The organism is Tenacibaculum sp. FZY0031 (genome assembly GCF_036350695.1).
In the GTDB taxonomy this organism is placed as follows: domain Bacteria; phylum Bacteroidota; class Bacteroidia; order Flavobacteriales; family Flavobacteriaceae; genus Polaribacter.
Window position 1 is genome coordinate 1 of the sequence record NZ_JAZDVY010000011.1, and the last position, 57,671, is coordinate 57,671.

The window sequence follows — 57,671 nt, forward strand, 5'->3', positions numbered from 1 at the left end:
AATATCCTTCTATAAAAGCTTCTGAGTTTTCTAACTTTCCCTTTTCATTAAAATACCTAAACGAACCTGAAAAAGCTTCTAAATTAATAAAGTCTTCGGGAAGCTTTGTTAAACTATAATCGTATGCTCTTACCTCTATATACTTTATTACAACTGTATTGTTTTCTTTATAGGCTACTACATAAAAAATTGGGCTACTAAAATTTTCAGAAGTGTTATTTAAAGGAGCGATTAGTGCTGTTTTAAATTCATAAAACTCTACATCGTTACTTTTAATAATGTTGTGGTTATTCCAATCTACTGTTAAGTTATCTTTCGTATGAGGTAAGTCTATTAAATCAGTATTTACCTTGCTTTTGACTTTACTTATAAAGCTGTTTTCTGTTTCTAACAAAGGCTCCTTTTCACAATTCCATAACACTAAAAGAAAGCTTACTAAAAAGATTCCTATTCTTAGGTGTTTAGAGATATCACTACTTCTTTTTTTCATGATATATAAGTTTAAAGCTAGTTACAATTGCATTTAAAGGTACCTCTTTATTGTTTTTTCCACAATAAGGGGTTCCCCTAATTGTAATGAATTCTTCTCAGGGATACCCCTGAGTTTTCTTTAACATTTTAACCTAAAAACCTAGTGTACTACTTCGTGAAAATTTAAAAATCTGCTCAGTTAATAAACTTTAACAATTGTTAACTTTTTTAAAAACTTTTATACTCTTAAATTGCTAATGCTATGAAAGTTACCAAGTCACTTTCTATAAATATTTAGTATTAATTAAAAAATTAGCCTATGAACAATCCGTATTTAAATCAGTATCGTAACGGTGAATATCTACAATACATGAAAGATATTTTACAACTTGTAAACTTACAAGACATTGATGCGTTAGCATTAACAAACCCCACTAACGAATTAACAACTCTTGTTAATCGTATTGATTCTTTGTTCCAACAAGTACAAGGTAACAGCTTAACACAAGAAATTATAGCCCTTGACACTAGAAGAGATAAAGCTATTACAGGAATCAAAACACTTGTAAGTGCTTATGTTAACCACTTTAATGAAGCCACAGTTAATGCCGCCAACGCACTACTTACTACTATAAATACCTATGGCACTGATATCGCTCGTAAAAGCTATCAAGAACAAACCGCTATATTAGACAGTATTCGTAAAGATTTTGAAACGGAGTCTGAGCTTATTCAAGCCATTTCTTTGCTTAAAATCACTCCTTGGCTTACTGAACTAAAAGATGCCAATACTGAGTTTTCTACTAAGTATATTGAGCATATAGGAGAACCAGCAACTACTCCTGAAAATAATATTGAAGAATTACGTATTGAAACTACTCTTGCTTACAGAAAACTTGTATTACACATTGAAGCACATGCTACACTCTCAGGCAACAAACGATACCCTGCTTTAATTAATGAAATCAATCTATTGACAAAACAATATAATTTAGCCGTAAATACTAGGTCTAAATCTAGTATTTCTACGACTGAAAAGATACAACATTAGTCCCTTTTGTATTTTTCTTTTACAGCATATAAAAAAGGCTCCTGAATAACTCAGAAGCCTTTTAATGTATCGGTAATTCTGTGTAAACGTTGTGTGAAATTTGTCAATTCGAGTGAATTTTGCGGGTAAAAACCCATAAAATTAGTATCGAGAATAAAATTTTACAATTTAAATTGTTGTTCTCGATACGATTTTCTATCGAAAATAACTCGAACAGACATTCTTTTGGCAAAACTTCAAAATACACAACAAGTTATGCAATTATAAGGTTACAGTTTTTCCTATACTATTTGAGTAGGTTTTGTTGGTAACGGTATCTACAAAGTTCCAGTCAGTTTGTATACCTGCTGCTGTTACTCTAAGTTTCATATATCCTCTTTGAGAAAAATTACTGTATTGTAAATCGTCTATTAACAAGCCTAATGCTGCTTCCAATTCTGTTGCAGATGCTCCTAAATAGGTTTCTAACCCTGGTGATGATACCGAACTTGTAGCTAGCTCTACGGCTACTTTTTCTCCTGAATTATCTTTTAAATCGCTATACCACGCATTGTGAGTATCTCCTGCCAGCACTACTACATTTTTACTTTTAAAGCTTGCTAAAATACGTTCTCTTTCCATAAAATAACCATCCCAAGCATCTAAGTTATATGGTAGTACCGTTTCTATTCTTGCTTTCTCTTCTGCTGTTAACGTAGGGTCGTTTTGTAAAGCTCTTGTTTTAATCGTTACCAGCTCTGTTATAGAGGTTTTAAATAGATTAAACGTTGCTTCACTTGCTGATCCTGTAGCAGATACTTCTGCCAATAGTTTTGCTAAAAGTGTTAGTAGTTCAGCAGGAATTAACATTTTTCCCATTAAAACTTGCTGCCCTATTAGTTGCCATGTACTATTGCTAGCTGCAAGTTCACTTTCTAACCATCCTAATTGGGTAGTTCCTAAAAGTGTGCGTTGCGGATCTAACCATGCTTGCTGAAAAGCTACTGCATCAAATACTCCTTTTTCATTATAAAATGCTGAATATTCTAACTGCTTATCTCTTCCAATAATACGGGTATCTAGCATAATTAAATCTACCAAATTTCCCATTTTCAAGTTTCTGTAAATAATTGAGTTATCTACAAGATTCGTCATATTAGGTAAATATTCACTGTATGCTTTTAATGCACGTTGTTTTCTTGAAACAAAGCTTCCTTCATCTTCTTGATGGTTTTCAGCTCCGTCTTTATACGTATCGTTTGCCACCTCATGATCGTCCCAAACACAGATAAAAGGTTTTCTTCTGTGCAATTCTTTTAATTGCTCGTCTGAACGGTATTGACGGTAACGAGTACGATAATCTTCTAACGAAATAATTTCTCCTTTAGGCTCAGGTGTTCTAAACGAACCATAAGTTTTTTCGCCATATTCATAGATATAATCTCCTAGATGGATGACAACATCTGCATCCGATTTTTTTATCTCTTCATATACGTTAAAATAACCGTAGGCAAAGTTTGCACAAGATGCTACTGCTAACGTTACTTCGCTTATTGATTCGCTGAACGTTAGGGTTTCTCCTACTGGTGATGTTGCTCTTTCGTCAACACACACAAAACGATAGTATAGTTTTTGTCCCGCATCTAAGTCTTTAATTTCAACAGCTACAGTAAAATCTCTTGAAGCATCGGTAGTTACTTCTGCTTGACGAACAACTTCTTTAAAGTTTTTGTCTTTTGCGAGTTGCCAAATTAAGGTAGCTGAAGTATTTTTGGTACTATAACGAGTCCAGATGATAACTTGTGAGTTTGTGGGGTCAAAACTAGCAACGCCTTGCTCAAAGTTTTTCTCTGCTAAGTTATCTGGAATTGGTAATTCATCAATATCATCATCTTTACAACTGATAAAATTAGGGACTAAAAGTAGTCCTCCAGTTGCTAATAATGAGTTTCTTAAAAAGCTTCTTCTTTTAATGTTAGTCTTCATACGTAAGGGTCATTTAATTTTCCTGCATAAGTACTATTTCAACGTTGCTTTAACGTTAACTAACCTTTACCAAATAAATGAAGTTATTACCAACTACCTCCTGCACCGCCACCACTAAAGCCTCCGCCTCCGAAACCTCCGCCGAAGCCGCCTCCGCCACCAAAACCTCCTGATGATCCTCCACCGAAGCTTCCACCGCCAAAACCGCCTCTACCTGCGTTGCTTAAGATAATGGTTTCTAAAATACCTCTTGCAGCATCTGATTTTCTGTAACCTCTTCCACCGCCGCGGTTTCCTCTACTTCCGCTTGAAATAACTATAAAAAAGACTATTAAAATGATAATAAAAATAATAAAGCTAAAATCCTTTTTCTCTTTTCTAGGTTTAGCCTTATATTCTCCTTTTAAGATTTGAAAAATAGTATCAACTCCCTTATCTAGGCCTGAATAATAATCTCCTCTTCTAAACTCTGGGATTATGACATTTCTGGTTAACTCTCCTACAATACCAGCCGTCAACTTATGTTCTACCCCATACCCTGGTGATATCCATACTTTCCTGTCATCTTTTGCAAGCAATATAAAAACACCATTATCTTCTTTTTCCTGTCCAACACCCCATTTATGAGCCCAACGAGGTGTCAATACACCTATACTTTCACCTTCTGTTGAACTAATTATGGATACGACAACTTGTGTTGAAGTAGTATCAGCATACTTAATTAGCTTGTTTTCTAAACTTTTCTTTTGATTGGGTGATAAAAGATTAATATAATCGTAAATACCTGTTTGCTCTTTAGGTCTTTCAGGAATTTGAAACCCTTGTGAGAAAAGAGTGTGCCCACATAAAAATGCAATAAAAAAAAGAACAACTTTTACCTTCTGTAACTTGTTTGTTCTTTTATATAATGACGTTTTATTTTTTATCATATTTCTTCCTTCTGTGAAAGTTTTAGCCTTTTGATATTTCGTTGCTTAGCTCATCTTCATCATCTGTAGTCCATGGAAAGTGAGTTTGTAATTCTTTTCCTGCTTTTAGCACACCATCTATAATTCCTTGTTTAAAGTTTCCTTGTTTAAACTGATTTTGGATGGCTTCTTTGGTTGTTTCCCAAAAGTTTTGTGGAACTACGTTGTTTATACCTTCATCTCCATAAATTACAAATTTATAATCGTCAACGGCAATGTACAATAACACACCGTTTCGTTGCTGAGTATTAAACATTGTAAGCATTTGAAATACTTCTAGCGCTCGGTCATAATGAGAACCCTTAGTAGTTTTCTCTATATGTACACGAATTTCACCAGAAGTATTTCGTTCTGCTTCTCTAATAGCCTGAACGATTTCCTCTTCTTCTTTGGCAGTAAGAAAATCTTCTACGTTAGACATCTATTAATTTTTAAAATCAAAATTTACATCAGGTTTTTTATCTGCTCCTTCTTCAGCTTGGAAATATGGCTTCCCTTCAAAACCAAACCATCCTGCAAGAATAGAGTTTGGAAAGACTTTTACATGTTTATTATATGGTTTTGTAGCTTCATTAAAACGAGTTCTTGCTGTTAAAATTTGATTTTCAGTGCTTGCTAACTCATCTTGTAACTTTAAAAAGTTTTGATTTGCCTTTAAATCAGGATAACGTTCTACAGTAACTAACAAACTTTTTAATGCTCCACTTAAACCTCCTTGAACCTTATTAAATTGAGCTAATTGCTCTGGTGTAACTTTACTTGGGTCAATATTAATAGATGTTGCTTTTGCTCTTGCATTGATTACCTCTGTTAACGTACTTTTTTCAAAATCAGCTGCTCCTTGTACAGTTTTTACTAAATTACCTATTAAGTCACTTCTTCTTTGATATGCTGTTTCAACATTACCCCACGATTCAGAAATATTCTCATTTAATTCAACAGCTGTATTATTAAACCCTACAGCCCATGAATAAATTCCAAATACTAGAACTCCTATAATAATTAAAGGCACTAACCATTTTTTCATAATTTTTGATTTTTTGTAATTATAATTGATTTTTGATTTTTATTAACTCTGCTTTTACAGTTTCTAATCTACTAATTATTTCCTGATTATTTACGACTCCCTCTGGGTTTTTCTTTAGTTTTTGTTTGGCTCCGTCTAAAGTAAAACCTCTTTCTTTTACAAGATTGTAAATAATTTTAAAGTTTTTTACGTCTTCTTGTGTAAACAACCGATCGCCTTTGGCATTTTTTTTAGGATTGATGATTTCAAACTCTTTATCCCAAAATCGTATAAGTGAACTATTCACCCCAAAAGCTTTAGCCACTTCTCCTATTTTATAATATCGTTTATCGGGTAAGTCTACATACATTTTTCACAACTTGTTATGTATTTAGTCATACGACTGACCTTTTTGTTGTGAAGCTTTCTGCATCGCTACAAACTCTTCTGGAGTTAAATCTCCGTAGTAATAATAAATAGGATTTACAGGCCTACCATTTTTATGCACTTCATAATGCAAATGTGGTGCTGCAGAACGCCCTGTATTTCCAACATAACCTATTAAATCGCCACGTTTTACTTTTTGTCCTCTCTTAGCTTCAATCTTACTCATATGAGCGTAAATAGTTTCATAACCATACCCATGATCAATATAAACTACTTTTCCAAAAGTAGAACTTCTATGTGCTTTTTTAACAACACCGTTTCCAGAGGCAAAAATTGGAGTCCCCGTAGGTGCAGTAAAATCCATTCCATTATGCATACGCCACGACTTTAAAATAGGATGTAAACGCATACCATAACCAGAGGCCATTCTTTTTAAGTCTTGGTTTTTTACAGGTTGAATCGCCGGTATTGAAGCTAGCATTTTTTCTTTTTCTTTAGCTAGCTCAACAATCTCATCTAACGATTTTGATTGCACTACCATTTGTTTTGATAAAATATCTAACTCTTTGGTTACTTTTTTTACCATTGAACTATTGTCAAAACCATCTAAGTGTTTGTACCTATTAACACCACCAAAACCTGCTTTTCGTTGCTCTTCAGGAATTGGACTTGCTTCAAAATATGTTCGGTAAATATTGTTATCTCTTTCTTGTAAATCGGTTAAGATTTGAGCACTTTCTTCCATTTTTTTTGAAAGTAACTCGTAATGTAATTTTAAGTTTTCTAATTCTCTTTTTTGAGCTCGCTCTTTTGGAGACATTAAAAACTGGCTAAAGCCTATAAAACCAAAAAAAGCAATTAATAAAAAACTAAGTAGCCCCAAAAAAGTTTTCTTATACTTTTCACTTCTTCTAACCTCTATCTTTCTATAGGATAAAGTATCTGGGTCATAATAATATTTTACTTTTGCCATAATGCTAAATGTACTATTTTTGTGCTTTTTAAATTAAGCATCCTGAGGGGATGTACAATTTGAAAACTCACAAATTTACAAAATCTTTTAAAACTTCTTTTTACAAGCAGTTTTTTAAACATATTTTAACAAAATTCAGATACCCAGAGTTGTATGAAATCTCAAGATATTAGAGCTAAATTTTTAGATTTTTTTAAATCAAAACAGCACGAAATAGTTCCTTCAGCACCCATGGTGTTAAAGAACGATCCTACTTTAATGTTCACCAACGCTGGTATGGTGCCTTTTAAAGAGTTTTTCTTAGGAAACTCAACTCCTAAAAATAGTAGAGTTTCTGATACTCAAAAGTGTTTACGTGTTTCTGGTAAACACAACGATTTGGAAGAGGTTGGTTACGATACTTACCACCATACCATGTTTGAAATGTTAGGTAACTGGAGTTTTGGTGATTATTTTAAGGAAGAAGCTATTGCTTGGGCTTGGGAGTTATTAACTGAAGTTTACAAAGTAGATAAAGACATTTTGTACGTAACTGTTTTTGAAGGTGATGAAAAGGATGGTACAAAAATGGATCAAGAGGCATACGATATTTGGAAGCAATACATTGCTGAAGATCGTATCTTAATGGGTAATAAAAAAGATAATTTCTGGGAAATGGGTGAACAAGGTCCTTGTGGTCCGTGTTCTGAGATCCATGTCGATATTCGTTCTGCTGAAGAAAAAGCTAAGGTGGATGGAAAATCGTTAGTGAATGAAGATCACCCTCAGGTTGTTGAAATCTGGAACTTGGTATTTATGCAATACAATCGTAAAGCAGATGGTTCTTTAGTAGAGCTTCCAGCGAAACATATCGATACCGGTATGGGATTTGAGCGTTTATGTATGGTGTTACAAGGAGTTCAATCGAACTACGATACCGATGTATTTACTCCATTAATTAGAGAGATAGAAACAATTACTGGTACTACTTATGGTAAAGATGAAAAAATAGATATTGCTATTCGTGTAGTTGCTGATCACGTTCGTGCTGTTGCTTTTGCGATTGCCGATGGTCAGTTACCAAGTAATAACGGTGCGGGTTATGTAATCCGTAGAATTTTACGTCGCGCTATTCGTTATGGTTTTACTTTCTTAAACCAGAAAGAGCCTTTTATTTATAAGTTAGTAGAAACTTTAGCATACCAAATGGGAGGCGCATTCCCTGAAATTAGAAAACAAAATACTTTAGTACACAATGTAATTAAAGAAGAAGAAACTTCTTTCTTACGTACATTAGATCAAGGGTTATTATTATTAGACCAAGTTATTGCAACTACCAATGGTAAAACTGTATCTGGTAAACGTGCTTTTGAATTATACGACACTTACGGATTTCCTCTTGATTTAACACAGTTAATCGCTCGTGAAAAGGGGTATGAAATTAATGAAGAGGAATTTAATGCGGGCATGAAAGCTCAAAAAGAGCGTTCTCGTGCAGCTTCTGCAAGTGAAACAGGTGATTGGGTTGTTTTATTAGATGATGATGTTGAAGAGTTTATTGGATACGATATATTAACTACCAATGTAAGATTAACTCGCTACAGAAAAGTTAGTACCAAAAAAGATGGTGACCAATATCAACTAGTGTTTAACATGACTCCTTTTTATCCTGAAGGAGGTGGACAGGTGGGTGACAAAGGATATATTGAAGCTCCTAATGGTGATATTATTTATGTGCTTGACACCAAAAAAGAGAACAATGTTATCATTCATTTCACAAAGAATTTACCTAAAAACTTACACGAAACTTTTAAGGCTGTTGTAAATAAAGAACACAGAAGTTTAGCGGCTAGTAACCACTCGGCTACCCACTTATTACACCAAGCGTTACGTACTATTTTAGGAGACCATGTAGAGCAAAAAGGCTCGTTGGTGAGTCCTGATTATTTACGTTTTGACTTTTCTCACTTCTCTAAAGTAGACAATGATCAATTAGAGGCTGTAGAGGAATTCGTAAATGCTCGTATTCGTGAAAACCTTCCATTACAAGAGCAAAGAAACATACCAATGCAACAAGCTATTGATGAAGGTGCTGTAGCGTTATTTGGTGAAAAATATGGTGATAGTGTTCGTACCATTCGTTTTGGACAATCAATGGAATTATGTGGAGGTACGCACGTACAACAAACTGGTGATATTTGGTATTTCAAAATAAAATCGGAAGGTGCTGTCGCTGCAGGAATCAGAAGAATCGAAGCAATTACCAATGTAGCTGTGGGTGATTATTTTGAAGATGTTGAGCGCAACTACGATGCAGTAAAACAATTATTGAAAAATCCTAAAGATGTTGCTAAATCGGTAAGTAGTTTACAAGATGAAAATGCTGCTTTAAAAAAGCAAGTTGAACAACTATTAAAGGATAAAGCTAAAAATATGAAAGGCGAACTTAAAAACCAATTACAAGAGGTAAATGGAGTTCAGTTTTTAGCAACTAAAGTAGATTTAGATCCTAACAGCATTAAAAACTTATTATTTGAATTGGGTGGAGAAATCAACAATTTATTTGTGGTATTTGCTACTGCCCCTTCTGCTGAAAAGGCAATGTTAACTTGTTATATTTCTAAAGAGTTAGCTAATGAAAAAGGCTATGATGCTGGTAAAGTTGTTAGAGAATTAGGAAAACTAATCCACGGTGGTGGTGGTGGACAAAATTTCTTTGCAACTGCTGGTGGTAAAAACCCTGGTGGAATTCCAAAAGCATTAGAGAGAGCTAAAGACTATATCGCTTAATACATACTAAAAAGGTTCAGAAAATTCTGAACCTTTTTTTATTGCAGTGCTTTTTTATAGGTATTGATCGCTCGTTCTCTCGCAAACTTGTGTTCTACCATTGGTTGCGGGTAAGTTAATTCATCAAAGTCTCTTACCCATTTTCTGACATATTGTAAATCTTTATCAAACTTTTTTAACTGTGATTCTGGATTGAATACTCTAAAATATGGGGCTGCATCGCAACCCGTACCTGCTGCCCATTGCCAATTTCCGTTATTTGCTGACAGATCATAATCCAATAACTTTTCTGCAAAGTACGCTTCTCCCCAACGCCAATCAATCAATAAATGTTTGCATAAAAACCCAGCAGTAATCATACGTACTCTATTGTGCATATATCCTGTTGTATTCAGCTCTCGCATGCCTGCATCAACCATCGGATACCCTGTGCTACCTTCACACCATTTATTAAATTCTTCTTCGTTATTTCTCCAAGGAACTGCATCATACTTTTGTTTAAAGTTCTGAGTAACTACTTTTGGAAAGTGATATAAAATCTGCATAAAAAACTCACGCCAAATCAACTCACTTAAAAAAGTTTGGTTGGTTGTTAACGCAAAACGAACCATTTTTCGAGTACTTACCAATCCAAAACGTAAATAAGGTGATAAATACGAAGTTTTGTCTTGCGAAGGAAAGTCTCTTACCTCATCATATTCCTCTAAATTAGATAGGTTGTATGGTTTTACTTTAATCGTACTTTCTTCAAAACCTATGGAAGCTAATGATGGAAATTCAGATAAAAACTGATAAAAGTTAACAAAGTCAATTGTAAACTCTTGTGTATCTTTCTTTTCAGAGAAGTTTTGCAACCACTTGTTTTTATAGGGTGTGAAAACTGTATATGGAGTTCCGTCGTTTTTTAAAACTTCGTTTTCTTCAAAAATTACTTGATCTTTAAAAGCTTTAAATATTATTCCTTTTGATGCTAAAAAGTCGGCTACTTCCTTATCTCTTTTAATTGCATAAGGTTCGTAATCTTTATTTGTGTAAACTGCTTCAATTGTATATTCTCCTATAAGTTCCCTCCATACTTCTAAAGGCTTTCCTTTTTTTATTATAAGAGATGATTGATGTTTTCTTAACTCTTTATCAAGTTGTTGTAGCGTTTGGTAAATAAACGTTACACGCGCATCATGTTTAGGAAGACTTTCTAAAATATCTTCATCAAAAATAAATAATGGTACAACTTTATTTCCTGATTGAAGCGCTTCATGCAATCCTTTGTTATCTTCTAAACGTAAATCTCGACGAAACCAAAAAATCGATACTTTATTTTCCATTAAATAGTTTTTCTAACGTACGATAACGATGTTCAAAAATTCCTTTTAACTGCCTTTTTATAAAGATTGACTGGGCTATGTGTCCTAAAAAACCAAAAGGTATTTTGTAGGATATTTTATCTTTCATCAATGTTTTTCCATTTGGCAACTCTTCAAACCAATGTTCGTGATGCCACATGCTATAAGGACCAAATCGCTGTTCATCTATAAAAAACTGTTGCTCTTTTACTTGCGTAATTTCTGTTACCCAGTTTGATTTTACCCCAGGTAGGATTCCTACTTTGTACGTGATAATTTGCCCCGCATAGGCTTTTTTATCAACCTCAGAAGTAATTTGAAAGCCCATATGTGACGGTGTTATTTTTTGTAAGTTTCCTGGAGAACTAAAAAAATCCCACGCTTTTCTTAACGGAACGTTTAATATTTGCTCTGTTGATAAAGTATAAATACCTGAATGTTTTTTGAAATGAATCATTACAATAGTTTGGTAATTTTCTTGCTCATTGGCTTGGTGATTGAATAAAAAACATCAACTAACCTTCCTTCTTCATCTACCAAATATTTTTGAAAATTCCATTTTACTGAAGAGCTCATTTTTCCGTTTTTCTCTTTTTGTGTTAACCATTGGTACAACGGGTGTTGATTTTCTCCTTTAACCTCAATTTTTTCTGTCATAGGAAAATCTACTCCATAGGTTACACTACAAAACGATTGAATTTCTTTTATTGTTCCTGGTTCTTGGCCTCCAAATTGATTACATGGCAATCCTATAATTACTAATTTATCCTTATGTTTTGTGTATAACTCTTGTAAACCTTCATACTGATTTGTAAAGCCACATTTTGATGCTACATTTACAAATAGTATTTTCTTTCCTTTAAATTGATGAAGATCTAAATTTTCTCCATTGATTCCTTCAATTTTTATATCGTACAACGATTCTTTAGGAACAACTGTTTGTGCTTTTCCTGAAAAACTAAATAATGCCATGATTAAGAATATTTTTACTGTGTTCATTTTATTGAATTGCTATTTTTATGATTTCTAACGAAAAGTTTTCGTCCTTTTTGTTCCCTATTAAAACTGCTACTTCTTTTATTTGGTTAGCAGAAAAATTACCAAAGCTTAACTTTCTACCTCTAAAAGCGGAATAAAACCCTGTTAGTGGTAATATAATTTCTTGTTCTTGCTTGTTGGTTCTGAATGCTTGCACATAAGAATAACGTTGAGATTCGTCTGACTTTAATCGTAATTGATATTGCTTATCATCTCCTTTTACCCTTAATATAATTTTTGAATGTTGGTTATTTAAATTTATAGCTGTTGACATTTTGGTCATAGCAAATCCACCATTATTTTCAGTAGAAACTCTTCCTGAGAAAACAAGATTTCCTTCATCATTAATCTTAACGGATGAATTAGAAACACCGCCCATTACAGTATCGTTAGTGATATACCACTTTTGTGTGTTGTTGTCTTTGTCAAAAATTATAATCTCATCATTCAAATACATAAGAAAACTTAGAATTAAAAACCATTTCATTTTCTACATTTTTACACTTACAATTCCAGCATCCATAGGAATTATTTGTCCTGTCATTGACGCAGCTGCTTCTGAAAGTAAAAAGGTTGCCAATCCTGCTACTTCTTCTGCTTTTAAATACTTTTTTAGCGGATGCCTATTTTGTAAACTTTCTTGTTGTTTTTCATTTCGTAATAAACGAGCAGCCAATGGTGTATCGGTTACTGTAGGAGCAATGGCATTAAATCGGATTTTAGTCGCATATTCTGCCGCTAGCGATTTTGTTAGTCCTTCAATTGCTGATTTACTTGTTGCAATACTTGCATGAAAAGGCATTCCTAAAAACGAAGCTACCGTACTAAACAACACAACGCTTCCGTTATTTTTTGTCAAAGCCCCTTCATAAGCTTTCAGTGTTTTAATTGCTCCTATTACGTTTATTTCAAAATCAGTTTTAAAATCTGCTATTTTTAATCTTGAAAAGGATTTAAGATTGATGCTTCCCGGACAATAAACTAATCCGTGAACTTCTTCTAATTCTGGAAGTTCATCTTTGGTAACATCACATGTGTAATGTTTTATATTTTCATGAGTTTCTGGTTCGGTTCTACTAATATTGATAATTCTATGAGTTTCTTTTAAATCATCAATAATTGCTTTACCAATACCGCTACTCCCTCCTACTACTACAATTGTTTTCATACTTACGCTTTTATTAAATGATGAATCATTCCTTTAAATACAAATGCGTGAAAAGGTAAAACGGCATACCAGTACATTCTTCCCCAAATTCCTTTAGGTCTAAAAACGGCTCTTTGATATAATTTGTCTTTTACTATTTTAAACTCTAACCACGCTTCTCCGGGTAGTTTCATTTCAGCAAATAAAATCAACCGCTTATTCTTTTTATCTGCCAATAACACTCTCCAAAAATCGAGTGGGTCTCCTGGTTCTAATTCTGTGGGATGTCTTCTACCTCTTCGCAATCCAACACCTCCAAAAAGTTTATCTATATATCCTCTTATCTTCCAAAGAAAATTGAATTTATACCATCCTGTTTGTCCTCCTATACTCCAAATTTTATGTAGTGTCTTTGTTTCATTTTGTACTTCTCTAACTCTCACATCTTTAAAACAGCCGTATTGAGGTATTTGTATATGTTTTGCTAATTGATCATGAAAAACGCCACTACTCATGGCATCTTTCCAGCTAGAAATTACTTCGTTTTGCTCTATTTTTTGAAAAGCTAATGCTACGGCTTCTTTATAGGTTATTGGCGCTACATTAAGTAACGTATTAATGTTACTTGGTTTTGCGATTACTTCAACCTTCATACTATCTACTAAGACTTGTGCTAGGTTAAAAGAGGTTGATGTTACAAAATATAGCCAATAGGAAGATAGTTTTGGTGTTAGTACTGGAAGTGTATAAATGTATCTTTTAAACCCTCTTACCTCAGCAAACTGTAACAACATTTCCTTATAGGTTAGTACCTCAGGACCGCAGATATCAAAAGATTTATTGTAGGTTTCTTTAACTTGTAAACTATTCTCTAAAAAAGCTAATACGTCTCTAACCGCAATAGGCTGTGTTTTCGTTTTCAACCATTTAGGAGTTACCATTACTGGAAGCTTCTCTACAATGTCTCTTATAATTTCAAAAGAAGCACTTCCGCTTCCTACAATAATTCCTGCTCTAAAGGTGGTTAAGGCATAACTGTTTGATTGTAACTTTTTTTCTACTTCGTATCTTGATTTTAGGTGCTTGGACAGCGAATTGTCATTAACTATTCCACTTAAATACACCACTTGCTTACAGTTAGTAGTCTCTACTAGTTTTTTAAAATTCTGTGCACAGGTTAACTCTAAGTTTTCAAAGTTTTCTGATGTCGTAGCCATCGAATGTATTAAATAATACGCTGCATCGATATCTTTTGGAAAACGTGTATTTTCTATATTTAAAAAATCAACTTTTATAAAAGTAACATTCGGATTGTTTTCAAACTCATCTGGTATTCTATCTAAATCACGAACACAACAAACTAATTGGTGATTACTTTCTAGTAACCTAACAATTAATCGTTTTCCTATATAACCTGTTGTGCCTGTAACTAAGATTTTCATTTCTTGGGTCTTTGATACGACAATCTTGTATAGTTTTCTGCGACCATATAGGTATCTAATCCATTAATGGCAGCTACTTTTTCTTTGGATAAGTTTAAAAAACCATCTTCTGACAACATAGCGTCCTTAAAATACAAATCCGTTACTTCACCTAACACTAAAATAGTTCCGTTAGCTTTTATATGATGTTCTTCTAAAAACTTCATTCCTATTTGTAAGGGTGACTCTGCTACAAATGGAGCATAGAAGTTATTTTTAAATTCTTCCGAAAGTGTTGTTTTATCAAATTCTGAAATTTCCGAAGGATATTTAACCGATGTATGATGCGCTTCCTCAATTATTGCTTCATTAATAGCATTGATTGTATAATATCCTGTTTCTTTGATATTGTTATACGTATTCCTCACAACGGTTGTGGGGCGTAATACAAATCCTAAAATTGCTGGACTAGAACCATAATGTACCACCGAACTAAACACTGCAACATTGGTTATGTTATCAGTTGATTTTGTCGCAATAAGATTTGCTGGTTTATAACCAGAAATACTATTCATCAAATTTATTTTATACAGATGAGGAAACTCGTCTATTTGTTGACGTGTAATGTGCATTATATCGTATTAAAATTATTGATTTTTACCTTGTTTGCTTTTAAGTCGTGCATTAAGTTATACAAACCAAAAAATGTTCGGTTGATATAAATGAAGTGTTTTGACCCTCTATTTCCGTTCATCTTTTTAAGCTCGGTACTCTTGGCATATTTCTGACCCAAATCTGCTATTTTCCCGAAGAAAATGGCATCAGAAAAATCAAATTCTTCTTGCTGAAAAAGTTGTGTAAAGAGTGATAACATCTCATAAAAAAGCGACTTAAAAAAGGTTATTTCTTCAGGTGTATCGTCTTTTCTTAAGATTTCTAATTCATAGAGTTTACTTTCAAAAAAAGCTGGATTATCTATATTCTCTCGTTTTGCTAGTTCGAAATAAGGCACATAAAAACTTTCAGGAACTTCTTTCATGCATCCAAAATCGATAACGATCAATTCATTTGATTTGGACACTAAAAAATTCCCTGGATGCGGGTCTGCATGTACTTTTTTTAGCTTGTGCATTTGGTACATGTAAAAATCCCACAAAGCTTGTCCTAGTTTATTTGCAACGTTTTCAGGCTGCTCATTTTTAGTAAATTCTGATAGGTGAACTCCATCCATCCAGTCCATCGTTAAAATCCTATCTGATGACAAGTCTGGATAGTAGTTTGGGAATTTTAAATTTGGAATATGTTTACAGGCATTAGCAATTTCATTACTCTGAGCTAGCTCTAATTCATAATTAGTTTCCTCTAAAAGTTTGTCTTCAACTTCTTTGAAGTATTCGTCAGAGCCTTCTCCTTTAATATTAAACATTTTCATTGCGATGGGTTTTACCATCGCTAAATCGGTTGAAATACTATCCGCTACTCCTGGATATTGAATTTTTACAGCTAGTTCCTTTCCGTCTTTGGTGGCTTTGTGAACTTGCCCTATACTCGCTGCATTTACTGATTCTGCCGTAAACGTATCAAAAACCTCATTAGGTGTTTTACTGAAGTATTTTTTAAATGTTTTGGTTACTAAAGGTCCTGATAATGGCGGTACTGAAAACTGAGATAATGAGAATTTTTCTACATAAGCATTGGGTAAAATATTTTTTTCCATGCTTAGCATTTGCGCTACTTTTAATGCCGATCCTTTTAATTCTTTTAATCCGTCGTAAATATCGGTAGCATTATCTTCGTTGAGCTGTTTTTTTGCTTCCTCTTCTGATTTGGTGATTTTATTTCCGTAGTATTTAGCATAGTTTACACCAACTTTTACTCCTGTTGAAACCAACTTGGTCGCTCGTTCTATTTTCGACGTAGGTATTCTATTCAAGGTTTTCATGTCATTGGTGATTTTTCTTTCCACAAAAATTTCGCTAAATCAATCACACTTTTTACAGGGGCTATTTGTTGAATATCAAAACTTGCTTTGACTGATTTTTCTATAAAAAGATCTGTTTTTTCAAAGTTTGGCGACTCATCTTCTACCCAAAATCTTAGAATCAGCAATAGCTGCATCCAATACCCTTCTGCAATAGTTTTATCTTGAATTTTGTTGATTTTATCATTTTTAAAATCAATTTTTTCAAGGCTTATTTCATTTACAAAATGAATAAACTCGGTACGCAGTTCTTGCAGCACTTTTAATTTCGAAAAATCTGTTTTTATCCTTTTTAACTGAGCCAGTACATACGACCTGTTTACTGTTAACAATTCAAAAAAAGTAAAATAAAAGCTCAGTAATTTATCTTTCGGTGGATAGTCTTTATAAGCTTCTGTTTTGTGTAATAAATGAATGGTTTCTTTAGCAAAAATTCCAAAAACAGCTTTTTCTAAACTTTCAAAGCTTGAAAAGTGTTTATAAAATTCTGCTTCTTCAAAGTTATTTTCTTTCGCAAAAGAAAATATTGAATTCGGTTGACCTGATGATAGTACCGTATTCATGTACCATTCTATTATTTTTTCTTGTGTTATGTTCTTTTTTTTTGCCATAGTTTAATTGTTTAATACGATGTATGCGTTGAGACTGGTTGCAATCGTCATCCATATGAGATATGGAAGTATAAATAGGGTATACCACTTTACTTTTTTTACATACTCAAAAGTGAGATAACCAATAAGTAACCATAATAATGCGATGACAACTAAGCCTAGTTTTGTTAGGTGTTGATTGAAGAAAATATAGTTCCAGCTTACATTTAAAATCCACTGATCTATATATAAAATGAGTACTTTTTTGTTTAAAAACTCATATTGAAAACTCACTTTTGTCATGTATACAGCAAACAAAACCATAATAGTGGTCCAAGCCACTCCAAAAACCCAACCTGCTGGTGTCCATGGAGCTTTGTTTAAAGACAAGTACCAATCTGTTCTCGGTCCTTCGTTCATTAACCAAGCTCCAATAGCTAAAGCTGAAAAATTAGCTATTAGGAATATTAAAAATCGTATGTATTTATTTTCTTTCAAGTTTTTTTCTTTTTAAAGAATTGAAGATTAACTGTACTGAAAACAACATTGTAAATGCATAAAAAATATCTTCAAAGGGTATGGTGAAAATTCTAAAATCTAAGTTTTCTGAATTGTTATACCAAACAACTGGTTCTTCTATAAAGCTTCCTGTTAAAATTCCGTTGACTAGTAGAAAAGGAACTAATATTACCAAGAAACTTGGATAGTATTCTTGTAACGTGTTTAAATGATATTTTAACGCATAACCTAACAATAGTAAAAACAGTACAAAATTTACTGTGGTATACCACTTTCCGAAGTTAAAAATCAACAATAAACTCACTAAAACTATGAGGAAAAAGCTGATGATTACAGTCGTAGATTTTGACATTTTAAACTTTGGAAATAAAAACTTTAACGCTTCATGCGTAAACAAACACGCATAAGGAATACAGAAGAAAAACATCCATTCTTCTATTGGCATGTGCAGTAATTTTAGTGATAAATGATAGTCTGAATTAAATCCCCACACTCCTATTTGTGTAAACCAACTGTCCCATATTAAAAAAAAGAAGGCAACTACCAAAATACTGAGCGCTGCTTGTTTGAAATATTGTATAAAGTGTATTTTTTTTTCAAAAACACTGTACAATAGCGGAATACTTAAACTCCCTAGGTTTAATATTAGATATACATACTGACTCACTGTCTTTTATTAAAATATTTAAAGGGTACAAACAACATTCCGAAACATTCTCCGTCGTGTTTACCCAAATGTTTGTGATGAATTTTATGTGCTTTTCGCAATCCTTTTAAGTATTGGTTATTCGTTTTATCAAACCACTTAAATCTTCTATGAATTAACACATCATGTACCAAAAAGTAAGCAATACCATACAACAGAATACCTAATCCTATGAAAAACAAAAAGTTTAACTCTGGTCGAATTCCGAAGTAAAATAATAAGATACTAGGAATTGCAAAGACCACGAAAAAAGCATCGTTTTTTTCAAAAACATGTGGATATCCTGGCTGGTGGTGATCTTCATGTAAGTACCAACCAAAACCGTGCATTACATATTTGTGTGTGCACCAAGTAACCCCTTCCATAACAATAAACGTTAGCGTGGTTACTGTTATGTAAATTGCTATATTCATAATGATGTATTGTTAATTATATATGTATGTAAATAACTTACACTGTCTTTTTTTTGAAGCACCTCTTTTAAAAACTGCTTGTCTTTTTTAATAGAAGATGTATATCCTAAAATACTTGGTGTATTTTCTTGTATTACCAACCTAACATACCTTAGATGGACATTGTTAGGATTCTTTAAAATTAATTCTTCTAATTTGCTTTTGTTCGTGTTAAAAACTTTTAGTTTACTCCAAGGCATTGTTTTATATTTTGCCTGTTTCATTTGTAAAGAAACTACATAGGCTTGTATACTTACTTCTTTACTGTTTTTATATTTTTTTATGTAAGATAACTCTGCTTCTTTAGTGGCTAATTCATGGTATTCTATAACAAAATTAGGTGCATTATTGAAACCTATAATCGACATAAAAAACAGTACTCCTAAGATACCACTTTTAATCATATTAAATTCAATTTATACCTTACATAACTTCTTGCTAGAAGATTAATTTTCATCGGGTTTGAAATTCGAATTCTAGTATCCATAATTTTTGTTGAAGGCGTGTCCTGAAGCTTCTTTAACAACTTTTTATAATATCTATACGCCATATACACTCCAAACTTTGCTTCAACAGGTAACTTTAAAATTCCGTTTTTGTAAGCAACATCAAAATCGCCTTCTATTTCTTTAATAATTGCATTTTTTCCTTCTGTACTTAGGTCTCCAAAATTGATATTTGGAAAATAAGATCTATTCAATTCGTTAAAGTCTTCTTTTAAGTCTCTTAAAAAATTTACTTTTTGAAACGCTGACCCTAAACGCATTGCAGGCTCTTTTAGCTCCTCATACTTTTGCTGATTTCCATTTACAAAAACCTTTAAACACATTAAGCCTACAACGTCTGCTGACCCGTATATATATTCATTGTATTCTTCTGTAGTTGTGTAAGCTGTTTTGTACAAATCGGCTTTCATACTTTTTAAAAACGCTTGTACCAACTCGTCAGAAATTTTGTACTTGTTTACGGTGTGTATAAACGAATTTAAAATAGGGTTCAAGCTAATTCCTCTATTCTTAGATTCGTAATAATCTCTTTCAAACTTTAATAATAATTGCTCCTTATCGTACTGATGAAAAGAATCTACTATTTCATCTGCAAAGCGCACAAAACCGTAAATATTATAAATATCTGTACGTATTTTTGGTGATAACATCTTCGTAGCTAACGAAAATGAGGTACTATATTTTTGAGTTACCAACTTACTACAAGCGTAAGAAACCTCATCAAACAATTGTTTCATCTTTGTACGTTTTTAAGATTAAATCTGAAGCTATTTTTCCTGAAATTAAAGACGGGGGGACTCCAGGTCCTGGCACTGTTAATTGTCCTGTAAAGAACAAATTCTTTACCTTTTTACTTTTTATCTTGGGTCTTAAAAATGCTGTTTGTGTTAAAATATTTGCCAATCCGTATGCATTGCCTTTGTAAGAATTGTACTCCTTAACAAAGTCATTTACACAAAAACTTTCTTTAAACAATACATGTTCTTTTACTGATTGATTTGTTAATCTTTCTAACCTCTCTATTATAATGTTGAAATAGCGCTCTCTTAACGCTGGAGTATCTTCTATACCTGGCGCTAATGGTATTAAAAAAGTAGCAGCCTCTTTTCCTTTGGGCGCAAAAGAACCATCGGTGATTGAAGGAAAGCTCGCATAAAACAATGGTTCTTTGGGCCAACTAGGAACATCATATATTGTTTTTGCATGCACATCAAAATCTGTGTCAAAAAACAGAGTATGATGGCATACATTTTTTAATTTCTTATCAAAGCCTACATAAAAGAGTAATGACGATGGTGCAAATGTTTTTTTATCCCAGTAACTTTCAGAATATTGTCTTAGATATTTAGGCAGTAAAGTTTCTGTATGATGATAATCTGCTCCACTTAACACTATATCAGATTCCATTAATTTTCCATCAACCGCGACTCCAACTGTTTCGCCTCTATCGTTTACTACAATTTCTTCAACATTTGCATTGGTTTGAAATTTCACACCTAAGCTCGTAGCTAGGGTAGTCATGGCCTCAATAACTTTGTACATTCCTCCTTTTGGATGCCATGTACCTAAGCCAAAATCGGCATAATTCATAAAATTATAAAACGCTGGAGTATTGCTTGGTTTTGCTCCTAAAAACAACACTGGGAATTCTAAAATTTGAATTAGTTTTTTACTTTTAATTTTCTTTCTTACCTCATGTCTGATAGTAGAAAAAAACTGAAATATTTTTCCCATAGTAACTGGAGTTACCAACTCTAAAGGAGAAACCCCTGGTTTATAAACTAAATCATTTATAGAAACATCATAATTATATTTTGCCGACTTTAAAAAAGACTTCAGGTGTTTTGAACTTCCCTTTTCTTCTTTTTCAAAAACCTCATAAATCTCTTCTAGTGTTCCTGGAATTACAATTGAATCTTTTTCTCCAAAGTACACCTCATAAGCAGGACTCAACCTTTCTAACTCGTAGTAATCTGATGGCTTTTTACCAAAATCTCCGAAAAACTTTTCAAAAACATCTGGCATCCAATACCAAGTAGGACCTATATCAAAGGTAAATCCTTCTCTTAATAATTGCCTTGCTCTGCCTCCAATTGAAGCATTTTTTTCTAATACAATCACTTCATATCCAGCCTTAGCTAAATAACATGATGCCGACAAAGAAGAGAATCCTGAACCTATTATGTATACTTTTTTTTTCAAATTATTTCTTATAAATATAATTAAATCAATTACAAGCGGAAAATATTTCTCACTTGTAATCAACAACTTAACTTAACTAAGGTAAAAGAACACTATTAACTACATGGACTACTCCATTCGTTCCTTGTACATCAGTCAATGAAATTACAACAGACTGTCCTGAGCTTGTATTTACTTTTGCTCCACCTGTTAAATCAACTGTAACTATATTGCCATCAAACATTGTGATTTCTTGATTATCACTTAATTCATCTGACTGTACATTTCCTCCCGCTAACACATGATACTTTAATACTGCTTCTAATGTTGCAATAGGAATATCTGCTAATGAATTCCAAGAATCATTGCTATCCAACAGTGCTTGAAATGCATCATTTGTAGGTGCAAAAATTGTATATGGTCCGTTCTCTTTTAATAAAGAAACAAAATCTGTAGTATGACGATTATCTGTCAACGCTGCAACTAAAGAAGTGAAACCACTATTGTTTAACGCTAAGGTCACTACATTAGCTGGTAACATTACTTTGTCTATAGCGTGTATAACTCCGTTTGAAGCCATAATATCTGTTGCTATTGGTTTTGAATCTCCATTAAATTCCACTGCTCCATCAACTTCCACTTGCAATGACAACATCTCATCGTTTGGACCTGTAGACAACGTTTTTACATAGGTATTGGATAAATCAGCTGCTTTTACCTCTCCAGTTATCACGTGAAATAACAAAACAGACTTTAATGTTTCTACTGGAATATCATCTAAAGAACTCCATGAGTCATTACCATCTAACAATGCTTGGAATGCTGCGTTTGTAGGCGCAAAAACCGTAAAAGATCCTTCGGCTTGCAAAGCAGATACTAAATCAGCCTTTTGTAAAGCAGATACAAGAATACTTAAATTGGAATCTGCAACTGCTACATCAACTATAGTTTTGGGCTTTTCTACCACCGGATCGTCACCATCGCTACACGACGTTAACAAACCAACACTTAAAAACAGTCCCAAAAACAACACAGAGGTTAAATTCTTTACTTTCATAATTCTACACTTTAAAATAAATACTTACTCTTTTTATTGATAGTCTACTTTTCAGCTTAAGTAGACTTTGTTTATTTTAAATTAAAAAAAAGTAAACAAAATTAGTTTTGTTAAAAAAAATATGTCTTGAAAATCAAAACATTAGTCAAAATTACATTTTTTGTTTAACAAAAACAAATAAAAAATAAACAAAATAAAATCATTCAAAAAAAATTTAGAATTGATTTAGGAATGCTTTTAATGAAGAATACACTGTTATTTTCGCTTTAAAATCAACATGATCAACTGCCATCGCTTTATTTCCTATTGCTATCAATTCGTGATTTGTATTTTCAAGCACCTCTTCAATTTCTGAAAAATATTCCTCTACCTTATCATCATATGGCTGCACAGTCATAGAAGTAATGAAACAAACTTTTGTTTTACTTTTAAAAAAGCAATCTAAATTATCTAACGGCAAGCTTTGCCCTAAATAAATTGTATGGTACCCTCTTAATATAAGCTCGTAATTCAAATACATCAACCCTAGTTCATGAATTTCATTTTCAGGCAAAAACAACACATAGCTCACTTCTGAATTACTATTAGAATACTCTAATTTCTCTATATTAATTTGAATTTTCTGCACTATTAAATTAGAAATAAAGTGCTCATGGGCAGGCAATAATGTATCTGTTTGCCACAACAAGCCTATATGATTTAAAAAAGGCACAAAAACATCCTTAAAGACCTCTCTAAACGTTTTTCTTTTAAGCAATCTATTATAAGCATTGTTGAATAATGTTTTATCAAACTGAAACATTGCCAACTTAAAAGAGTTGATTGCCTCATCATTTACAGCCATTTTAAAAGCTAGCTCTCTGGCTTTTAAAACAATTGTATCATCAGACATTTCTGCTATTTTAGAAATCTTAATATTGTTTTTATTCAACAGTACAACATTCAGCAATTTTTGTAAATTCTCTGAAGAATAATAACGAATATTGGTATCCGTTCTCTCTGGCGATAACAAATTATAGCGCTTTTCCCAAATTCGTATCGTATGAGCTTTTATTCCTGAAATATTTTCAAGGTCTTTAATCGTGAATGTCGATTTAATATTGTTCAATTTATTTTAAATTCTTTTGAACAAAGATACAAATTTTAACGAATTGCAAACCTACATCACTTCTTATGAAGATTTTATACTTATTTTTGATTGTTATTTTTCTTAAAATTTATGAATCTTCAGACGCCAATACCACTTACGAAGCAAAAGCATAATCAAATTCATTATGAGTCAAAACTACTTTTACTTGGTTCTTGTTTTTCTGAGAATATTGGTAACAAGCTGAGTTATTATAAATTTCAATCAAAACAAAATCCATTGGGTATTTTATTCCACCCTAAGGCCATTGAAAATTTAATTGTAAAAGCATTAAACAAAGAAGAATATACCGACAAAGATGTTTTTTTTCACAATGAACGCTGGCACTCTTTTGAAGCACATTCAAGTTTAAGCACTATGAATAAAAATGAATTATTAAACAGCTTAAATTTATCCATACAACAAACTTTTGAGCAACTACAAAACACCACACATCTTATTATTACTTTAGGGACAGCATGGGTATACCGAGAAATTACTTCGGATGTTCTTGTTGCCAATTGTCATAAAGTTCCCCAGAAAAAATTTTTAAAAGAATTATTAAGCGTTGATGAGATTTCTGAAAGCTTACAAGCTATTAACTCTCTTGTTAAATCAGTAAATAAAAACACTTCTGTTATATATACCTTATCTCCTGTACGACATTTAAAAGATGGGTTTACAGAAAACCAACGTAGTAAAGCACACCTACTTTCAGCTATTCATGAAGTAGTAGAACCCAGAAGTGCTATATACTATTTTCCTTCTTATGAAATTATGATGGACGAGTTACGTGATTATCGTTTTTATAATGAAGATATGATTCACCCAAACAAAACTGCCGTGAATTACATATGGGAAAAATTCAAACAGGTTTGGATTACAGAAGATTCATATCAAACCATGCAGCAAATTGACACCATTCAAAGAGGATTAAACCACACACCTTTTAACCCAAACTCTGAAGCCCATCAGTTATTTTTAAAAAAGCTACAACAAAAAAAGGAAACACTTTTACAAGCATTTCCTTTTATAAATTTTTAATCTTTTTATAGTTATTTTACCAAATATTGATCAACATTTTGCCAAGGTCCTCCGTTAATTACATCAACCCCATGGCTTTGTAAAAACTGTGCTGCCTGCCCGCTTCTACCTCCACTTCTACATACTGCTATCACTGGTTTATTCCACGATTTAATTTCCTCTACATTTGTAGGAATTGTTGCTAAAACAATGTGCTTTGCACCTTCACTATGCCCTTCATTCCATTCTGCTAAAGTTCTTACATCTAAAACAACTGCTCCTTTAGCTAAATATTCCTGTATTTCGTTACTCATATTTTTCTTTCTAAATAAATTAAATAATCCCATATTATACTTCTTGGTACTTTTCCAACAAAAGTAAACCGTTTTCTACTAATGTAGTGTAACTCTTGTTACTTTTCATGCGTTCAAGGTATTCACGTAACGTTTCTTTTACTGAAAAATTGTTTAGCATTGCCAATTCCAACAATTCCAAAGGCAATAACCAATCGTTTTTATAATTTGACTTTACTTCTGTAAAAATTCCCTCAATATCTTCTTCAGAAACCGTATCACCTTCCCTTAACTCTCTTACCTTATTATATAAACTATATAACTTTTTATCTGAATCAGAATACTGAATTTTGTGTGTTTTGGTTTCCGATACTTTTCCTACATCACCAAACGAAGCTACATCAGCAGGGCCAGCAAAAGCAGACACCACTTCTACCCCTACAGCCATATCGTATACTCCCCAATCTGGGTGAAACAACAACGTATCTCCATAAGTTACTGTACAATTTTTAAAAGAAATTAATAAAATTCTACCGCGTAAATCCCTTGTTCCAGTTATTACTTCTCCAACTACTTTCACCCCCCCTTCAAACTCTAACGTAACTTGCTCTCCTTCATAAATCCCATAGGCTTTCAAATCACGCGGACTCATATTCTCTATTGGAATATTAATCCCTTTCAACTTTCCTATCGGGCTTCCAAAGCCTTCAGCATGATATGCTATTCCATGACCTATTAATTCTTTATCTCTATTTGCCAACGCAGTAGGCCCTGTTGTTTGTATATAAATGGCGTTGTTATTCTCATCAGTTATTACATTAGAGAAAACTCCAGACACTTGAATACCTGTACTTAACTCGATAGTTCCTAAACTTTTAGAATCTATTAATTTTTCTATTCCTTTTAATCCTCCAGTTCGTATAGCCATTTTATTAGCAAATTGCTCCAACACTAAACTTAAATGAGCAAAATCTGGTGTAACAAATAACTGAGGTTGAGGTTTTGTAATGTCGAAACTTACATTCGCAGCATCTAAAGTATAAGGAACTTTCTTTACCTCCTCTTTCATACACCATTTACTCTCACCTATTGAAGACAACAATCCTGCACCATAAATTTTCGGATTTTCAAGAGTCCCTATCAACCCATACTCTACTGTCCACCAGTGCAAGTTTCTAATTTGAGCCATTTCTGAAAGCTCTCCCATATTATCTTGTAACCATTCCACTTTTTCTTGCGCTTCGTCAATCTCTTTTTGAGTAGAATTAGGGTCTTCTTTTAAAATAGATAATAAACGAATTGCCTCATACATTTCGTAATCTTTTGCAGAAGAAATTGCTTTGGCTCCAATTTCACCAAAACGACGTAAATATTCAGCATACTCTGGATTTGCTATAATTGGTGCATGCCCTGCTGCTTCATGAATGATATCTGGTGCAGGAGTGTATTCAATATGATCTATCGTACGCATGTCGGAGGCTATTACTAACACATTGTACGCTTGAAATTCCATAAAAGCATTCGGTGGTATAAATCCATCGACAGATACTGCCGCCCAACCTATCTCTTTCAAAATACGGTTCATTCCTTGCATATGAGGAATTTTCTCAACAGAAATCCCTGTTTTTTTCAATCCATCTATATACGAAGCATGAGCCACTTTTCCCAAATAATCTACGTTCATACGCATTACATAACGCCACACCGCTTGGTTCTGCGCTGTATATTCATCATACGGTTGTTTTACCACAAATTTATGTAAGTGCTTGGGTAACTTCTTAGTAACTTCGTTTAACTCAAAGTGAGGCTCCATAATATTGTTTGTTTTGCTGTGTAAATTTAAGTTTTTTATAGTTTACAAAAAATTGATATCCGTTAAATTATATATTTTGTATTTTTACTTTCGGGACTATTAAAAGAATACAGTAATGAAAATTAAAGGAGGTTTTAAAACTCGTTTATTTATAGGAATAGCTATTGTTGCTTTTGCCTATTTACGTAAATGCAGTCAACAAGAGGTAAATCCTTATACAGGAAAAACGCAAGCAGTAAGTTTATCTCCCGAACAAGAAATTGCTATCGGCTTACAACAGGCTCCTATCATGACTCAACAGCATGGAGGGTTATACCCTAGCGAAAATGCTCAAGCTCTTGTAGACAAAGTAGGATCTAGACTTGTAAACAATACTGTAGCTAAAAAATCTGGTTATCAATTCGATTTTCACTTATTGAGAGATGAGAAAACAATCAATGCTTTTGCCTTACCCGGAGGTCAAGTTTTTATAACTCACGCTTTGTTTTCTCAGTTGAAAAATGAAGATCAACTAGCAGGTGTATTAGGGCATGAAATAGGGCATGTCTTAGGAAAACATTCTAACGAACGAATTACCGATGCTAATTTTTGGAAGCTTTTAACTATGGGAGCTTCTGTTGGTGCTGATTTAGGAGAGCTGGCGAATAATATCGGACAACAAACTTTATTAAAAAATGGTCGTGGTGACGAATTAGAAAGCGATGAATTGGGAGTTAAATTAATGGTTGATGCTGGTTATAATCCGGAAAACTTAATTGGCGTTATGGAAATTTTAAAGGCTGCTGCTGGCCCAAATAGGGTTCCTGAATTCCAAAGTACCCACCCTGATCCTGAAAACAGAATTGAAAAAATTAAAAAAGCTATTCGCAAGTACAAAAAATAAGTTTTCGGTAACATTTAACAACATACACATCTAATAAGTGTATCTTAAATATTCATTTGCTATGAGTTTTGGTTTTGGCCCATCATCTGAAATGAACAAAACTGTTCAACGTCTTACAAGAAGTAAACCTAACACATTAAAAAAAATAGGTCGACTTAGTACCTCAAATAATTACGCGATAACGGATAAAAAAGCCTCTCAAAAACAGCTTCAAGAAATTAGAAAAAAAGTAAGGAAAGAAAATCAAAAAGCTGTGCTAAAAAAAGTATTGTTTTTTGCCTTTTTTCTAATGTTTTTAATTTACTTCATATACTTTTAAAAATTACTATGAGTTTTAAAAGAGCTGTATTAGACATGGTTGTACGCCTACTAGGCAACTATAAATAAGGAAGCTCTTTTGAAAAGCTGCTTGAAGAAATTCGTAAGAAACGAAAAGACAAAACCATGTTGCTTGAGTAAAAAATAGTATTATTTTAATTAAGTGCCTTTTCAATATTACTGTACTTAATGAACTTCTTATAAATGAAAAGAACCTCAGCTAATTAAAGCTGGGGCTCTTTTTGTATAGAGTTTTCAAGCTAATTATTTACCTTGAACTATATTATAATTTATTCCAATTCCTATAGAGGCAGGTGCAATTCCATCAGAAGATATTCCTTGATAATATCCATAAATATTCCATTCATCATCATGATATCCTATTTCTGGCCTGTAGTAAAACCCTCCAGATTCACTTCCTTCAGTAAAAAAACCATATCCTATGTCTGAGCCTAAGAAAAAGTTTTCAGTTGGATAAAACCTAAACAAACCAGCTAGTGGAATAATTCCTGCATCTGAAAACGTTATCAACCCTTCTTCTTTACCAAAATAGTGTGTATATCCTGTAGAAACACCAATAGCAAAACTATCAGCATCTAAAAACTGATATTTAAAATCAACACCCAATGCAAAAGATGATACATCTGATGCATCTCCAACTGGCAATCCTGCATGTACCCCCATCTTTAACCAATTTGTTCCTTCACCTACCTGAGCGTTTACAACTGTAGAACTTACTATTGCAACCACTAATAAAATTATTTTTTTCATACTATTACTTTTAAGTTACGAGGCAAAATTACGCTACCCAAGCAAGGAGGATTACCTCTTTCCGTACAAATCTTAACTCAAATGATTTTTACTTTTAGCATTCATCTCTACCTCTATATGAATACAAAGAAGTAAATTTGTAACATGAACAAGAAAGTAATTTTAATGATTTTGGATGGGTGGGGAATTACCCAAGACCCAAAAGTATCGGCTATTTACAATGCAAAAACTCCTTTCATCAATTCATTATACGATAAATTTCCACATGGACAACTAAGAACTGATGGGAAGCATGTTGGCTTGCCTGAAGGGCAAATGGGAAATTCTGAAGTTGGGCATATGAATTTAGGGGCTGGTAGAATTGTATACCAAAACTTAGCTAAAATTAACAACGCAATAAAAGACGGGACTTTAGTCCAAGAAAAGGAACTTCTAAATGCTTTTGAATATGCAAAAGCAAAGAATAAAAATATCCATTTTTTAGGATTGGTTTCTAATGGAGGGATTCACTCTCATATTGACCACCTAAAAGGATTGCTATCTGCAGCTAACAATGTTGGTTTAGATAACGTATACCTACATGCTTTTACTGACGGACGTGATTGTGATCCAAAATCAGGAAAATATTTCATCAACGACATTCAAGAACACATGCAAAAAACTACGGGTGAATTGGCAACAATTACTGGTCGTTACTACGCAATGGATCGTGATAATCGCTGGGAACGTGTAAAGCTTGCTTACGATGCTTTAGTTCATGGAGAAGGAATTTTTTCTTCGGATGCTTTAGCTAGTATTCAACAAAGCTATGATTCTGATGTTACTGACGAATTCATTAAGCCTATAATTATGGTTGATGAAAACAACCAACCAAAAACTACAATTAAAGAAGACGACGTTGTTATTTTCTTCAATTTTAGAACCGATAGAGGGCGTCAGTTAACCGAAGCTTTAAGTCAAAAAGATTTTCCTGAGTTCAACATGAAGAAATTACCATTGTATTTTGTTACTATGACAAATTATGATGACACGTTTAACAATATTCATGTTATTTACGATGGAAAGAACATTGAAAACACCTTGGGTGAAGTATTAGAATCAGCAGGAAAAAGTCAAATAAGAATTGCTGAAACAGAAAAATATCCACACGTTACTTTCTTTTTTTCTGGTGGAAGAGAAGAGGAATTTACAGGAGAAAAACGGTTGTTATGTCCGTCACCAAAAGTAGCTACTTATGATTTAAAACCCGAAATGAGCGCTTATGAAATTCGTGATGCTATTATTCCTGAACTACAAAATGGAAATGTGGATTTCGTATGTTTAAACTTTGCCAATGGAGACATGGTAGGACATACAGGAGTTTTTAAAGCTGCTGTTAACGCTTGTGAAACAGTAGACAAATGTGTACAAGATGTGGTAACCACTGCTTTAAACAACGGTTACACCACTATTTTAATCGCAGATCATGGAAACTGTGAAACAATGATTAATCCAGATGGAACACCGCACACAGCTCACACTACAAATCCAGTACCTATGATTTTAATTGACAAAGAATTAAAATCAATAAAAAGTGGTATTTTAGGCGACGTTGCCCCAACCATTTTAAAATTAATGGGTATTGAACAACCAAAAGAAATGACACAACATTCGCTTATTTAAAAATAAATCTTATGAAATAAGCCATAACAAGAAGTTGACACCAACTGAAAAGATTATTGGCGAATTACATCTGATGTATTAAAAACAATAAAAATTAAACAGATGAAAAAAATTGCATCCCTTTTTGCAGCTTTACTAATAGTTTCTTGTGCGTCTACACCTAAGAACTTGGCGACAAAAAACGAAAATGGAAATTTAGTGGGTATCGCTACTAAAAAAGACTTTCAACAAGAACCATATGGGAGTGAGTGGTTCAATGATTTTTATTCATATTACGAAACAGATAAAGCTACCGTAGAAAAACTAAAACCATATTTAAAAGACATAAAAATAAAAGGTTTTATGGGAACTTGGTGTGGAGACAGTAAAAGAGAGATTCCTAATTTTTATAAAATCTTAGACGAAGCCGAATTCGATTATAAAAACCTTGAATTGGTTACTGTAAACCGTCAGAAAAAAGCCAATGGTTTAGAAGAAGGCTTCAATGTAATTCGAGTTCCAACTTTCATTTTTTATAAAGACGGAAAAGAAATTGGTCGTTTTGTAGAACACGCTCTTGAAGACAGCTCGGTTGAAGAAGATTTCTTAAAAATACTATCTGGTCAAGAATACAAACATCCATATCAAAAATAACTGTAAATTTGCGCCTCAATATTTTTACCATGATTAAACCAAAAACTAGAGAAGAAATTGAATTAATGCGCGAAAGTGCTTTAGTAGTATCTAAGACCTTAGGGATGCTTGCCAAAGAAGTAAAACCCGGTGTGACTACATTGCAACTTGATAAACTTGCTGAAGATTTTATTCGTGAGCAAGGAGCTATTCCTGGTTTTTTAGGACTATACGATTTTCCTAACACACTTTGCATGAGTCCAAACTCACAAGTGGTTCATGGAATTCCAAATAACACACCTTTACAAGAAGGTGATATCATCTCTATTGATTGTGGGGCAATAAAAAATGATTTCTACGGAGATCACGCCTATACCTTTGCCGTAGGGGAAATTGCTCCTGAAACTCAAAAACTACTTGACATTACTAAAGAGAGTTTATATGTGGGTATTCGTGAATTCAAAGTAGGAAATCGTGTTGGAGATGTAGGTTTTGCTATTCAAAACTTTACTGAAAATCATGGCTATGGTGTTGTTCGTGAACTGGTAGGACACGGATTGGGACGCAAAATGCATGAAGACCCAGAAATGCCTAACTACGGACGCAGAGGTCGTGGTAAAAAATTTATAGAAGGGATGGTAGTTGCTATTGAACCTATGACCAATATGGGAACTCATAAAATCCGTCAACACAGTGATGGATGGACCATCACTACTTTAGACAATAAACCTTCTGCACACTTTGAACACGATGTAGCCATCGTTGATGGCAAACCAGAATTACTATCTACCTTTAAGTATATTTACGATGCTTTGGGTATTGAAAGTAATGAAGAAGACGAATTTAGACAACAACCATTAGCTATATAATTTGTGTCTTTATTTAAAGCAATACTTAATACCATTCCTAGACCTATATTAATCAAAGCCAGTTATTGGGCTCGTCCTATTATTACCTGGTGGTTAAAAGGGGATAACTTTACAGATCCGATTGACGGAAAATCATTCAAGAAATTTTTACCTTACGGATATGGAATTCAACGTAAAAATGCACTTTCTCCTTCCACCCTTTCACTAGAAAGACATCGTTTACTGTGGCTTTTTTTACAACAGGAAAGCAACTTCTTTACTTCCGATAAAAAGTTAAAAGTATTACATATCGCTCCTGAACAATGTTTTTTAGCTCTTTTTAGAAAACAGCAAAATTTAGAGTATACAACATCCGATTTAGAATCACCGATTGCCGATGTAAAAGCAGATATTTGCAATCTTCCTTTTGAAGACAACGCTTTTGATGTAGTGTTTTGTAATCATGTATTAGAACATATTCCTAACGATACAAAGGCGATGCAAGAATTGTATCGAGTAATGAAAGTTGGTGGATTTGGTATTTTTCAAATTCCGCAAGACTTATCAAGAGAAGTTACTTTTGAAGACGATGCTATTACCGACCCTAAAGAACGCGCAAAAATATTTGGTCAGTACGACCATGTACGCGTATACGGTCGTGATTATTTTGATAAACTACGTTCTGTAGGATTTAAAGTTGATGAAGTAAACTATACACAAAAAATCGCCCCAGAAAAACTAGAACGATTTGCTTTAATGAAAGGCGAAATTTTGCCTGTATGTTATAAAAATTAGTTTACAAATTCTGCTAGTTCTCCAGCTTCATTATGATATAACAACACCACTTTAAGCGCTGGATGTTTTTTTAGAAACTCTTTTGTTTTTTCTAAACCCATTGCTAAAAAAGCTGTTGCATAAGCATCTACATCGGCACAGTCTCCTTTTAACCGAACCGACACACTTAACAAATTGCTCTCTTCTGCTAATCCTGTTTTCGCATTTACTGTGTGTACTATCTTTTTTCCTTCAGCATTTACCTTGTACTTTCTATAATTCCCAGAAGTAGCCATAGACTCATTATCCAACTCAATTATTTTTTGAACAGAGCGTGTTCCATCAATATTTGGCTTTTCAATAGCTACTTTCCATAAGTTACCATCTTTTGTTCCTCTAGCCCTAATCTCTCCTCCTATTTCTACTATATAATCATGAATATTTACCGACTCTAAAAACCTTCCAACAACATCTACGCCATACCCCTTAGCAAAAGCGTTTACATTAAACTCTATATTTTCACTATCTCTATAGACTTTTCTATTTTTTAACACCACTTTATCAAACCCTACATTCTCCATCAAAGCTGCAATTTCTTCAGAAGTCAAATCTTTCTTTTCTTTTCCTGAACCAAATCCATAAGCATCTATTAGCCTCCCAATTGTCGGATCAAAATAACCATCCGTTTCTTTATAAATTCTTTTAGCCTTTTCAAAAACCTCTACAAACATCGCATCAACTACTACTGTAGTATCTCCTTGATTAATTTTTGAAATATCTGAAGTAGGCTTATAGGTTGACAATGATTTATTTACCAAATTAAATAAACTATCAATGGATTTTTGATGGTTAACTTTATTCACATAAGTTATGTGATACGTAGTACCAAAAACAGCTCCTTGTAATTTAGTTATGTTCTGTTTTTTTTCTTCTTTACAAGCTGTTGCTAACAATAATAAAACTACTAAAAGCGTTATTCTTTTAATCATCATTAAAAATTTAGTCACAAAAATAATGCTTTCACACTTCATAAAAGATTGTTAATTCTCTTTTTTGTGTCTTCATTTTTATAAATTTGCTTAACTATTAATAAATACATCTAAAAAAATCAGAATAAAATGAGAAAACTATTTTTATTCCTTACTGCTTCAGTTTTACTAGCATCTTGTGCTTCAACAAAAGAATTAGAAGCCATAAAAGCTAAACACGAACAAACAAAAGAAGAATTATTGGCTGTAAAAGCTAACTTAACAAAATGTTTGGTTGAAAAAGAAAACTGTCAGGACAAAGCATTTTCTTTAGAGTCTAGAGTAACCGAATTAAAGAAAGATAAAGAAAATACTTTGCAACAAGTTGAGAACTTAACTGTGTTAACTCAGGGTGCCAATGATAACATTAAAGAAACACTCGCTCAGTTAAGCAAAAAGGATAAGTATATTAACAAAATTAGAGAAGCAGCTTCGAAAAAAGATTCTTTAAATTTAGTGGTTGCTTTTCATTTAAAAAGAGAATTGCAAGAAGGTATTGACGACGAAGACATTGAAGTAAATGTAGAAAAAACAGTGGTATTTATTTCAATTTCTGATAAGTTATTATTTAAAAGTGGAAGCTACACAATTAACGAAAACGCTTCTAAAGTGTTAGAAAAAGTTGCAACTGTAGTTAACGGACAACCTCAAATGGATGTAATGGTAGAAGGACATACCGATAACACTCCTGTTGCTGCCGGATCTGCCTTGAAAGATAACTGGGGACTGAGTGTTTTACGTTCAACTGCTATTGTTCGTGAATTACAAGGAAAATACAATGTAGCGCCTCAAAGACTAATTGCGGCTGGTAGAAGTAGTTATATTCCTTTAGTAGAAAATAACAGTCCTGCTAACAAAGCTAAAAACAGACGTACAAAAATTATTATCTTACCAAGATTAAATCAGTTCTTTGATTTATTAGACCAAAAGGTAGAATAATTTTTTACAACATACACAAAAAAAAGCGTGCTTAAAGCACGCTTTTTTTATGCTTTGAACTTGACTCAATTCATAGACAAAAAAATTAAACTAACCCCCTATTTGTCAATCAAATAATTAATCGTACATTTGCAGACCTTTTTAAAGGATAAATTAAATTATTAATAAACAAAAACTAATCGTGTAATTATGAACACATTAAGTTACAAAACAGTATCGGCTAATAAAGCTACCGTAAACAAAGAGTGGGTTTTAGTTGATGCGGACGGGCAAACATTGGGTCGTCTAGCTTCTAAGGTTGCAAAACTTATTAGAGGTAAGTACAAGCCAAATTATACTCCTCACGTAGATTGTGGAGACAACGTTGTAATTATCAACGCTGAAAAAATCAACCTAACAGGTAAAAAGTGGAGCGACAAATCTTATGTACGTCACACAGGTTACCCAGGAGGGCAAAGATCATTAACTGCAACAGAAATGTTCGAAAAAGATCCTACAAGATTAATCGAAAAAGCAGTTAAAGGTATGTTACCTAAAAACCGTTTAGGTAGCGCGTTATACAAAAATTTATATGTTTACGCAGGTACAGAGCATGGTCAAGAAGCTCAAAAACCTAAAACTATTAACCTTAACGATCTTAAATAATTATGGAAACTGTACACAAAATAGGTAGAAGAAAAACAGCTGTTGCTCGTGTTTATGTTTCTCAAGGAAGTGGAAACATCACGATCAACAAAAGAGAGTTTAAAAACTATTTCACTACACCAACTTTACAATACAAAGTTCAACAACCTTTAATGTTAACTGAAAACTTAGAGGCTTACGATGTAAAAGTAAACGTATACGGGGGTGGTGTTACTGGTCAGGCTGAAGCTATTCGTTTAGCAATTACTAGAGCATTAGTAGCTATTAACGAAGAAAACAAAGCGGTATTAAAACCAGAAGGATTATTAACTCGTGATCCAAGAATGGTTGAACGTAAGAAATTCGGTCAGAAGAAAGCACGTAAGAAATTCCAGTTCTCTAAACGTTAATATGTTACTGAACTTGTTTCAGTATTTAAATGTTTCGAGACTGTTATTTACAAATCAATTTTTAACAGTTTAGTATCTAAATATTTCAGACTTAATAACTACTGAGATATTGCGAAAACAGAACGTAAACACATTTATTAAAATGGCAAACATTCAAGAATTATTAGAAAGTGGTGTTCACTTTGGACACTTAACTAGAAAGTGGAACCCTAACATGGCTCCATACATTTATACAGAGCGTAATGGTGTTCACATCATCGATTTGTACAAAACTTCAGCTAAAATTGACGAAGCTTCTGCTGCGTTACAAAAAATAGCTAACTCAGGACGTAAAATCTTATTCGTTGCAACCAAAAAGCAAGCGAAAGATATCGTTGCTGAAAAGGCTAAAGCTGTAAACATGCCTTACATTACTGAGCGTTGGCCAGGTGGTATGTTAACAAACTTTGTTACTATCCGTAAAGCCGTTAAGAAAATGACGTCTATTGATAGAATGAAGACTGATGGTTCTTTTGATGCATTATCAAAAAGAGAAAAATTACAAATTAACCGTCAACGTGAAAAATTAGAAAAGAACTTAGGTTCAATTTCTGATATGACTCGTTTACCAGGAGCTTTATTTGTAATTGATGTAAAGAAAGAACACATTGCTGTTGCTGAAGCACAAAAATTAAACATTCCAATCTTTGCAATGGTTGATACAAACTCAGATCCAAGACCAATCGATTTTGTAATTCCTGCAAATGATGATGCTTCTAAATCTATCGATAAAGTTTTATCGTATGTAACTGATGCAATTGCTGAAGGCTTAACTGAAAGAAAAGCTGATAAGGAAAAAGCTAAAGCTGAAAAAACAGCTGATGCTCCAGCAAAAGAAGAAGCAAAATAATTTTTAATTTAAAGGTTTCATTACATTGAAACCTTTAAATTTTTACAACTTTGTACAACAATATATTTACAACTAAAAAATAACGATAGAAATGTCAGTAAAAATTAGCGCTGCAGACGTAAAAAAATTAAGAGAAACTACCGGAGCTGGTATGATGGATTGTAAAAAAGCATTAGTAGAGGCTGAAGGTGATTTTGATAAAGCTATTGAAATTTTACGTAAAAAAGGACAAAAGATTGCTGCTAAAAGAGCAGATCGTGAGTCTACTGAAGGTGTAGCAATCACTAAAATTAGCGATGACAACACATATGGTGTTGCTATCGTATTAGCATGTGAAACAGATTTTGTAGCTAAAAACGATTCATTCAAAGCTTTAGCGCAAGAATTTGTTGACATCGCTTTTAACCACAAAACAAAAGAAGAGTTCTTAGCTGCTGATTTTGGTGGTGTAACTGTTGCTGAAAAATTAATCGAGCAAACAGGAGTTATCGGTGAGAAAATCGATATCACTGCTTTCGAAAGAATTGAAGCACCATACGTAGGAGCTTATACTCACGTTGGTAAAATTGCTGCAATGGTAGGTTTAACTGCTGCTGTAGATAACGCTGCTGAGTTAACTAAAGACTTAGCGATGCAAGCTGCTTCAATGGGAGCAACTACTTTATCTTACAAAGATTTTGATCCTGCATTTGTAGCTTCTGAAACTGAAGCTAGAATCGCTGCGATTAAAAAAGACAACGAAGAGTTAGTACGTTTAGGTAAAACTTTAAAAAATGTTCCTCAATTCGTTTCTCGTTTACAGTTAACTGAGGAAGCTATAGCTAAAGCTGAAGAGGAAGCTAAAGAGCAATTAAAAGCTGAAGGTAAACCAGAACAAATCTGGGACAAAATCTTACCAGGTAAAATGGAAAGATTTATCTCTGACAATACAACTTTAGATCAAGAACAATGTTTATTAGATCAAAAGTTTATTAAAGACGAAAAGAAAACAGTTGCTGAATATGTTTCTTCTTATGGTGACGTTGAAGTTAAAAACTTCGTAAGAGTTACTTTAGGATAATTCTCAACAATTATATTATATAAAACCATCCATTTTTTGGATGGTTTTTTTTTGGAAGACCCTTTATTATTTTACTTTCCATTCACTTGCTCCTATGCTATATCAAATAAAAATTAAACAATCGCTTTTTATTCAAAAGCTATAAATAAAAGCATTTTCTTATACTCCTCATCCCCAATTAGCCAACTGTAATATCCATATTTAACAAGGCTTTTTCCTATATACCTATAAACTCATAGGTAAATCCACTCCACACTTTTCATAATAATTGAAATTTATTTCTATTATATATCAATAATTTATACATTTAAGTGGCTAAAAAAACGCCCCCTAAAACAATTGAAAATGAAATCGAAACACATTATGATACCTGCTCTCAAATCTATTCTATAGAAATTGGAACTTTCCCAAAGTTTAGTCATAAAACTTCATCAGAAAAACACCTCATAACCCTTCCAAGAACACCTATTTTACCTCCCTAATGCTCAGCTATAAAAACACCTTCATATTTTCATTAATTACACTAATTAGCACCGTTTGCCTTGGTCAAGAATTTATTTATGAAAAATTAGGGGTAGATGAAGGGTTACCAAGCTCTCAAGTATACGACGCTTATCAAAGTAAAGAAGGATATATTTGGTTTGCTACAGACAAAGGAGTATCTAAATATAATGGTTACGAATTTGAAAACTTTGACACTAATGACGGTTTAACAGGCAACGTAGTGCTTCGCTTTTATCCACAAAAAAATGGACAAATATGGTGTTATTCTTATCATAACAAATCTCTTTTTTATTTTGATGAACTATTTAAAGGGTTTACACCCTATAAGTACAACAATATACTCGCCCAAAACTTATTCTTTGACAGTGTAATAAAAAGTGTTTATATCGATGCGGCGAATAATTTACACATAGGTGGTCACTACATAAATGGCGAATTAATTATAGATCAAGAAGGCAAAATCAAAAATAATTATGCCTCCGAAGACTATTTTATTACAAAGTTCTCTTCTAAAAAAAGAATCGTACTTGATAAATCTCCGCATTTTGCAGCTACCTCTTTTTTTTTCACAACAAATGACACTAGCAACATACAAAAAAGGATATCTGCGAAGTACATCCATGCTCGTATCATGGCTGATTGGTTAACACCTCAAAAGACCGGTGTTTTTATAAATGACAGCCTAGTATCTATTGTAAATAAAAACAAGATATTCATAAAAGATAAGTACTCTCCAATAGCTCTAAAAGTTATTGACAATGAACATTTTTTTATTGGTTATGAGTTTGGAGGAGGGAAAATCATAAATAAGAAAGGTCGTATTTTAAAATCATTTTTAAAAGGAAAATCTGTAACCGACTTATTAATAGATCACGAGGGAGGTTTCTGGTTTACAACCTTAAATTCTGGGATATACTACGTTAAAAATCCATCCGTAAACATCTATAATATTGCCGACCAAACCAACATCCATGTGAATAACCTTGCAAAAACAAAAAATAAAGAGCTTTTGGTTGGATACAATAATGGTGACATTCTAAAATTATTAAAAAATAGAAACTCTATAACACTAGATGCATCGAGAGGCTTCCGGCGTGCATTAGTTGAACACGATTCTGTATCTAATGAAACTTATCTTTATAATGCGAAAGGTTTTGTAAATATCTCTAACCAAAAAACATTGCTTAAAGGACATATTTTAAAACTATCCGAACCCATTGATAGCACTATTTTTGTCTCTAGACATAAATGCTTTCATGTAATAAAAAACAATAAACTTATTGCCATAAACAACAAATTACCTTTTAGAGTGCATGATGTAACTTTGTGGAACAAAGACACTATTCTTGGTACCCCTTTAGGTATTTTTAAATTCAATAACGGTGAAATTACTCCTTTATCAAAAAAATCGGAGCTTTTTAATTTTAGAAGTGACGATGTAGATGTCAGTAAAAATAAAAAGACCTTATATATTGCTACTCAAAATGCAGGCTTGGTTATTAGTGACGGTAATCACACATACAATATCACCGAAAAAAACGGATTATATAGTAATATTATTAATGAAATATCTATTGAAAATGACTCTACCATATGGCTGTGTACAAACAAAGGTTTAAATAGAATTATTTTTAGTAAAAATCATTATCAAGTTAATGGAATTGATAAAAAAAGTGGGTTATTGAGTAATGAAATTGAAGATATTGAGATTATAAACGATACCGTTTGGGCAGGAACCAAACAGGGGTTATGTTTTTTTTCAAAAAACCAGCTCACACCCCAAAAAATTGACAACACTTATTTTAAACTAAAAAAAGCATACACAAATAACAATCCGAAAGACAGCATTAAAGACAATGCCACATTATCTTACAAGGAGAATGAAATTGATTTTATTGTGGAAGGTATCTCTTTTGCAAATAAGGGAGATTTACATTATCAATACAGGTTGAACAATCAAGAGTTTTGGACTGCTACCAAAGACAGAAAAATTCACTTTTCTTCACTCCCTCCTAACCACTATACTTTCGAAATTAAAATGTGTTTTAACAATAAAAACTGTTCAGAAAAAACAGTTACATTTTCTTTTACCATTCTTCCTCCATTATGGAAAACAGGCTGGTTTAAGATGATTTGTGCTTTGGGTATTTTTTTTCTGATTTATGTATTCTTTAGAATACGAGTGCTTACCTATAATAAAGACATTGTAAGAGAATTGTTACGAGTATTCTTAAAATATTTAAAAAGAAAAGAAGACATCTATTTTTCTTTTAAAGAAAACGGCAATGAAGTACGCATTAAATCGCAAGATATACTGTATATAAAATCTTCAGGGAACTATATTGATGTTTTTACAAAAAGTAAAACACATACGGTTCGTATGAATATTGGAAAATTCCTGAGCCATATTCCCGACAAACTTGAATATATACGCATCCACCGTTCGTATATAGTTCGAATAGATAAAATTACTTCTAAATCTAAAGACAAACTAAAAATTGATGACCTACAACTTCCTGTAAGTCAAAGCTACCTTAAAAACTTACAAAATATTCATTTTTAAGCGCGAATAGTTCGTACCTAAAATAGCTAGTATTCGTACCAACCCCGTTTTCGTTGGTAACTATTTTAATACCTATCGGTAACAAAGCCTTATAAAATCAAGGTTCATTTTTTATGATTAAAATAGATTTGGCACAATAACAATCAAAAAATTTTAATTATGAAAAATTTAGTTTATAGTAGCATATCCCTAGTCTTAATGGGAATCATGTTTATGAGTTGTAATAATGAAGAAATTATACAGCCTCCTCACTCTAATAATTATATATCAGAATCCATACAAATTAATTCCGATGGTAAAAAATTGATATTCCTAACATCAGAAGATTATGAGCGCTTTATAAGTAGTAGTACAATAACAAATAATGAAACTTTAAGCAATAAAAGCTTAGAAAAATCAAAGAGTACTAAGCTAGATATCAAGTTCGAATTGTCTTCACAAGATTATATTTCATATTCAAAATACATAGCTGAAAATAATTTAGAAAATTTGATTAAAGATGAAATCTTAAGTGAAATATTGAATCAAGACCAAATTGTTCAAATAGGTAAATTTTTATACAAATTAAATTTAATTGAAGAAAAAGTATATGTTTTGCCTGCAAAATATGACTCACAATATTCCGATCTTGTTATTGAAAATATAAATAATAAAAACATCCTAGTTTTTTCTACTTCTGATGAAGTTATAAAAATAATAGAAAATGGTGACCCGAAATCAAATAAAAAAATTGGATGTAGTTCAAGAAAGGCTAATTACAAATCCAATACCACAAACATAAAAACTATTAATTCAAATGCAAACATGAGTGCAACATCTAGATATGAAAAATATGGAATCATGTTTAAATTGGAAGCAGATGTTAATATTTTCGATTCCAACTCATGGAGTGATTTACGTGTATACATTGCTTTCGAAAATTGTAGTTATAAACAAAGATGTGGTAATAGCCTAAATAATTACAGTTATCCTTGGAAAACACCTAGTGTTATGTCTACTAGTAGTTTAACAAAATTGTACAGAGTAACACTATACAGTTCTCTTAAAAAATTAGAAAATTACACTTGGAAAATTAGAGGTAGAGTTGAAGATTGGACGCCTCCTGTTGCTCCAAACCCTTGGAACAACCCCTACACCGTTGTATTTTCTGATTGGGCGTTAATTTATGATTACTAATAATAAAATTCGACCTAAACTCACTCTTAGTCACCGTTTTGTTTGAGAAAGTAACTTGTATTCAAGTGACTTTGCATAAACTTTATACAATGTTAACTAATATAACCTCCCTGAGTTCTGATTATTAAAAACGCTGATATATGGTAATTTGATTTTATCTGATGATTAACTGATAAAATTTAAACTACTGATAATCAAAACTAACAATACTTAAAATTAATCGAACTCAGGTAGCTTAATCCTTCTTTTTGAATTTTAACCTAATGCTATAAAGAAATGAAAAATATATTAAAAATAATAAGCTTACTACTTGTTAACTTATTAACATTCAACACACACGCACAATTCACCTCTACATCTTCATTTGAAACAGTTTCCTCAGGACCAAACGAAACTGAATATAAAACTGTTGGAGCAACGTCAAGTGGTAGACACATAGCTATATCTCGACAGTACATTAAATTCTTAGGAAATAATAAAGGGCGAAGGGATTTAAGGTTTTTTGATTTTGGTGGTAATCTTCTAGCACAAAGTGAAGACTATTCACATGACAATCATTTTTTTACTAAAATTTTATTTGACCCTAGAGATGAAAATATTGTTTACGCATTATATGTTCAACGAGAAACGCACCCTTATCTTTCTGAACCAGAAGAAGATGCTAAAAGATTAACTTATTTAAGACGATTTGTTAAAAACGGTTCTTCAGTATCAATGTCTGATGAATTTGTCGTATTCTATAATGATAATCCTTCTGATTTTGTAATTGCTCCTAACGGAGACTTATTAGTAGGCAATGTTAAGGATAATGGTCAAGTTAAAATTCTTCCTGTTAAATGGATTGGTGGACTTTGGCTATCTGCAACTGAATGGGAAGTTTCATATCCAGGTACAGCCACAAGATCTCCTACAGTAGGTACAAATAGTGGCAGTCTTTGGCCTATTTTTATGGATATGAAGGACTATGTCTTTATTATAGGACATAATCGAGGGTACTATTATAATTCCAACGAATATAGTCAAATTAAAAAAGCTCTTTACCATCCAAATAATCAAACGGCAACACCTATACAAACATACTATCTTCAGGGTAAGCCTCTTTATGGATCAGGAAGTAGCAGTGGTTCTATTTCTTCAGGGATGGCTGACAGTCAGAGCATAGCTCTTCGAACGGATGGTGGAATTATGTTTATCTCAAACCCACCAGATGTTCCTGCCAATAGTTACACAGGTTATCTAAATAGTATGACAGCTTCTGGTACAATTACAGTCCTTGAATCTGTAAATGGTCCTAAACCAAGAGTAGTTGTAACAGAGCAGAACAAAACATTTTTTGCCAGTGGTAGTTCAACATTACAAGGAACACCACCACATATAAGTCTTTATAATTCTACAAACAATTTAGAACACACCTACTATCCAGCGTCAGAGATTAAAGACCATATATATAATCTTAGTGTTAAGGACTGTAAATTATTAGTAACAACAGACAAAATAAATTATGGCACATATCAACATCATCAATTCTTCTCATGTACTGATTGTAATGGAAATGTTACTGCTGCTGGAGAATTTAAAGGACAATTTATGGATCGAGAGGTTTGGACAAAATATGGACCATTACCTGTAGCTGTATTTTGCAACCCAAATGATGTAATTTTTAATGGAGTACCTAGCACCTGTGAAAACAAGGTTGAAATTGCAGTAGCTCCAATAAACATTAACACTTGGGTACCTGGACAAGATTTGTATAGTGGAGTCTTCTGCAATAATTGTACTGCCCCTAACAATATGCAAATTTTAAACTATGCAAGTTCTTTAAATTATGGTCAGTATTATTTATTTACCTTCAGAGTTATTGATTTAGCTGGAAATGTTTCAGTTATTCATCGTCTCTTTTTAATTGAATATTGTGAAAAATCAGAAGGGGTTAGCACAGAAAGTTTAATAATTAATATCTACCCTAACCCAAATCAAGGCATCTTTAACGTTTCTATGACAAATAATGAAAAAGAAGGAGTCTTAGAGGTGATAGATTTATCAGGAAATCTAATTTATAAAGGAACTATTTTTAAAGAAAACCCGACAGAAATAGATATTTCTAGAAAAAAATCAGGGACTTATATAGTAAAAGTCTCTATTGAAGGAGAAGTGTTTTCAGAAAAAATAATCAAAGAATAAAAATAAAAATTTCTAAATGTAAGAAGAGGTTGTCTAAAAGTAAAGGCAACCTCTTTTTGTTTAATTCTTTAATAATTCAGGTTTTCAAAAAAAGTTTAAATCACTTCTTAAAAATTTCATTAATTTTGCACAACTTTCAACAAAACAAATGCAATACAAAAGAATTCTTTTAAAATTAAGTGGTGAGGCACTAATGGGTGAACGTCAATATGGAATTGACCCAAACAGACTTAAAGAGTATGCCCAAGAGATAAAACAAGTTATAGATAAAGGAATAGAAGTAGCCATTGTAATTGGTGGTGGAAATATTTTTAGAGGAGTTGCAGGGGCTAGCCAAGGTATGGACCGCGTACAAGGCGACCATATGGGAATGTTAGCTACTTGTATTAATGGATTGGCTTTACAAAGTGCCTTAGAAGATCAAGGAATTCACACGCGTTTACAAACTGCAATTGAAATTAAAGAAATTGCAGAACCATATATAAAACGTCGTGCTAATCGTCACTTAGAAAAAGGACGCGTAGTAATTTTTGGTGGAGGAACAGGAAATCCGTATTTTACAACCGATACAGCAGCTGTATTAAGAGCTATTGAAATTAATGCAGATGCTATTTTAAAAGGTACCCGTGTTGATGGTATTTATACAGCTGACCCTGAAAAAGATAAAGATGCTGTTAAATATGAAAACATTACTTTTAAAGACGTTATTGAAAAAGGACTGAAAGTAATGGATATGACAGCTTTTACCTTGAGCGAAGAAAACAAATTACCAATTATTGTTTTTGATATGAACAAGCAAGGAAATCTTTTAAAGCTTGTTTCTGGAGAAAACATTGGAACAATAGTTGATAACGAATAAACCGAAAAGTTACCCTCAACTTATTTGAGGTTTTAAATACGAACAAAATGAACGAAGAGATTGATTTTATTTTAGATTCGACAAAAGAGGCTATGGATAAAGCCATTAGCCACTTAGAAAAAGAATTGGCAGGAATTAGAGCTGGTAGGGCTACTCCTGCTATGTTAAGCACAATTATGGTAGATTACTACGGTTCTCAAACGCCATTATCACAAGTTGCAAACGTAAACACTCCTGATGCTAGAACGATATCTGTTCAACCTTGGGAAAAAAATATGTTACAAGAAATTGAGAAGGCTATCATGCTTGCAAACATTGGATTCAATCCAATGAACAATGGGGAAAACATTATTATTAATGTGCCTCCGTTAACAGAAGAACGTCGTATAGGATTAGCGAAACAAGCTAAAGCCGAAGCTGAACACGCTAAAGTAGGTGTTCGTAATGCTCGAAAAGATGCAAATAACGAAATTAAAAAGGTAGAAATTTCTGACGATATGAAGAAAAATGCTGAGGCAGATGTTCAGAAATTAACTGACAATTATGTAAAAGTAATTGATGAAAAGCTCGCTGTTAAAGAAAAAGAAATTATGACAGTATAACTTCTTTTAAGAAATCGTTAAAAAAGAGCGTCATATGACGCTCTTTTTTTCGTTTAATTAATTCATTTAACATAACTTTGCTGAAATTTTTTTTGGATGACTTTTTGGACTAAAATCGCAGGGTTCTTATTGCGAAATCGTTACTTAGTTTTAATTACTATTGCTATAATTACAGGGCTTTTAGTCACTCAGATGAAATATATGCGCTTCTCCTACACAGAAGCGAATTTACTTCCTACCGACCATGAGGTTAACATTGAATACAATAAGTTCTTAGAAATTTTTGGTGAAGAGGGAAACCTCATTATCTTAGGTGTAAAAGATTCTACAATATTTACCCCTACTAAATTTAATGCATGGAACAAACTTGTTAAAGATTTAGACAGTTTACCTCAGGTAGACTTTACCGTTTCTGTTGCTGATGTTCAACAATTAAAAGCCGACAGAAAGCAACGAAAATTTGTTGTTGAACCACTTTTTGAAGAAGCACCTTCAACCGATGCAGAAATCAAAAATATTAAAAAGCAACTTTTTGAAAAACTCCCGTTTTACAACAACCTATTATACAACGATAAAGGTACTTTACAAACAGCCATTTATTTAAATAAAGACATCGTAAACACACCTATTCGTAAGGATTTTGTTTTTGATGTGTTAATTCCAACCATAAACTCTTTTGAAAAAGACCATCAAATAGACGTTCGTGTTTCTGGTATGCCATACATTAGGACCTTAAACTCTCAGAATATTACTGATGAGATGGGAATTTTTGTTATTGGAGCACTATTAATAACTGCCATCATCTTTTTCTTCTTTTTTCGTTCGTTCAGAGCAACTTTTATTACCTTACTAGTAGTAAGTATTGGAGTTACTTGGGCTTTTGGTTTTATGGGCTTATTCCGTTATGAAATTACGGTATTATCAGCTTTAATTCCACCTTTAATCATTGTAATTGGTGTACCTAATGCAGTTTTTCTAATTAATAAGTATCAACAAGAAGTAAAAAAACACGGAAACCAAGCAAAATCATTACAACGGGTAATTTCAAAAGTTGGAAATGCCACATTAATGACCAACATTACTACCGCTTCTGGTTTTGCTACTTTTATATTTGTTAAAAGTAGACTAATGCGAGAGTTTGGTGTTTTGGCCTCTGTAAACATCATTAGCATCTTTGTTCTTGCGCTATTAATTATTCCGATTATATATAGTTTTATGCCGCTTCCTGAGAAAAAACACTTAAACCATTTGGAAAAAAAATGGATGGGAAATGTTGTTTCTTGGATGGAACGCATGGTAAAAAAACAACGAATTGCTATTTACATTACCACAGTTTCCATAATCATTTTTAGTATGATTGGGTTATATATGATTCGTGTATCAGGCAGTTTGATTGAAGACATGCCAAAAGGGAAACAATTTTATAAAGACATTAAGTTTTTTGAGCATGAGTTTGGAGGAATCATGCCTCTGGAAATTTTAATAGACACCAAAAAAGAAAAAGGTGTTATGAAGCTTTCTACTTTAAAAAAGATGGAAAAACTTAACGAAACTATTGAAACTTTTCCTGAATTATCCAAGCCTATTTCTGTCACAAACCTTGTTAAATACTCTAAACAAGCCTATTATAACGGAAATCCTAAATACTATCAACTTCCAACAAGTCAGGAGAAAAGTTATATTTTCTCTTATACAAAAAATTCTGATAGCAATTCTGGAATGTTAAAGAACTTTGTTGATAGCACTGGACGTTATGCACGTATAACTACCTTTATGAAAGATATAGGAACCGATAAAATGGATGTTATCCAAGAGCGATTACAAGCCGTTATTAACAAACAGTTTCCTAGTGAAAATTTTGACGTTTCATTAACAGGTAAAGCCTTAGTCTTTTTAAAAGGTACCAACTACCTAATAAAAAACTTGGTTATTTCATTATCATTGGCCATCCTATTAATCTCAATTTTTATGGCGTGGATGTTCCGTTCACCTCAAATGATTTTAATTTCACTAATTCCTAACATGCTACCACTACTCATTACTGGTGGATTAATGGGCTTCTTTGACATCCCTATAAAACCCTCTACCATATTAGTTTTTAGTATAGCCTTTGGTATTTCAGTAGATGACACTATTCACTTTTTGGCAAAATACAGACAAGAATTATTAGCCAATAACTGGAAAATAAAACCTGCTGTTTACTCAGCTTTAAGAGAAACTGGAGTCAGCATGTTCTACACCTCAATTGTGCTTTTCTTTGGATTTTTAGTGTTTACCGTTTCAAGTTTTGGAGGCACCATCGCATTAGGAGGTTTAGTTTCAATTACATTATTATTGGCTATGGTTTCAAACTTACTATTGTTACCTTCTCTACTACTTTCTTTTGAGAAAAGAATCGCAAATAAGAACGTTTTAAAAGAAACTAAGTTTAAAATATTACCCCCAAAAGAAGACAAATAATTTGAACTTAATTACCAATGCTCTAGAGGAGCTATATGCACTTAAAAGCACTTCTTTTTTCTATCGAGCTTAACTGGTAAAAGTTAGCTCTTTATTCTTGGTTCTCTTTATTGCTTATTAACAGCAAAAAAGTATCTTTGCTTGATTTTATTGAAGATATAAAGACATGAAAAGAAGTAGCGTTAAAGATTTATTACAATCTGACAAATTTTTACAAGAAGTACACGTAAAAGGATGGGTAAGAACTTTTAGAAGCAATCGCTTTATTGCTCTAAATGACGGTTCTACTATTAATAATATTCAGTGTGTTGTAGATTTTGAAAATACCGACGAAACTTTATTAAAAAGAATAAATACTGGAGCTGCGGTAAGCATTCAAGGTACTTTAGTTGAAAGTCAAGGTAAAGGACAAACAGTAGAAGTTCAAGTAACAAGCATAGAAATCTTAGGAGATTCTAATCCTGATGAGTATCCAATTCAGCCTAAAAAACATAGTTTAGAGTTTCTACGTGAAAATGCACATTTACGCGTAAGAACGAATACTTTTAGTGCTGTAATGCGTTTGCGTTCAGCATTATCATTTGCTGTACACCAATATTTTCAGCAAAATGGGTTTTACTATGTAAATACCCCAATTATTACAGGTTCTGATGCTGAAGGTGCTGGTGAAATGTTTAAAGTAACTCAGTTTGAAGCAAACAAAGCTCCTGTAAACGAAGAAGGTGAAATTGATTATTCTAAAGATTTCTTTGGAAAAGAAACCAACTTAACCGTTTCTGGTCAGTTAGAAGGTGAAACCTATGCCATGGCCTTAGGTAAAATTTATACCTTTGGTCCTACTTTTAGAGCTGAAAATTCAAATACAACGCGTCATTTAGCCGAATTTTGGATGATTGAACCTGAGGTAGCTTTTAACGATTTAGATGCGAACATGGATCTTTCTGAAGACTTTATTAAATACGTATTACACTATGTATTAGAGAATTGTAAAGACGATTTAGCTTTCTTAAACAATCGCTTAGCACAAGAGGAAAAAACCAAACCTCAAGCACAACGTAGTGAAATGGGCCTACTAGAAAAATTACGATTTGTTGTAGACAATAACTTCAAACGAGTAAGCTACACAGAAGCTATTGACATTTTAAGAAACTCGAAGCCTAATAAGAAGAAGAAATTTCAGTTTCCTGTTAACGAATGGGGGGTTGATTTACAATCTGAACACGAACGTTATTTAGTAGAAAAGCACTTTAAATGCCCTGTAATTTTATTTGATTATCCAGCAAATATAAAAGCGTTTTACATGCGTTTGAATGAAGACGGTAAAACCGTACGTGCTATGGATGTGTTATTCCCTGGAATTGGAGAAATGGTAGGAGGCTCTGAAAGAGAAGAACGCTTAGAGGTTTTAAAGGAAAAAATGGCTGAACTAAATATCCCTGAAGAAGAGTTATGGTGGTATTTGGATACTCGTAAGTTTGGTACAGCTGTCCATTCTGGCTTTGGTTTAGGTTTTGAACGTTTAGTTTTATTCGCTACTGGAATGAGTAATATTCGCGATGTAATTCCTTTTCCAAGAACACCACAAAACGCTGAGTTTTAAAAAAAACATAAAACTTATAAATATCAATCGTCATTCCTTTACGAATGGCGATTTTTTTTGTCCTATTTCATATCTTTGTATATATGCTAAAACAAAGTTTACATCAAAAATTACTTCAAAAATTATCTCCACAACAAATACAGTTGATGAAGTTAATTCAGTTGCCTACGCAAGCTTTTGAAGAGCGTTTGAAACAAGAAATTGAAGAGAATCCCGCATTAGATACTGGTAAAGACGAGCCTGAAAATTTTGAGGATAGTTTAGCCAATGATGTTGATTATGACGATTCAGGCAATGAAAAAATAGATGCTGAAGACATAAACATTGATGAGTATTTAAGCGATGATGAATACCCTAGTTATAAAACGCAAACCAACAACTATTCATCAGATGATGAAGACAAACAGGTTCCTTATGCAGCCGGTACTAGTTTTCATCAATCTTTAAAAAATCAATTAAATACTTTTAGAATTGATGAAGAAGAACGAGCTATTGCTGAATTTCTAGTAGGTAGTATTGATGATAGCGGTTATATCCGTAGAGATATTATAGATTTGGTTGACGACTTAGCTTTTACCCAAAATGTTTTTACTGATGAGGAAAAGGTACAAGGTGTTTTGGTAAATGTTGTTCAAAAGTTAGACCCTACTGGTGTTGGTGCTTTGAATTTAAAAGAGTGTTTAATTATTCAATTAAAAGCTAAATCTGAAAGTGAAAACAGGGCACTAGCTATAAGAGTTTTGGAAGAGGCTTTTGATCATTTTGTAAAAAAACACTACAAGAAGCTTCTAGAAAAATTCGGTATTTCTGAAGAACAATTAAAAGAGGTTATTAGCGAAATAAGCAAGTTAAATCCAAAACCTGGAAGTTCTTACGCTGGAAATAATAAAATCGCAGAGCAAATAGTTCCTGATTTTTCAATAAGAATTATTGATGGCAACTTAGACTTAACGTTAAATGCTCGTAATGCTCCAGAATTGCATGTTTCGAGAGAATACAACAACATGTTAAAAGGATACCAAGATGCCAAAGAGAAAACTAAATCACAAAAAGATGCGGTACTGTTTATAAAACAAAAATTAGATGCTGCAAAATGGTTTATTGACGCTATAAAACAACGACAACAGACCCTTTTGGTAACTATGAATGCGATTATGCATCGTCAAGAAGAGTATTTTTTAACGGGGGATGAACGTAAGTTAAAACCTATGATTTTAAAAGATATTGCTGATGAAATTGGTATGGATGTATCAACAGTTTCTCGTGTTGCTAGCAGCAAATATGTCTCTACACCTTATGGTACAAAGTTGATTAAGGAATTCTTTTCTGAATCGATGAAAAACGACCAAGGAGAAGATGTATCAACTAGAGAAATTAAAAAAATCCTAGAAACAGTTATTAAAGAGGAAGACAAGCGAAAACCTCTTACCGACGAAAAGTTATCTAAAATTTTAAAAGAAAAAGGGTACCCTATCGCCAGAAGAACAGTCGCTAAATATCGTGAACAATTAGACATTCCTGTCGCAAGATTACGTAAAGAAATTTAATGCATTGGCATAAATTCATATCAACCGTGCTCCACCCTATTGTAATGCCAACTATAGGGATTATTTTGTATTTCTTGTTATCGCCAATCAATTTAAACAAACAACAGCAATACACTATATTGGCAATAGTTTTTGTAGCTACCTACTTTATACCAATGTTATTGTTAGTTTTTTTAAAATCTCTTGGTTATATAAAATCTTTTCGAGTACACAGTATCCGTGAAAGGAAGTTTCCTATTTTTTTTATGATGACTTTATTTTTAATTTTAGGAAAAATGTTTGCCAGCATGAGTATTGTAAAAGATATCTGTTACCTGTTTTACGGAACTGTATTTGGTTTAGGCTTAATATATTTACTATTTCCCTTTAATATCAAAGGAAGCCTTCATTTGCTATCTATGGGAGTCGCTGTTGGCTATTTCTTGTTATTCCAACAAATACAAACTGTTTATGTACTTCCTGTTATTATAACTTTTATTTTATTAGCTGGTCTTCTTGCTAGCTCTAGACTGTATTTAAAAGCCCACAATGTAAGAGAAGTATACTTAGGCTTTTTTATTGGCTTATGTAGCCCTTTTATAGCGTATTATATATTATAATAAATAAAAACTTAGCCCCAGTTTAACTATTTTGCTGTCTATTGATTTTCCATTTAAAGTTACATCCTTAAACATTGGTGACAATCCGTAATATACATGGAAATTAAATGTGCCGTAACCCGCAGATAAAGTTACTCCTGTTTGCCATTTATTGTACTTTTCAACAGCTGAAAAACTAACTTGCCCCGTGGGAGAATCATACCTAAAAGTATTACTCAAATTATAAGAAACTTTCAATCCTGCGTAAAAACGCCAAAAAGAATAGGTATTTGCATCTGAAGAGCGCCATCTAAACTGAATAGGCACTTCTAAATTGTGAAGTTTTATTTTATTTGATGATATAGCAGGGTCTGTTTCGTACTCTTTTACATCTCCTTCTAATACTTTTAATTCATGGCTAAAAGAGTCATAACTATAGCCTAAACCAATGGCAATAGCGGTTCTTCCTTTCCTGTTAAAGGGTATGTCTTTCATATAACCTGCTCCAAGTCCGTAAGAAAAGCTCGTTCTGCCTACTCCTTCTGGCTGGTCTTGTAATAAGTTATAGGTAATATCAATATACAATTGATCTTCCCAATACTTATCTCCTAACTGCAAAGAATCTTTCTGACAAAAAACACTAAATGACAGAAAAAACACTAAAAAACTTACGATATACTTCATAGATAATTATCTAACGATAAAGATACCTTTTTGGTATAAAAAAAGAGCAATCTATTGATTGCTCTTTTTGTTTTATTTAAAAGTAATTACTTCTTAATAACATCTCCCTTGTGAGTAGATAAACTTAATTTAAGAGCGTTAACATCTCTTAACTTCTCACGAATATCGGCTAAGGTACCTACACTCGATTCTCTATCTGCTTTTATAGAAGTTGTCATAAATGGTACTTCTAATTCAGAAACATTATCTCTTTCAAGATAAATAAACGACGGTACTTCTTCAGGAGTAGCTATTTTGTCGTTTAACTGTATTCTGTTATATCCTGTACCATACTTTGGGTCTTTAGCTTTACCAACATAAATTGTACTCACTAAACTTTTACGCTCAAGCTTTTTTACTTCACTTGCACTTGGTAAACGAGGTGAATCAATCTGTAAATCTGTTTCTCTCATGGTAGTAGTTACCATGAAGAAGAATAATAACATGAAAACAATATCTGGTAAAGATGCCGTAGATACTGCTGGCAATCCTTTTTTCTTCTTTTTAAATTTAGACATACTCTATTGTTTTACTATTATTGAACATTTGTTGGGTCTGTATCGGAAATAATTTGAGGGTAACTCGCCTTGATATCTTCAACTTTCTTTCTTAATGACTCATCTTTTCTTGCGCTGTCTTTAAAAGCTTGCTCTAACTCTGTAAAGCTCATACCATATTTTTCTTGGCATAATCTGTTACGCAACTCTGTGTAAGCTCTTAACAATTCATTTTGTACAGCTACATACGTACCATACTCAGTACCTCTATCACTCTCAACAGAGATTACTGCTTTAGTTGGATGATCTGATGATTCAGGATCCTTATCACCTTTACAGTAATTACAAGTAGTTCCTGCTTCCATTCCTGGCATTGGGTTCCCAATACCCCCACCATTATCAATAAATTTCATAGCCGCATCTTTTAAGTCTTTCAACTCCATTACCTGATCTTCAACTAAAAGTTGATTATTTCGGTTGATACTAACTTGAAAAATATTTTTTTCTTTAATAATTGGTGGCTTTACATCAGTCTTTTCAGCTAACTTTTTAGGGATACCTGAATCAACATCCATTGTAGTTGTTACAAGGAAAAAGATAAGTAGCAAGAAGGCAATATCTGCCATCGAACCTGCATTAATTTCTGGGTTTTCTCTTCTTGCCATACTAACTTACGATTTAACGATTCCTTTTAATAAATCCCAAACAAAGAATGCACCAGCAATTCCTCCTAGGATAATGCTGTATGTAATTCCTGTTCCTACCCATTTAGATGTACTTCCTTGAGCTGCTAATTCTCCTCCATCTGCTCCAATTACTTGTGCATCTGAAGACAAGAAATAAGATACAGCAAAAAGAACTGCTAATGCTAAAACACCTAATAATACCTTTTTTAATGCTGCAGGGTTTTTAAACATCCCCCACATTGAGGCTGCAACTGCTGTTACTACCACTCCAATCAATAACCAGTAAGAATAAGTTACTAAAGGAGATACGGCACTTGATACTGCCTCTACATCTTCTTTATCTATTCTAGCTACATTTAAGAACAATGCAGCACCGATAAGTGAAATTGCAGCTACTAGTAATGTTAATATTTTACTATTCATATTGATTGATTATTTTTTATACTTAGCTAATAAATCGATTAAAGAGATAGATGCGTCTTCCATGTTGTTAACGATACTATCAATCTTCGAAATAATGTAGTTATAGAAAATTTGTAAAATAATCGCTACGATAAGACCAAATACTGTTGTTAATAATGCAATTTTAATACCACCTGCTACTACGGCTGGAGAAATATCGTTTGCTACAGCAATTCTATCAAATGCATCAATCATACCAATTACAGTTCCCATGAATCCTAACATTGGTGCTAAAGCGATAAATAAAGATAACCAAGAAACGTTTTTCTCTAATAATCCCATTTGTACTCCACCGTATCCTACTACAGCTTTTTCAGCAGCATCTAATCCTTCATCAGCTCTTTCTAAACCTTGATAAAAAATAGAGGCAACAGGACCTTTTGTATTTCTACAAACTTCTTTAGCAGCTTCTACACCACCTGAACTTAATGCTTCGTCAACGCTAGCTACTAATTTTTTAGTATTAGTTGTAGCCATGTTTAAATAAATAATTCTTTCAATTGCAATAGCTAAACCTAAAATTAAGGCTACCAATACAATTCCCATAAACTTAGGGTCTCCTTCAATAAAACGTTGCTTTAACTCTTGGTGAAAAGTTTTCTCAGCTTCTTGAGCATAAGTTGATTGAATAGCTCCTAAAAACATAAATCCTGTAATAGTTAGGATATTTACTACTTTTTTCATTTTGTTATAATTAATTTTAAATAGTTAACGGGTTAAAAATACAAATTTTACTATGAATATCTTATTTTTTTACAAATAAGTAATTCTTTACTTGTACTTATTACGCTTTTAATTTTACAGAGTGGCAAGTAACAAAAAAATGTTGGTACATTAAAAAAAATCTATAGGATTTCTATTAACCACACCTTTTTTAACTCTTTTCTATAGTATTTCAAGCAGTTACAAACACAAAATTAACGATTTATTTACAAACTAAGCCATTTCTCCTCTAAGCGGTGTTTGAAAATAATGCGTAAATTCTTCTTTTGAAAGCTTTTCTCCCAACAAATACATCATTTTAGCAATGGCTGTTTCGGTTGTAATATCCTTACCGTCAACGATGCCAATACGTTTTAATTCTGAACTTGTTTCATAATGCCCTAAGATTACACTTCCTCCTTTGCATTGCGTTACATTAACAATGTAAATTCCTTTATTTACCGATTCCTCTAACAAATCAACAAACCATTTTTCGGTTGGTGCATTTCCTGATCCGTAGGTTTCTAAAATAATCCCTTTTAAATCTGGAATGTTCATAAAACTTCTCACTACAGATTCTGTTATTCCAGGAAACAACTTTAAAATAGCTACATGATTATCAAGGTTCTTCCTTACTACTAATTCTTTTTGATCTTCCTGAGATTTGAGTAGTAACGGATAATTAAAGTTTAAATGGACACCGCTTTCTGCTAAAGGTGGATAATTCATAGAAGCAAACGCTTCGAATTGTTCGGCATTTATTTTTGTAGTTCTATTTGCTCTGTATAGCTTATATTCAAAATACAATCCTACTTCTTGAATTACTGGCTTTCCTTTTTCGTACGCTGATGCAACTTGTATAGAAGTAATTAAATTTTCTTTGGCATCTGTTCGTAAATCTCCAATAGGCAATTGTGACCCTGTAAAAATTACAGGTTTTTGTAAGTTTTCAAACATAAAACTTATTGCTGATGATGTATATGACATGGTATCTGATCCTGTTAACACTACAAACCCGTCAAACTTGTCATAATTATCGGAGATAATTTCTGCTATTTGTATATAATAATCCACACTCATATTTGAGGAATCGATAGGTTCTTCAAACGATACCGTATTGATTTCACAATTAAGTTGCTGTAATTCTGGAATTTTGCTAGATATTTGACTAAAATCAAACGCTTTTAATGCTCCTGTATTATAGTCTTTAACCATACCAATAGTTCCTCCTGTGTAAACTATTAAAATTTTAGGTTGATTTGCCATTTTGACATTTTTTTATACCGTTAATAATTTGGAATAATTTATGTTGTAAATTTAACCAACAAAAATGATACAAAATTTTAAAACTATATAGCTTATGATAGGATTTTATATTCTAATTGGTATTATATCTCTTTTCAGTTGGTTAGTGAGTAATACCTTACAACGCAAGTTTAAAAAGTACTCTCAAGTTCATTTGCGAAATGGAATGAGTGGTGCTGAAATTGCTCAAAAAATGCTAGCTGACCATGGAATTTCTGATGTCCAAGTAATTTCTACACCTGGTAGATTAACAGATCATTACAATCCACAAAACAAAACTGTAAATTTAAGTGAAGCTGTATACAACCAACGAAATGCTGCCGCGGCTGCTGTTGCTGCACATGAGGTTGGACATGCTGTACAACATGCCAGAGCTTATCAATACTTACAAATGCGTTCTAAACTAGTACCTATGGTAAGTATTACCTCACGTTTTTCTCAATGGATGGTAATTGGGGGAATTGCTTTCGGAGCTGCTTCTGGTAGTACGGGTATTGGTTTTTATATTGCACTCGCTGGTTTGGCTTTTATGGCTTTAGGTACTATTTTTAGTTTTATTACCTTACCTGTTGAATATGATGCAAGTAATAGAGCCTTGGCTTGGTTAGAAAACAAAAACATGGTTACCCGTGAAGAGCTAGCAGGCTCTAAAGATGCTTTAAAATGGGCTGCAAGGACTTATTTAGTAGCTGCTTTAGGATCTTTAGCAATGCTATTATATTGGGCTTTGCAAGTCTTAGGGAATAGGGATTAAATTCAATGTACCAATTTGGAAATTTGATAATGCAATAATTAAAATCCCCGTTTTGATAAAATCAAAACGGGGATTTTTTTATGTTCTTGTTTCTTTATTCTAGTTTCTAAAAAACTAGTCATTCAACTTCAATACCGCCATAAACGCTTGCTGTGGAATTTCTACATTTCCTACTTGACGCATACGTTTTTTACCTTTTTTCTGCTTTTCTAAAAGCTTACGTTTACGAGAAATATCTCCTCCATAACATTTTGCAGTTACATCTTTACGTAAAGCTTTTACTGTTTCACGAGCAATGATTTTTGCTCCAATTGCTGCTTGAATAGGAATATCAAATTGTTGTCTTGGAATCAGTTCTTTTAACTTCTCACAGATACGTTTCCCTATTGAATACGCATTGCTATCGTGTAATAGAGCTGAAAGCGCATCAACGATTTGTCCATTCAGTAACATATCTACACGAACTAACTTTGATTTTTGCATTCCTATTGGGTGGTAATCGAACGACGCATATCCTTTAGATACTGTTTTTAATCGATCATAGAAATCAAAAACGATTTCTGCCAATGGCATATCAAAAATCAACTCCACTCTCTCTGGAGTTAAATAGGTTTGATTTACAATCTGTCCTCTTTTTTCAATACAAAGTGACATTACTTGTCCTACGAAATCAGCCTTTGTAATGATTGAAGCTTTGATGAATGGTTCTTCTACTCTATCTAATTTTGAAGGATCTGGTAAATCTGATGGGTTATTTACGATAATAACTTCATCTGGGTTTTTCTTCGTAAATGCATGGTAACTTACGTTAGGAACCGTAGTAATTACCGTCATATTAAATTCACGTTCTAGACGCTCTTGAATAATT

General features: G+C 32.9%; 57 protein-coding genes and 1 pseudogene (1 of these 58 running past the window's edge). 23 read left to right on the plus strand and 35 right to left on the minus strand.

Annotated elements, in window-relative coordinates:
- Positions 1 to 490: pseudogene (locus V1T75_RS14640) on the minus strand (hypothetical protein); the annotation flags it as partial.
- A 300-nt stretch (positions 491 to 790) separates the two neighbouring features.
- On the opposite strand from V1T75_RS14640, the gene V1T75_RS14645 reads away from it, so the two are divergent.
- Positions 791 to 1,522 carry a DUF6261 family protein gene (locus V1T75_RS14645; RefSeq protein WP_330489248.1) on the plus strand — a complete coding sequence of 244 codons (732 nt, stop codon included), beginning with the start codon at positions 791 to 793 and terminating at the stop codon, positions 1,520 to 1,522.
- 261 nt (positions 1,523 to 1,783) lie between these two features.
- On the opposite strand, the gene V1T75_RS14650 is transcribed toward V1T75_RS14645, so the two are convergent.
- The 6 genes from V1T75_RS14650 to V1T75_RS14675 form a co-directional block, all read right to left on the minus strand.
- The gene (locus tag V1T75_RS14650; protein WP_330489249.1) at positions 1,784 to 3,487 is read right to left on the minus strand and encodes an alkaline phosphatase D family protein; all 1,704 of its coding nucleotides are present in this window, start codon (positions 3,485 to 3,487) and stop codon (positions 1,784 to 1,786) included.
- Between the two features lie 86 nt (positions 3,488 to 3,573).
- Positions 3,574 to 4,416 (minus strand): TPM domain-containing protein, encoded by an 843-nt coding sequence (locus V1T75_RS14655; protein ID WP_330489250.1) that lies wholly within the window; start codon positions 4,414 to 4,416, stop codon positions 3,574 to 3,576.
- Positions 4,417 to 4,438: 22 nt separating this feature from the next.
- Positions 4,439 to 4,876 carry a TPM domain-containing protein gene (locus V1T75_RS14660; RefSeq protein ID WP_330489251.1) on the minus strand — a complete coding sequence of 146 codons (438 nt, stop codon included), beginning with the start codon at positions 4,874 to 4,876 and terminating at the stop codon, positions 4,439 to 4,441.
- A 3-nt stretch (positions 4,877 to 4,879) separates the two neighbouring features.
- Entirely contained in the window at positions 4,880 to 5,482 is a 603-nt protein-coding gene (locus tag V1T75_RS14665; protein ID WP_125343316.1) for a LemA family protein, read from the minus strand.
- A 19-nt stretch (positions 5,483 to 5,501) separates the two neighbouring features.
- On the minus strand, positions 5,502 to 5,831 hold the full coding sequence (locus V1T75_RS14670; protein WP_330489252.1) for a MerR family transcriptional regulator: 330 nt from the start codon (positions 5,829 to 5,831) through the stop codon (positions 5,502 to 5,504).
- Between the two features lie 21 nt (positions 5,832 to 5,852).
- Positions 5,853 to 6,821 (minus strand): M23 family metallopeptidase, encoded by a 969-nt coding sequence (locus tag V1T75_RS14675; RefSeq protein ID WP_330489253.1) that lies wholly within the window; start codon positions 6,819 to 6,821, stop codon positions 5,853 to 5,855.
- Positions 6,822 to 6,974: 153 nt separating this feature from the next.
- On the opposite strand from V1T75_RS14675, the gene alaS reads away from it, so the two are divergent.
- A complete protein-coding gene (alaS, locus tag V1T75_RS14680) occupies positions 6,975 to 9,590 on the plus strand; it encodes an alanine--tRNA ligase (protein ID WP_330489254.1) in 2,616 nt (871 codons plus the stop codon).
- 38 nt (positions 9,591 to 9,628) lie between these two features.
- On the opposite strand, the gene V1T75_RS14685 is transcribed toward alaS, so the two are convergent.
- The 17 genes from V1T75_RS14685 to V1T75_RS14765 all read right to left on the minus strand — a co-directional run bounded on the left by V1T75_RS14685 (position 9,629) and on the right by V1T75_RS14765 (position 23,639).
- Positions 9,629 to 10,915, minus strand: coding sequence for a cryptochrome/photolyase family protein (locus V1T75_RS14685; RefSeq protein ID WP_330489255.1), 1,287 nt, complete (start codon positions 10,913 to 10,915; stop codon positions 9,629 to 9,631).
- Positions 10,905 to 11,390, minus strand: coding sequence for an SRPBCC family protein (locus V1T75_RS14690; protein ID WP_330489256.1), 486 nt, complete (start codon positions 11,388 to 11,390; stop codon positions 10,905 to 10,907). The genes V1T75_RS14685 and V1T75_RS14690 overlap by 11 nt, the downstream gene beginning before the upstream one ends.
- The gene (locus tag V1T75_RS14695) at positions 11,390 to 11,932 is read right to left on the minus strand and encodes a glutathione peroxidase (protein ID WP_417800108.1); all 543 of its coding nucleotides are present in this window, start codon (positions 11,930 to 11,932) and stop codon (positions 11,390 to 11,392) included. The genes V1T75_RS14690 and V1T75_RS14695 overlap by 1 nt, the downstream gene beginning before the upstream one ends.
- Before the next feature lies 1 nt (position 11,933).
- Entirely contained in the window at positions 11,934 to 12,458 is a 525-nt protein-coding gene (locus V1T75_RS14700) for a CIA30 family protein (RefSeq protein WP_330489257.1), read from the minus strand.
- Positions 12,459 to 12,461: 3 nt separating this feature from the next.
- Positions 12,462 to 13,139, minus strand: a complete 678-nt coding sequence (locus tag V1T75_RS14705) for an SDR family NAD(P)-dependent oxidoreductase (RefSeq protein WP_330489258.1) — start codon at positions 13,137 to 13,139, stop codon at positions 12,462 to 12,464.
- Positions 13,140 to 13,141: 2 nt separating this feature from the next.
- Positions 13,142 to 14,560, minus strand: coding sequence for an SDR family oxidoreductase (locus tag V1T75_RS14710; protein ID WP_330489259.1), 1,419 nt, complete (start codon positions 14,558 to 14,560; stop codon positions 13,142 to 13,144).
- A complete protein-coding gene (locus tag V1T75_RS14715; protein ID WP_330489260.1) occupies positions 14,557 to 15,114 on the minus strand; it encodes a flavin reductase family protein in 558 nt (185 codons plus the stop codon). The genes V1T75_RS14710 and V1T75_RS14715 overlap by 4 nt, the downstream gene beginning before the upstream one ends.
- 56 nt (positions 15,115 to 15,170) lie before the next feature.
- Positions 15,171 to 16,481 carry an ABC1 kinase family protein gene (locus V1T75_RS14720; RefSeq protein ID WP_330489359.1) on the minus strand — a complete coding sequence of 437 codons (1,311 nt, stop codon included), beginning with the start codon at positions 16,479 to 16,481 and terminating at the stop codon, positions 15,171 to 15,173.
- Positions 16,478 to 17,131, minus strand: coding sequence for a TetR family transcriptional regulator C-terminal domain-containing protein (locus V1T75_RS14725; protein WP_330489261.1), 654 nt, complete (start codon positions 17,129 to 17,131; stop codon positions 16,478 to 16,480). Before V1T75_RS14725 ends, V1T75_RS14720 begins: the two co-directional genes overlap by 4 nt.
- A 3-nt stretch (positions 17,132 to 17,134) precedes the next feature.
- Positions 17,135 to 17,608, minus strand: a complete 474-nt coding sequence (locus tag V1T75_RS14730) for a TspO/MBR family protein (RefSeq protein WP_330489262.1) — start codon at positions 17,606 to 17,608, stop codon at positions 17,135 to 17,137.
- Complete coding sequence (locus tag V1T75_RS14735) at positions 17,595 to 18,296, minus strand: lycopene cyclase domain-containing protein (protein ID WP_330489263.1); 702 nt, start codon at positions 18,294 to 18,296, stop codon at positions 17,595 to 17,597. The genes V1T75_RS14730 and V1T75_RS14735 overlap by 14 nt, the downstream gene beginning before the upstream one ends.
- On the minus strand, positions 18,293 to 18,748 hold the full coding sequence (locus V1T75_RS14740) for a beta-carotene hydroxylase (protein WP_330489264.1): 456 nt from the start codon (positions 18,746 to 18,748) through the stop codon (positions 18,293 to 18,295). Before V1T75_RS14740 ends, V1T75_RS14735 begins: the two co-directional genes overlap by 4 nt.
- Positions 18,745 to 19,191, minus strand: coding sequence for a hypothetical protein (locus tag V1T75_RS14745; RefSeq protein ID WP_330489265.1), 447 nt, complete (start codon positions 19,189 to 19,191; stop codon positions 18,745 to 18,747). The genes V1T75_RS14740 and V1T75_RS14745 overlap by 4 nt, the downstream gene beginning before the upstream one ends.
- A complete protein-coding gene (locus tag V1T75_RS14750; RefSeq protein ID WP_330489266.1) occupies positions 19,188 to 20,030 on the minus strand; it encodes a phytoene/squalene synthase family protein in 843 nt (280 codons plus the stop codon). The genes V1T75_RS14745 and V1T75_RS14750 overlap by 4 nt, the downstream gene beginning before the upstream one ends.
- On the minus strand, positions 20,014 to 21,495 hold the full coding sequence (locus V1T75_RS14755) for a phytoene desaturase family protein (RefSeq protein ID WP_330489267.1): 1,482 nt from the start codon (positions 21,493 to 21,495) through the stop codon (positions 20,014 to 20,016). The genes V1T75_RS14750 and V1T75_RS14755 overlap by 17 nt, the downstream gene beginning before the upstream one ends.
- 76 nt (positions 21,496 to 21,571) lie before the next feature.
- Positions 21,572 to 22,531, minus strand: a complete 960-nt coding sequence (locus tag V1T75_RS14760) for a fasciclin domain-containing protein (protein ID WP_330489268.1) — start codon at positions 22,529 to 22,531, stop codon at positions 21,572 to 21,574.
- 214 nt (positions 22,532 to 22,745) lie between these two features.
- Positions 22,746 to 23,639, minus strand: a complete 894-nt coding sequence (locus V1T75_RS14765; protein ID WP_330489269.1) for a MerR family transcriptional regulator — start codon at positions 23,637 to 23,639, stop codon at positions 22,746 to 22,748.
- 111 nt (positions 23,640 to 23,750) lie between these two features.
- On the opposite strand from V1T75_RS14765, the gene V1T75_RS14770 reads away from it, so the two are divergent.
- The gene (locus V1T75_RS14770) at positions 23,751 to 24,701 is read left to right on the plus strand and encodes a GSCFA domain-containing protein (RefSeq protein ID WP_330489270.1); all 951 of its coding nucleotides are present in this window, start codon (positions 23,751 to 23,753) and stop codon (positions 24,699 to 24,701) included.
- An 11-nt stretch (positions 24,702 to 24,712) separates the two neighbouring features.
- On the opposite strand, the gene V1T75_RS14775 is transcribed toward V1T75_RS14770, so the two are convergent.
- On the minus strand, positions 24,713 to 24,994 hold the full coding sequence (locus V1T75_RS14775) for a rhodanese-like domain-containing protein (RefSeq protein WP_330489271.1): 282 nt from the start codon (positions 24,992 to 24,994) through the stop codon (positions 24,713 to 24,715).
- A 34-nt stretch (positions 24,995 to 25,028) separates the two neighbouring features.
- Positions 25,029 to 26,786: an aromatic amino acid hydroxylase gene (locus tag V1T75_RS14780; protein ID WP_330489272.1), complete on the minus strand. Its 1,758-nt coding sequence runs from the start codon at positions 26,784 to 26,786 to the stop codon at positions 25,029 to 25,031.
- 115 nt (positions 26,787 to 26,901) lie between these two features.
- On the opposite strand from V1T75_RS14780, the gene V1T75_RS14785 reads away from it, so the two are divergent.
- Positions 26,902 to 27,669, plus strand: coding sequence for a M48 family metalloprotease (locus V1T75_RS14785; RefSeq protein WP_330489273.1), 768 nt, complete (start codon positions 26,902 to 26,904; stop codon positions 27,667 to 27,669).
- 582 nt (positions 27,670 to 28,251) lie between these two features.
- On the opposite strand, the gene V1T75_RS14790 is transcribed toward V1T75_RS14785, so the two are convergent.
- Positions 28,252 to 28,758 carry a hypothetical protein gene (locus tag V1T75_RS14790; RefSeq protein ID WP_330489274.1) on the minus strand — a complete coding sequence of 169 codons (507 nt, stop codon included), beginning with the start codon at positions 28,756 to 28,758 and terminating at the stop codon, positions 28,252 to 28,254.
- 144 nt (positions 28,759 to 28,902) lie between these two features.
- Between V1T75_RS14790 and gpmI the strand changes: the two genes are divergently transcribed.
- The 4 genes from gpmI (at position 28,903) to V1T75_RS14810 (ending at position 32,675) form a co-directional block, all read left to right on the plus strand.
- Positions 28,903 to 30,420: a 2,3-bisphosphoglycerate-independent phosphoglycerate mutase gene (gene gpmI, locus V1T75_RS14795; RefSeq protein ID WP_330489275.1), complete on the plus strand. Its 1,518-nt coding sequence runs from the start codon at positions 28,903 to 28,905 to the stop codon at positions 30,418 to 30,420.
- Positions 30,421 to 30,522: 102 nt separating this feature from the next.
- Entirely contained in the window at positions 30,523 to 31,053 is a 531-nt protein-coding gene (locus V1T75_RS14800; RefSeq protein WP_330489276.1) for a thioredoxin family protein, read from the plus strand.
- Positions 31,054 to 31,082: 29 nt separating this feature from the next.
- Entirely contained in the window at positions 31,083 to 31,901 is an 819-nt protein-coding gene (map, locus tag V1T75_RS14805) for a type I methionyl aminopeptidase (protein ID WP_330489277.1), read from the plus strand.
- 3 nt (positions 31,902 to 31,904) lie between these two features.
- Positions 31,905 to 32,675, plus strand: a complete 771-nt coding sequence (locus tag V1T75_RS14810; protein WP_330489278.1) for a class I SAM-dependent methyltransferase — start codon at positions 31,905 to 31,907, stop codon at positions 32,673 to 32,675.
- Here V1T75_RS14810 and V1T75_RS14815 read toward each other — a convergent pair.
- Positions 32,672 to 33,643 (minus strand): FAD:protein FMN transferase, encoded by a 972-nt coding sequence (locus V1T75_RS14815; protein WP_330489279.1) that lies wholly within the window; start codon positions 33,641 to 33,643, stop codon positions 32,672 to 32,674. The two genes, V1T75_RS14810 and V1T75_RS14815, sit on opposite strands and share 4 nt — an antisense overlap.
- 129 nt (positions 33,644 to 33,772) lie before the next feature.
- Between V1T75_RS14815 and V1T75_RS14820 the strand changes: the two genes are divergently transcribed.
- The 14 genes from V1T75_RS14820 to V1T75_RS14885 all read left to right on the plus strand — a co-directional run bounded on the left by V1T75_RS14820 (position 33,773) and on the right by V1T75_RS14885 (position 51,695).
- Positions 33,773 to 34,621 (plus strand): OmpA/MotB family protein, encoded by an 849-nt coding sequence (locus V1T75_RS14820; protein WP_330489280.1) that lies wholly within the window; start codon positions 33,773 to 33,775, stop codon positions 34,619 to 34,621.
- A 189-nt stretch (positions 34,622 to 34,810) separates the two neighbouring features.
- A complete protein-coding gene (gene rplM / locus V1T75_RS14825) occupies positions 34,811 to 35,266 on the plus strand; it encodes a 50S ribosomal protein L13 (RefSeq protein ID WP_330489281.1) in 456 nt (151 codons plus the stop codon).
- A 2-nt stretch (positions 35,267 to 35,268) separates the two neighbouring features.
- Entirely contained in the window at positions 35,269 to 35,655 is a 387-nt protein-coding gene (gene rpsI / locus V1T75_RS14830) for a 30S ribosomal protein S9 (RefSeq protein ID WP_047790000.1), read from the plus strand.
- 142 nt (positions 35,656 to 35,797) lie between these two features.
- Positions 35,798 to 36,544 (plus strand): 30S ribosomal protein S2, encoded by a 747-nt coding sequence (rpsB, locus tag V1T75_RS14835; RefSeq protein WP_330489282.1) that lies wholly within the window; start codon positions 35,798 to 35,800, stop codon positions 36,542 to 36,544.
- A gap of 91 nt (positions 36,545 to 36,635) precedes the next feature.
- Positions 36,636 to 37,604, plus strand: coding sequence for a translation elongation factor Ts (tsf, locus tag V1T75_RS14840; protein ID WP_330489283.1), 969 nt, complete (start codon positions 36,636 to 36,638; stop codon positions 37,602 to 37,604).
- A gap of 481 nt (positions 37,605 to 38,085) precedes the next feature.
- Complete coding sequence (locus tag V1T75_RS14845; RefSeq protein ID WP_330489284.1) at positions 38,086 to 40,671, plus strand: ligand-binding sensor domain-containing protein; 2,586 nt, start codon at positions 38,086 to 38,088, stop codon at positions 40,669 to 40,671.
- Positions 40,672 to 40,830: 159 nt separating this feature from the next.
- The gene (locus V1T75_RS14850; protein WP_330489285.1) at positions 40,831 to 41,847 is read left to right on the plus strand and encodes a hypothetical protein; all 1,017 of its coding nucleotides are present in this window, start codon (positions 40,831 to 40,833) and stop codon (positions 41,845 to 41,847) included.
- A gap of 276 nt (positions 41,848 to 42,123) precedes the next feature.
- Positions 42,124 to 44,028, plus strand: a complete 1,905-nt coding sequence (locus V1T75_RS14855; protein ID WP_330489286.1) for a T9SS type A sorting domain-containing protein — start codon at positions 42,124 to 42,126, stop codon at positions 44,026 to 44,028.
- Positions 44,029 to 44,176: 148 nt separating this feature from the next.
- Entirely contained in the window at positions 44,177 to 44,887 is a 711-nt protein-coding gene (gene pyrH / locus V1T75_RS14860) for a UMP kinase (protein WP_330489287.1), read from the plus strand.
- Positions 44,888 to 44,934: 47 nt separating this feature from the next.
- The gene (gene frr / locus V1T75_RS14865) at positions 44,935 to 45,489 is read left to right on the plus strand and encodes a ribosome recycling factor (RefSeq protein ID WP_330489288.1); all 555 of its coding nucleotides are present in this window, start codon (positions 44,935 to 44,937) and stop codon (positions 45,487 to 45,489) included.
- Between the two features lie 96 nt (positions 45,490 to 45,585).
- Entirely contained in the window at positions 45,586 to 47,949 is a 2,364-nt protein-coding gene (locus tag V1T75_RS14870; RefSeq protein WP_330489289.1) for an efflux RND transporter permease subunit, read from the plus strand.
- A 166-nt stretch (positions 47,950 to 48,115) separates the two neighbouring features.
- Positions 48,116 to 49,549, plus strand: a complete 1,434-nt coding sequence (gene asnS, locus V1T75_RS14875) for an asparagine--tRNA ligase (RefSeq protein ID WP_330489290.1) — start codon at positions 48,116 to 48,118, stop codon at positions 49,547 to 49,549.
- Positions 49,550 to 49,632: 83 nt separating this feature from the next.
- The gene (gene rpoN, locus V1T75_RS14880; protein WP_330489291.1) at positions 49,633 to 51,096 is read left to right on the plus strand and encodes an RNA polymerase factor sigma-54; all 1,464 of its coding nucleotides are present in this window, start codon (positions 49,633 to 49,635) and stop codon (positions 51,094 to 51,096) included.
- Positions 51,096 to 51,695, plus strand: coding sequence for a hypothetical protein (locus V1T75_RS14885; protein WP_330489292.1), 600 nt, complete (start codon positions 51,096 to 51,098; stop codon positions 51,693 to 51,695). Before rpoN ends, V1T75_RS14885 begins: the two co-directional genes overlap by 1 nt.
- On the opposite strand, the gene V1T75_RS14890 is transcribed toward V1T75_RS14885, so the two are convergent.
- The 6 genes from V1T75_RS14890 to V1T75_RS14915 all read right to left on the minus strand — a co-directional run bounded on the left by V1T75_RS14890 (position 51,690) and on the right by V1T75_RS14915 (position 56,010).
- Positions 51,690 to 52,358, minus strand: a complete 669-nt coding sequence (locus V1T75_RS14890; protein WP_330489293.1) for a porin family protein — start codon at positions 52,356 to 52,358, stop codon at positions 51,690 to 51,692. The two genes, V1T75_RS14885 and V1T75_RS14890, sit on opposite strands and share 6 nt — an antisense overlap.
- Positions 52,359 to 52,444: 86 nt before the next feature.
- Positions 52,445 to 52,915 carry an ExbD/TolR family protein gene (locus V1T75_RS14895; protein ID WP_330489294.1) on the minus strand — a complete coding sequence of 157 codons (471 nt, stop codon included), beginning with the start codon at positions 52,913 to 52,915 and terminating at the stop codon, positions 52,445 to 52,447.
- 17 nt (positions 52,916 to 52,932) lie between these two features.
- Complete coding sequence (locus V1T75_RS14900) at positions 52,933 to 53,559, minus strand: ExbD/TolR family protein (RefSeq protein ID WP_330489295.1); 627 nt, start codon at positions 53,557 to 53,559, stop codon at positions 52,933 to 52,935.
- Positions 53,560 to 53,565: 6 nt separating this feature from the next.
- Positions 53,566 to 54,003, minus strand: a complete 438-nt coding sequence (locus tag V1T75_RS14905) for a hypothetical protein (RefSeq protein ID WP_099215732.1) — start codon at positions 54,001 to 54,003, stop codon at positions 53,566 to 53,568.
- A gap of 9 nt (positions 54,004 to 54,012) precedes the next feature.
- On the minus strand, positions 54,013 to 54,726 hold the full coding sequence (locus tag V1T75_RS14910; protein ID WP_121146257.1) for a MotA/TolQ/ExbB proton channel family protein: 714 nt from the start codon (positions 54,724 to 54,726) through the stop codon (positions 54,013 to 54,015).
- A 252-nt stretch (positions 54,727 to 54,978) separates the two neighbouring features.
- The gene (locus V1T75_RS14915; protein ID WP_330489296.1) at positions 54,979 to 56,010 is read right to left on the minus strand and encodes an asparaginase; all 1,032 of its coding nucleotides are present in this window, start codon (positions 56,008 to 56,010) and stop codon (positions 54,979 to 54,981) included.
- 94 nt (positions 56,011 to 56,104) lie between these two features.
- Here V1T75_RS14915 and V1T75_RS14920 point away from each other — a divergent pair, with 94 nt between their 5' ends.
- Positions 56,105 to 56,803 carry a zinc metallopeptidase gene (locus V1T75_RS14920; protein ID WP_330489297.1) on the plus strand — a complete coding sequence of 233 codons (699 nt, stop codon included), beginning with the start codon at positions 56,105 to 56,107 and terminating at the stop codon, positions 56,801 to 56,803.
- A gap of 114 nt (positions 56,804 to 56,917) precedes the next feature.
- Here V1T75_RS14920 and lepA read toward each other — a convergent pair whose 3' ends face one another.
- Positions 56,918 to 57,671, minus strand: partial view of a translation elongation factor 4 gene (lepA, locus tag V1T75_RS14925; RefSeq protein ID WP_330489298.1) — the 3' end only. The gene runs 1,043 nt beyond the window's last position; only the last 754 of its 1,797 coding nucleotides appear in the window; the start codon falls outside the window, past its right edge — the gene reads right to left on this strand; it ends in the stop codon at positions 56,918 to 56,920.

What these genes read in the sequence shown, in the direction of transcription:
- V1T75_RS14695 (WP_417800108.1), bottom strand. Translation starts at nt 11,932, where the DNA reads ATGAACACAGTAAAAATATTCTTAATCATGGCATTATTTAGTTTTTCA.
- V1T75_RS14655 (WP_330489250.1), bottom strand. Translation starts at nt 4,416, where the DNA reads ATGATAAAAAATAAAACGTCATTATATAAAAGAACAAACAAGTTACAG.
- V1T75_RS14905 (WP_099215732.1), bottom strand. Translation starts at nt 54,003, where the DNA reads ATGAATAGTAAAATATTAACATTACTAGTAGCTGCAATTTCACTTATC.
- V1T75_RS14775 (WP_330489271.1), bottom strand. Translation starts at nt 24,994, where the DNA reads ATGAGTAACGAAATACAGGAATATTTAGCTAAAGGAGCAGTTGTTTTA.
- V1T75_RS14670 (WP_330489252.1), bottom strand. Translation starts at nt 5,831, where the DNA reads ATGTATGTAGACTTACCCGATAAACGATATTATAAAATAGGAGAAGTG.
- V1T75_RS14705 (WP_330489258.1), bottom strand. Translation starts at nt 13,139, where the DNA reads ATGAAAACAATTGTAGTAGTAGGAGGGAGTAGCGGTATTGGTAAAGCA.
- V1T75_RS14770 (WP_330489270.1), top strand. Translation starts at nt 23,751, where the DNA reads ATGAATCTTCAGACGCCAATACCACTTACGAAGCAAAAGCATAATCAA.
- V1T75_RS14745 (WP_330489265.1), bottom strand. Translation starts at nt 19,191, where the DNA reads ATGATTAAAAGTGGTATCTTAGGAGTACTGTTTTTTATGTCGATTATA.
- V1T75_RS14720 (WP_330489359.1), bottom strand. Translation starts at nt 16,481, where the DNA reads ATGAAAACCTTGAATAGAATACCTACGTCGAAAATAGAACGAGCGACC.
- asnS (WP_330489290.1), top strand. Translation starts at nt 48,116, where the DNA reads ATGAAAAGAAGTAGCGTTAAAGATTTATTACAATCTGACAAATTTTTA.
- V1T75_RS14870 (WP_330489289.1), top strand. Translation starts at nt 45,586, where the DNA reads ATGACTTTTTGGACTAAAATCGCAGGGTTCTTATTGCGAAATCGTTAC.
- pyrH (WP_330489287.1), top strand. Translation starts at nt 44,177, where the DNA reads ATGCAATACAAAAGAATTCTTTTAAAATTAAGTGGTGAGGCACTAATG.
- rpsI (WP_047790000.1), top strand. Translation starts at nt 35,269, where the DNA reads ATGGAAACTGTACACAAAATAGGTAGAAGAAAAACAGCTGTTGCTCGT.
- V1T75_RS14850 (WP_330489285.1), top strand. Translation starts at nt 40,831, where the DNA reads ATGAAAAATTTAGTTTATAGTAGCATATCCCTAGTCTTAATGGGAATC.
- V1T75_RS14665 (WP_125343316.1), bottom strand. Translation starts at nt 5,482, where the DNA reads ATGAAAAAATGGTTAGTGCCTTTAATTATTATAGGAGTTCTAGTATTT.
- V1T75_RS14760 (WP_330489268.1), bottom strand. Translation starts at nt 22,531, where the DNA reads ATGAAAGTAAAGAATTTAACCTCTGTGTTGTTTTTGGGACTGTTTTTA.
- tsf (WP_330489283.1), top strand. Translation starts at nt 36,636, where the DNA reads ATGTCAGTAAAAATTAGCGCTGCAGACGTAAAAAAATTAAGAGAAACT.
- V1T75_RS14910 (WP_121146257.1), bottom strand. Translation starts at nt 54,726, where the DNA reads ATGAAAAAAGTAGTAAATATCCTAACTATTACAGGATTTATGTTTTTA.
- V1T75_RS14915 (WP_330489296.1), bottom strand. Translation starts at nt 56,010, where the DNA reads ATGGCAAATCAACCTAAAATTTTAATAGTTTACACAGGAGGAACTATT.
- V1T75_RS14715 (WP_330489260.1), bottom strand. Translation starts at nt 15,114, where the DNA reads ATGAATAGTATTTCTGGTTATAAACCAGCAAATCTTATTGCGACAAAA.
- V1T75_RS14650 (WP_330489249.1), bottom strand. Translation starts at nt 3,487, where the DNA reads ATGAAGACTAACATTAAAAGAAGAAGCTTTTTAAGAAACTCATTATTA.
- V1T75_RS14790 (WP_330489274.1), bottom strand. Translation starts at nt 28,758, where the DNA reads ATGAAAAAAATAATTTTATTAGTGGTTGCAATAGTAAGTTCTACAGTT.
- V1T75_RS14895 (WP_330489294.1), bottom strand. Translation starts at nt 52,915, where the DNA reads ATGTCTAAATTTAAAAAGAAGAAAAAAGGATTGCCAGCAGTATCTACG.
- V1T75_RS14785 (WP_330489273.1), top strand. Translation starts at nt 26,902, where the DNA reads ATGAAAATTAAAGGAGGTTTTAAAACTCGTTTATTTATAGGAATAGCT.
- V1T75_RS14700 (WP_330489257.1), bottom strand. Translation starts at nt 12,458, where the DNA reads ATGAAATGGTTTTTAATTCTAAGTTTTCTTATGTATTTGAATGATGAG.
- rplM (WP_330489281.1), top strand. Translation starts at nt 34,811, where the DNA reads ATGAACACATTAAGTTACAAAACAGTATCGGCTAATAAAGCTACCGTA.
- V1T75_RS14660 (WP_330489251.1), bottom strand. Translation starts at nt 4,876, where the DNA reads ATGTCTAACGTAGAAGATTTTCTTACTGCCAAAGAAGAAGAGGAAATC.
- alaS (WP_330489254.1), top strand. Translation starts at nt 6,975, where the DNA reads ATGAAATCTCAAGATATTAGAGCTAAATTTTTAGATTTTTTTAAATCA.
- V1T75_RS14740 (WP_330489264.1), bottom strand. Translation starts at nt 18,748, where the DNA reads ATGAATATAGCAATTTACATAACAGTAACCACGCTAACGTTTATTGTT.
- V1T75_RS14685 (WP_330489255.1), bottom strand. Translation starts at nt 10,915, where the DNA reads ATGGAAAATAAAGTATCGATTTTTTGGTTTCGTCGAGATTTACGTTTA.
- V1T75_RS14750 (WP_330489266.1), bottom strand. Translation starts at nt 20,030, where the DNA reads ATGAAACAATTGTTTGATGAGGTTTCTTACGCTTGTAGTAAGTTGGTA.
- V1T75_RS14675 (WP_330489253.1), bottom strand. Translation starts at nt 6,821, where the DNA reads ATGGCAAAAGTAAAATATTATTATGACCCAGATACTTTATCCTATAGA.
- gpmI (WP_330489275.1), top strand. Translation starts at nt 28,903, where the DNA reads ATGAACAAGAAAGTAATTTTAATGATTTTGGATGGGTGGGGAATTACC.
- V1T75_RS14725 (WP_330489261.1), bottom strand. Translation starts at nt 17,131, where the DNA reads ATGGCAAAAAAAAAGAACATAACACAAGAAAAAATAATAGAATGGTAC.
- V1T75_RS14845 (WP_330489284.1), top strand. Translation starts at nt 38,086, where the DNA reads ATGCTCAGCTATAAAAACACCTTCATATTTTCATTAATTACACTAATT.
- rpsB (WP_330489282.1), top strand. Translation starts at nt 35,798, where the DNA reads ATGGCAAACATTCAAGAATTATTAGAAAGTGGTGTTCACTTTGGACAC.
- rpoN (WP_330489291.1), top strand. Translation starts at nt 49,633, where the DNA reads ATGCTAAAACAAAGTTTACATCAAAAATTACTTCAAAAATTATCTCCA.
- V1T75_RS14690 (WP_330489256.1), bottom strand. Translation starts at nt 11,390, where the DNA reads ATGATTCATTTCAAAAAACATTCAGGTATTTATACTTTATCAACAGAG.
- V1T75_RS14780 (WP_330489272.1), bottom strand. Translation starts at nt 26,786, where the DNA reads ATGGAGCCTCACTTTGAGTTAAACGAAGTTACTAAGAAGTTACCCAAG.
- V1T75_RS14920 (WP_330489297.1), top strand. Translation starts at nt 56,105, where the DNA reads ATGATAGGATTTTATATTCTAATTGGTATTATATCTCTTTTCAGTTGG.
- V1T75_RS14855 (WP_330489286.1), top strand. Translation starts at nt 42,124, where the DNA reads ATGAAAAATATATTAAAAATAATAAGCTTACTACTTGTTAACTTATTA.
- frr (WP_330489288.1), top strand. Translation starts at nt 44,935, where the DNA reads ATGAACGAAGAGATTGATTTTATTTTAGATTCGACAAAAGAGGCTATG.
- V1T75_RS14645 (WP_330489248.1), top strand. Translation starts at nt 791, where the DNA reads ATGAACAATCCGTATTTAAATCAGTATCGTAACGGTGAATATCTACAA.
- V1T75_RS14885 (WP_330489292.1), top strand. Translation starts at nt 51,096, where the DNA reads ATGCATTGGCATAAATTCATATCAACCGTGCTCCACCCTATTGTAATG.
- V1T75_RS14710 (WP_330489259.1), bottom strand. Translation starts at nt 14,560, where the DNA reads ATGAAAATCTTAGTTACAGGCACAACAGGTTATATAGGAAAACGATTA.
- V1T75_RS14800 (WP_330489276.1), top strand. Translation starts at nt 30,523, where the DNA reads ATGAAAAAAATTGCATCCCTTTTTGCAGCTTTACTAATAGTTTCTTGT.
- map (WP_330489277.1), top strand. Translation starts at nt 31,083, where the DNA reads ATGATTAAACCAAAAACTAGAGAAGAAATTGAATTAATGCGCGAAAGT.
- V1T75_RS14900 (WP_330489295.1), bottom strand. Translation starts at nt 53,559, where the DNA reads ATGGCAAGAAGAGAAAACCCAGAAATTAATGCAGGTTCGATGGCAGAT.
- V1T75_RS14820 (WP_330489280.1), top strand. Translation starts at nt 33,773, where the DNA reads ATGAGAAAACTATTTTTATTCCTTACTGCTTCAGTTTTACTAGCATCT.
- V1T75_RS14890 (WP_330489293.1), bottom strand. Translation starts at nt 52,358, where the DNA reads ATGAAGTATATCGTAAGTTTTTTAGTGTTTTTTCTGTCATTTAGTGTT.
- V1T75_RS14815 (WP_330489279.1), bottom strand. Translation starts at nt 33,643, where the DNA reads ATGATTAAAAGAATAACGCTTTTAGTAGTTTTATTATTGTTAGCAACA.